The organism is Serratia sp. TSA_7 (assembly GCF_052692135.1).
In genome coordinates this window covers 1-54,959 of sequence record NZ_JBQZFU010000014.1, presented here as the reverse complement: position 1 = coordinate 54,959, position 54,959 = coordinate 1, and the positions used below count along the sequence as shown (strand labels likewise).

Sequence of the window (54,959 nt, the reverse complement as noted above, 5' to 3'; positions counted from 1 at the left end):
AATCGCACTCATCTCCTCCTGTCTTTTAGAAGGATTTGCACCCTACCTCGACCAGAACCGCTCAAACCTTGGTGAAACAGATGAAACGTATTCAGTACGACAGTTATGGTGGCCCGGAGTTGATGCGGGTCGATGAGTTTGAATTACCCGCCCCCGGTAACGATGAAGTGGCCGTGCGAGTCAGGTTCGCGGCAATCAACCCCATCGACTGGAAGCTGCGCAGCGGACTGATGAAGATCGTCACCGGCAGAAACTTTCCCCGCGCAATGGGAATGGATTTTTCCGGTATCGTCACCTCCATTGGCCCAGGTGTCTCGCGCTTTAGGGTCGGCGACGCCGTCTTCGGCCTCGCTCGCTTCAAGGAAAGCGGTGCGCTTGGCCAGTCAGTGATCACGAAAGAAAACTTCCTGACCAGGAAGCCCGAGAGTATCTCCTTCGAGGATGCTGCCTGTCTGGGTACGCCGGGCGTGACCGCATGGAACGGACTGATCGACAAGGCCAAGCTGCAAGCGGGTCAGCACGTCTTCATTAATGGCTGTGCCGGAGCGGTGGGTGAAGCATCCGTGCAGATCGCACGGCTTTTCGGTGCGATCGTTTCCGGAAGTTGCAGCTCCCGAGACATGGAGCGCGCTAAATCTCTTGGCGTACAGACTGTCTACGACTATCGCGCAACGGATTTGTCGTCAATAACCACACGCTTCGATGTGGTATACGACACGGCTGCGACAATGACCCTATCCGCCGGCGTGGCTATGCTACGCCCCGGGGGCATGTTTCTTGATCTCAACCCCGGCCTGGGCAAGTTCATTCGGGCCGTCTTCGATCGACGGCTGAAGCCTGTCATTGGTTCGCCGCGAGCCGACATCCTGGAAAAGCTTGCCAGTGCCGCTAAAGAGGGCAAGTTCCAAATAGCGATTGGCGAAACCGTTGCTCTGGAGGGGGCGATTAAACTGATCACCGAGCTTGAAAAGGGCCGCAAGCTCGCCGGTAAAGGCATTGTAGCGATGGAGTAAGCATGGCCAGAAGTCATCGATTGTTCGACCTGATGCAAGTGCTCCGCCGACACCGAAGAACGGTATCGGGCCAAGCACTGGCGCGTGAGTTGGGCGTGTCCCTGCGAACCATCCGCCGCGACGTTGCCACCCTGCAAGGCATGGGAGCCGACATCGACGGAGAGGCAGGCGTCGGCTACATCCTGCGGCCAGGATCTCTCCTGCCCCCAATGTCTTTTACCGAAGAAGAGATCCTGGCGCTCGTGACCGGCGCCAAGTGGGTCAGTCGTCAGACCGACGCCAGGTTAGCCCTTGCGGTGACAAACGCGCTGGCCAAAATCAACGCAGTGCTTCCGCCCGACATGCGATCAGTCTTCGACGATGACACTATCTATGTAAGCCATTCGCTGAAAGGCTCAACCCATCTCGATCTGAGCGAAATCCGCCGAGCGCTGCGCGAGCAGCGTAAGCTGCGCATCAAGCTGTCTCTCGAACACGCACCGGAAGATGAGCAGGTAATATGGCCGATCATGCTGGGCTTTATCGAAGCCAAGCGGTTTATCGCAGCCTGGTGCGAGCTGGATGAACAGTTCCGGGTGATCGGCATGGACGATATCACGAGCGCGGAAGTTCTTGCCGAACGCTACCTTCGGAGTCGCCGGCTGCTGGTCAAGGAATGGCGCGCTCTCGAGATGCGGCCGTGCAACGGCCAGGGCGAGATTTGCTGATTTTAGGCATATGCCATAAATGTCGTTCGGTCACCCATGCCCCTATGCTTAACTCCGCATCGCCTCACAACCACGTTTAATCATCTGTTTTAAAATAAAATAGAAATAACTGCCGTTATATCCTTAGCCGTCTCACGCAATAATCCCATATTACCCTTGCCAGGTGTAAGGTTGCCCGCTAGTTTATTGATTACAGTGACGCGCTGATTTATAAGCATCAGAGATGCCCGCAGCGTGTCGTCATAGAAGCACACCGAAGTAAGGACAATGCCATGGTGGTTTACAGCTTTTTCGTGAGAGGGGATCAAATTTTTGCTCTCAATACCTCATCACCTGATTTCGAGGCCAGGCAGAAACATTTTTTGGACAAAGGGTACGCAAAGCAGTTTGAAGAACTGGAAGCCCTATCCCCAGAGGCCGCCGTTATCAGATTTAAAGACATCAAAGGTGAGGAGCGCAAAACAGAACATGCTTTTTCCACAAGCGCTGTATTTACCTCGCTGATGGATGTTTTGTTGAAGAAGGGCTGACTGTTCACAGTGAGCGAAAAGTTTTTCTATAAAGCTTTTTTCTGAGCAAGAAGCTGAATTCGATCTAGCTTGGGGCAGATCTGAAAACAGACTCATTTAAGGGATAATCGGCTGATGGAAACGACCAAAAAAATGCTTTTGGCAGGATTAGATCGGTATAGCTTGAGCAAGCTACCCGGTCGCCCTTATGACTGTTCCTTCGAATTACTAGCCGCACCACCGGAAAGAAAACGCCTTATTATGGTTGGGTTTAACGGCTCTTCTGTTGATCAACATCTTACAAATGCTGAGTCAATTATCGGGGATTTTAACGCGCCAAGCTTTTCTAACGTGCAAGCAGGCACCGAAGGCAAATGGGGTATCAAACATCTGGCAACCCGCTTGCAAAATATCCCTGAACAACTCGGTTTTAGCTGGCGAGATACTCTGTACACCAATGCATTGCTCATGTGCTCTAAAGATGCGCTGTCACTCAAAAAAGATGCTCAAGAGAGCGCGATTGGCAGCTTGGATCAACTGATTGAAAAATCGATGGGTTTCTTTGAAGAAGTTACCGTCCCCCTATGCAAACCTGAGCTAATTATTGCTTACAGTAACGGGATGAACTCTCACTCAGCAGCTCGCTTGCTATTAAAGACATTTGGCAATGGCGATGAACCTGAATACATAAGCCGAAACCGCTATTACTCTACCTTCTGCTTTACGGCAAGGTTTAAACAATTCGATGTGCCTGTGGTAGGTATCCGCCACATGTCACGCTTCAAACCTAATGTTCAGTACATCAGAGAAGCATGGGAAAAAACGTTAACTACTGCGCCGGATTCTAGAATCATCGTCTAATCAGTGCCACTTTCCTGCATTGGCATACGTCCAGATATAGGCTGAAATCAATTTTAATAAATGATTACAACAACCTAATAAAGTCATTCAGACTCTCCCAGCCCAAATAGATTCCTGGTGATACTGGCAAAGCTTCCCCCTCTCAACCCGCCCGCTGCTTAATAAAATCAATAAAAGCGCACAACGGCGCGGGAATAAACCGCCGGTCGGAATAATAGAGAAACGGGCCGGAAAACTGCGGCCACCAAGGTTCGAGCACCGGCTCCAGGCTCCCTTTGGTCAGGTAAGGTTTCAACCAATCCTCAAACAGATAGACAATCCCCACGCCGGCCACCGCCGCCGCGATGGCCAAGTCCGTGGCGCCACCGGCCTGCACCGTCAGCGGCCCCTCAGGGTGAAGTGAGACATTCTCCCCGTCCTTTGCAAACTCCCAGGGGTAACTTTTGCCGCTGGGGAAACGACCCTTGATACAAGCGTGCGTAAACAGATCATGCGGATGTGCAGGCCGCCCACGCCGATCAAGGTAATCCGCAGATGCGCCTGCGGCAAAGCGCTGTACCCGGGGGCCAATAGGCACGGCAATCATGTCTTTTTCCAGCCGCTCTTCATAGCGGATACCGGCATCGCAGCCGGCAGCCAGCACATCGACAAAGCTTTCTTCCGTCTGCACTTCAACCTTGATATCCGGATAAGCGGCGAGAAAGGCGGGAATCAACGCAGGCAACACCAGACGTGCCGCACTGACCGGGACATTCAGCTTAAGCGTTCCGGCGGGTTTATCGCGAAAGCCATTCACCACATCGAGCGCGCCCTGCACCTCGGCCAGCGCTGGCCCCAGCCTTTCCAGCAAGCCGTAACCGGCGGCGGTTGGCGTTACGCTGCGCGTCGTACGGTTAAACAGCCGCACGCCAAGCTGCTTTTCCAGGCGCCGGATGGCGTCGCTGACTCCGGACGCGCTCCGGCCCAACGTTCGCGCACCTTCACGAAATCCCCCTGAGCGCGCGACGGCGAGAAAAGCATGCAGGTCTTCTAAATCGGTTTTCATTGTTCGTCTCCCCGTACACCCCGTCCCCTGCCCCACTACTTATCACGGGGGTGAGCTGCGCCTATTATAAATAAATGCGGCAGCCCCGCAGACTATCCCAACAGGAGACAGGTTATGTCCATTAACGACAAGCAGCACACATTTCCCCTTGGCGATCGAAACGTCAAGCGGCTCGGCTACGGCGCCATGCAGTTGGCCGGCCCCGGCGTGTTCGGGCCACCGAAGGATCCTGATGCCGCCCTGGCAGTACTGCGAGAAGCGGTTGCGCTGGGGGTTAACCATATCGACACCAGCGACTTTTACGGCCCGCATATCACTAACCAATTGATTCGTGAAGCGCTGGCGCCCTATCCGGACGATCTGACCCTTGTCACCAAAATCGGCGCGCGCCGGGGTGCGGACGCCTCATGGTTACCGGCCTTTTCCGCCGCAGAACTGACCAGCGCAGTACATGACAACTTGCGCAACCTGGGCCTTGAAACGCTGGACGTGGTCAATCTCAGGATCATGCTTGATACCCATGGCCCGGCGGAAGGCTCGATAGAAGAACCCCTGACGATCCTCGCAGATCTTCAACGCCAGGGGTGGGTGAAACATATAGGCCTGAGTAATGTGACACCGACCCAGGTGGCGCAGGCACGCAAGATTTGCAGCATTGTTTGCGTGCAAAACCACTACAACCTGATAAACCGCGGCGACGATGCGCTGATTGACCATCTGGCCCAGGAAGGCATCGCTTATGTGCCGTTTTTCCCGCTCGGCGGCTTTACGCCGCTCCAATCCTCGGCGTTATCGGATATCGCCGTGCGTCTTGGGGCCACGCCCCTGCAAACCGCGCTGGCGTGGCTGTATCATCGTTCGCCCAATATTCTGTTGATACCGGGCACCTCCTCCATCGGTCATTTGCGCGAAAACCTCGCGGTGCCTGATTTGCCGTGGACGGAGGATATCGCTAAAGCGCTGGACGCTCTCGTCTGACACGCGGCGCCAGTTATACCGCAAAAAACAAAACCCTGCCGAAGCAGGGTTTTAGTGTTCGTCTTTCCGAACCGTCGACAGTTACCTTTTATCGGTCTTTCCCGATCGTCATTGGGTTCAAGAACATAGCCAAATCACCACGGCAGACAGGCACGACTCCCCTGCGGACAGAATATGCTCTCGAACACGTGGATTAAAACCTGTAGCCACCGCCCAGCAAGACCTGGCTTGAAATGTCTTTATCCACCATTGGGCTATCGGTGATTTCACTGCTCAGCCGTACCGCGCGCAATAATGCGGTGGCATACCAATGGTCACTAAACTGATAGTTGGCGCTCAGTTCTACATAAGGGCTCCAGCTCTCTCCAGCCGAGTATGCCGAGAAATTGCTGCGCTTTGCCTCGGCCTGGCTTATGCCATAGTAGTAATCATTTTGGTTGCCGTTGTTGTAAACCGCACCCACACCGGGCGCAATCCGCAACTTGCCCGCCTTGATCGGGTATAGGAAAGCCACATCGCCCACGACTCCATTGCTGTTATCGAGGGTATCTCCGGCCAGTGACGCACGAATAACCCCCCATCTCTCTTTATGGGTGACAGCCATCCCGGCCATTAATGTGCCGTCACGCTTATCCAGGCTTTTCATTTGGCTGTTGTGACTGTCGTCCGGATCAAAACCCAGCGGAGAATAGTAAGTAATAACCGAGATCTGATCCTTTGGCGTATTCAGTAAATAATAACCGGCAGCCAACGAATGAATATAAAAATTCCCTTTCTCATAATTTACCGTAGGAAGCCCCTGTGTTTTGGCATCGGTATCAACATAACCATAATCGTTTAACATAGCGGCTGCGCCTAAAGACCAGCTTGCAGCGGATGAAACCGAAGGGTAAACAAGAGAAGCGAAAATCAAAAAAACATTAATATGAGATACTTTCCTCAGAAAAAAGGAAAGCAGAGAAACTGAAAACGGCTTCATTATTATCATCCATTGTGGGAGCATCAAACGCCCTGCATACTACTCCCAACAGTAATCGCCTCATAGCCGATCATCTGTCCAAAAATGTACACTTGCCAATAGATTGATTTATATAAATATTCACTCCACCTTACCAATAACCCCTCTCCGATGCCTTAGTAATAAGGCAGCTCAATTGCATCGCAGCAAGGTATAATATAGTATGCGGAAAAACTGAATTCAGGGTTCACCGTAATAAGCTCTCGCCTTTGGACTATCAAATTATGGCAGCAGAAATCACCTTAACTCCCCTGAAAAAAAATACCCCGGCCTTATTCACGCAAGATGATAAACCCACAGAACATATCTTGGCACTTCAGCACGCTTTAACACCATTTGGAAAGAAATGCTCGTTTCCTGCTGGAAAGAAAATCCGTTTGTTTCACAACGGAATACGTCATTGGTTTTTGCTCCAGTCAGGTGAAATGTCTGCATGTCGTGACAGCGATGGGTTAAAAATAGCCAATTTTAGAGAGCCCTCACTCGCCGGCATAGCAGAAACCTTCTACCCTAAAGAACTGCTCTTCTTCCTGGCTGAATCACCGGTTGAACTTCTGATGTATCAGGAAAGCGACGTGCTGGAAACCCTGGCGCGAGAAAACCTTTGGCAGAGCCTGGTCTATATACAAGCTTATATTATCCAAACTCTGAGCATTCGCGATAAATTGCTTTCGGGCAACGATACCTATGAGATAGTTTGTAATCACCTACGCATGCTAATGAATGAAAAAGAAGCTTTTCGGTTATCCACCACGGTTCCACGCTATATCCAGCAAAGAACGCAACTCTCACGCAGCGGCATCATGAAAATATTATCTGACCTGCGTAAGGGGGGTTACATTACTATCGAAAAAGGGATTTTATACGCGGTTAATCGGTTGCCGAAGCGTTATTAAATTACCGTTCATGGCCATCCCCCCCAAACGATGTACTCGCCTTATTTGACGTTGACGGCCTGGCTGCGGCGGTCTTTACAGCGCCCGCGTATACACCCGTGAAGCCTCGCCCCAAGGGTGATAGCCCAATCCGTTAAAAGCAAAACCCTGTTTTTCGTAGTAGCCCTCAAGATCGGTACACAGATGCAGTTGCGGGAAGCCAAATTTGCGGGCCTCTTCCGCCACATGATTAATCAGCAACGCACCGTAACCGCGCCCACGGTGCGCTTCTTCCACATACAGCGCACACAGCCAGGGATACAACTCGCCGCGGCTGATAAAATCATTGGTAATCAACCCTGCACAACCCAGGATATCGTGGTTATCCATCAGCAAATACCACTGCGGCAGCGGATTGGCTGCGCCAATGCAGCGGGTGATGGCATCCTCATACATCATCAGGGTGTCTGGTGAAGCCCAGTGTTGCTGGAAATAGCGAATCGCTTGTTGCGCAAACTCAGGTGATTGACGCACCGAAATCATGTTCATATCCGTTCCTGTGGTTATTTTCCCTGCTTAAACCGGCTTAAAATTATGCGGCAAGCGAAAGGGGTTAGCACGGTGTTTATTATAGAAATCAGCCGGATGTGCGGATAACATGGCGACACTGCCCAAAGATTCGGCAGTGTTTTTCCCAAACAGGAGCCGTTATGACGCAAAATATTTATGACAATCAGGCCTTCTTCGACGGTTATGCCCAGCTCAGTCGCTCGGTAAACGGGCTGGACGGCGCGCCGGAATGGCCGGCTATCCGCAGCATATTGCCGGATTTGCACGGCAAGAAGGTGGTCGATCTCGGCTGCGGCTACGGTTGGTTCTGCCGCAGCGCACGCGAGCAGGGCGCCGCGAGCGTACTTGGCATGGACCTCTCCGAGAAAATGCTGAACAAAGCGCGGGAGATGACGCACGACGCCGGCATTGAATACCGCCGGCAGGATCTGGAGCAGCTTCAACTGCCGCCTGCCTCCTGCGATCTGGCCTACAGTTCATTGACGCTGCACTATATCGAAGATCTGGCCCGGCTGTTCGCCACGGTTTATCAGGCGCTGGCGGCGGGTGGGCAGTTTATCTTCACCGCAGAGCACCCGATTTATACTGCGCCGCAGCATCAGGGCTGGCTGGTCGATCAACACGGGCAAAAATCCTGGCCGGTCAACGGCTATCAGCAGGAAGGGCAGCGAACCTCCAATTGGCTGGCGGAAGGCGTCATCAAGCAACACCGCATGCTCGGCAGCTATATCAACCTGCTGGTGCAAAAGGGATTCGTCATCACCTATTTGAATGAATGGGGCCCTTCGGCACAGCAAATCGCGGAGAACCCGGCGCTCGATGAAGAAAAAGAACGCCCGATGATCTTTATCCTGGCTGCCCATAAACCCGCCTGATTATTCCCTTTCGCAGTACATCCTTAACACATCCACGCTTGGGGAGGCCGCCTCCCCCCAAGGTTTCATTCCACTCGTAGCGCTGCGCCTTCTTGCGCAAAGCCCGCCAACAGCCGACTATACTTAAGCTTTACCCCCTTTGAACCGGAGAGAAAACAATGGCATTTACTGTCGGCGATTTTGTACAGCGCACTACCGGCGGCCCAAAGATGATCGTGGTGGCCATTGATGGTGACACGCTGGTCTGCAGTTGGAACGAACTGGGTACCGAGCAGCGTGCGGAAGTCCAGGCCAGCGATGTGGCGCTCTATCACGAAGACGGCGATTTCGGCGTATGCTGAACGATCGGGGCGCTGCTGCGCCCCGCTAAACTTTCAGGCGCGAATGTCCTGATAGCCCGGCGTGGTGTCGAATTCGTGTTTGGCGAACGGGCACAACGGAATGATTTTACGGTTTTCCGCACGCATTTTCGCCACCACCCGCGCCACCAGCTTTTTCCCCACACCCTGGCCTTTCAATACCTCATCCACCCAGGTGTGATCGATAATGGTTAATTTATCTCCGCTCGGCACAAAAGATATCTCGGCGATCGTCTTACCCTGCTTATCGTTTATATAGAAACGTTTCTCATCTTCCAGAATGTTAAGATCCACAGCCCTTCTCCTGATATTTAAATGCGTAATGGCTTGCCACCGCTAGAAATAACCTAAGGTTAGTCTATTATTTAAACAGCAACACAACATAATTCCGCAGTGGCTGAGGAGTTCAAAATGGGTGACGGCTCAAAAGACGGTGTTATTCTGCTATCCCGAATATTGTTGATGGTCCTGTTTATCATTTTTGGCTGGATGAAGCTGACCAGCTTTGGCGCAACGGTGAGCGCAATGGAGGGTTACGGTACCCCGATGCCGTATTTGGCGGCGATTATCGCCGTGGTGGTTGAGTTTGTTTTCGGCATTGCGCTTATTCTCGGCATATTTACCCGCCCTATTGCGGTTATTTTCGCCGTTTATGTGCTCGGCACCGCTTTTATCGGCCATCCATTCTGGAAAATGACCGGGATGGAAATGATGGGCAATGAAATAAACTTCTTCAAAAACATCAGTATTATCGGCGGGCTGCTGCTGTTGGCGGTCACCGGTGCCGGGCGTTATTCGCTGGACTATAAATTCTTTAATAAGTAACGCTCTTCTGACAACGGCCGGTGGCAACGCTGCCGGCCGTTTTCCTGACTCTCCCCTCTTTGACATGCCATGCTGCGCAAGAGATGCCCCCCGGTAAAGCTGCGAGAATTATCTGCAATCGTCGTCAACGAGTGAGGTTCTGTGCAGTTTTCGTTATACTGCAAACCATTATTGAGTGCCGCAAAGGAAGAGACCATGAGAATGCGCGAGCTGGAAATCCAGTTTCAAAATGCGATGAGCGAGTTGCAGGCCAGCTTCGAAAAGCAGCACCGTGAATGGCAGCAAAGCTATCAGGCTCTGCAACAGTTATTGGAAGAGTCCAAACAACGCGAAGCGGCGCTACATATGCAAAATGCGCAGTTGGTGCGCAAACTGAGCACCGCCAACTCGGTGCCGGAACAGCACGCGCTGGTGAAGCAAATCAAAATGCTGGGCGCACATCTGGATGCGTTGGCCAAAGACGCCGCCACCTTCAACCATCACCTGCACAATCAACAGCGGGCAGCCGACAACTTCAGCGGCGAACAGCGTTGACCCCGGGCGCTGTAGCACAGCGCCTCCTGCCAAATACTGGCGCTCTGAGAGTGTAATAAATCATAAATGACCTGGATCATCATCGCAGCCCTGATCGTTGTATTTATTATTGGTTACCGCATTCTGACTTCAGACACCCGCAAAGCTATCGACTCGCTGGCCCACCTGCTGAAAGTTAAACCGATGCTGATTGAATCGATGATTCAGGAAATGGGCAGCCGCAACAGCCAGACCTTTATCCGCATGCTGAACAACGGTTACACCGAAGAGATGCACCAGGCGGCTTATCTGCTGTTTATCTATCTGACCTTTATCAAGCAGGCGAGCGACGAGCAAATCGCCCTGTGGCGTGAAACGCTGCTGCGCGCCGGGCTGTCGCCGGAACTGCATGCCGAGCACACCGAGGCCGCGCTGTTTTACTTTGCCGATCTGGATATTGACGCCTTCGAACTGGCGCAGTTTCGCCGCGCCTACAATGAGCGCTTTAACCGCGAGGCGATCGCCAACGGGTGAGATACTCCCCCGCTGGCGGGGGATAGATTACAGGAACATGCTGTAGAGATAGCGCGAAAGCGCATCACGCGAGCTAAAGCCGTGGGGAATGCCATAACGCGCACTCGGGGCATCGCCGCTTAAATCCAGGGGAAATTCAAGGTACTGCTCGCTGGTGCGAATCGGCGAGGTCGGCGTGGCGAAATGCACGCTTTTCTCTTTCAGCGCAGGGTGGATAACCAGCGCCGTTCTGCCCATACGCGCTTCGCGATTCACATACACGTAGTGCTCACCCTTGCGGTAACCATAGGCTTGATCGGTGATATAATCACGTTCAAAGCCGGTATTCTCCAACACTCTAGCCACTTCATCCGGCCGTAAATACATCGATTTCTCCTCTCGTTCTGGACCGCTGAGCGACCTTACCGTAATCATGAGATGAAACAATAAATTTCTCGGTATGGATGTGGGTTTAGGAATAATCCTTAACTAGGTATTTGCTCGGTTCTGCAACAACAATCGCAGCGTCAGCAAGGCTCCCAGGAATACCATCAAGGCTGCCGCCAGGTAGATCGACGGTACGCCCATCCGGCTCATCAGCAAACCGGCCAGCGGCCCGGTGATCCCCAGCGCCAAATCGAGAAACGCCGAGTAAGTGCCAAGCGCGGTGCCCTGATTCTGCTGCGGCACCTGCTTCACCGCCTCCACCCCCAGCGCCGGAAATACCAGCGAGAAACCGGCACCGGCCAGCAACGCCCCGGCCTGCACCATCAGCGGATCATTGGCCAGCCAAATGAGCAACAGCCCCGCAATTTCAATCAGGAATGACGCCAGCGTAACCTTCAAACCACCGTGACGGTTAATGGTGTGGCTGAAGATCAGCCGGATTCCGACAAAGGCGCAGCTGAACAGCGTCAGCGAGAACGCCGCCCCGCTCCAGCCCTTATCAGCATAGTAGAGGGTAATAAAAGTGGCGATCACGCCAAAGCCCACGGTGCCCAGCGCCAACCCCAGACCGTAGGTCCAGATGCGGCCAAACACCGCGCTGAAGGCAAGGCGCTTGCCGGCGGAGATCGTCACGTTCGGTTTACCGCCCGCCAGCCACAGCGAAACCGCCACCGCCAACACGATCAGCGCCGCCACCCCGGCCAGTCCCCAAAGCTGATTGAGATAAACGCCGAGCGGCGCGCCGGCTGCCATAGCGCCGTAGGTGGCCACCCCATTCCACGAAATCACCCGGGCGGTGTGCATCGGCCCCACCCGACCTATGCCCCACAGCGTGGAACCGGTGCTGGCAAAGCTTTCGCCGACGCCGAGAAACACCCGGCCGACGCACAGCAGGATCAGGCTCAGCAGCGGCAGGTCGTCGCACCAAAAGGCGACGGCGTAAAACGCCCCGCTCACGCCGCAACAGGCCAACCCGAACAACACCACCTTTTTCGGCCCGAGTTGATCGGCATAACGCCCGGCATGCGGCCGGCTGAACAACGTTGCGAAGTACTGCGCGCTGATGATTAACCCGGCCAGCACCGAGTTATACCCGAGGTGGTTATGCACAAACCCCGGCAATACCGCCAGCGGCAAACCTATGGTCAGGTAGCAGACGAAGGTAAACATCACCACGGACAAGATCCGCCGGTTAAGCTGGAAGGTATTTTCTTTGGCGCTGACTGCGGTCATCGAGGGGGCTCGCATCAAAACGGGGTAAGCAACAGCGTTCAGCATACCCCGGCGCGATCCGATCATAAATATGAGAGTTATAACGAATTATTATTTAACTAACCTTTTGCTGCCTGCGCCATTCGCTCGGGCTGACGCCCTGGATACGCAGAAACTCACGGTTAAAATTCGATTTGGTGGTAAACCCGGCCCTTTGCATGATATCCGTCACCGGATCGTCGCCGTCCAGCAGCCACTGCGCTGCCTGGCGAATACGCAGTTGGTTCACATACTGCGACACATTCATCCCCGTATGCCGGTTGATGGCCTGGGAAACGCGCCGCGCCGGTAAGCCTGCCTTGCGCGCCAGCCGGGCCAGATTCAGCTCAGGCTCCAGATAAAGATCATCCTGCCGCAGCCGGTGTTGCACCAGACCGAACCACTCCGCCAGCCGCTCTTCGTCTTCCGTGACGCTGTCAGGCGGCTCAGGCACTCTTTCCGTCGGGGTTTCCGAAGGTCGACTGCGGGACAGCACCAAACAAATGCTCAACGCCACCAGCAGGTTGTCGAAGGTCGCCAGCATCGCGGCATGCCGTCCCTCGAAATAAGCGAAATCGAGCACAATCACCCCTTCTGCCGCCGCTATCGCCACCAGCAACATCCCCAACCCGCGCCACAGCCGATAGCTGAGCCAGCTTTCCGCCAGCGGCACCTGTTGCAACGCGTTTTCGCCGCGTCGCAGCGCGTACAACAGGGCAGCGCCGTAGCCGAGATCGGTGGCGACGATCAATATATCCAGCCAGAACGGAGCCAAGAGGCTTGCCAGCAGCGTCAGGCATAACGGCGTCAGGTGCCATAGCTCACGCCACCTCAGCCTGCCCTGAGTGCTGACAAGAAATGCCAGATAGGTCAGCGGCGGTATCGCCACCGCACCGAAGGGTTGCAGCCCGTTGAACTGCGTCAGTCCATAGCCGTAACGCAGCCCCACCAGCAGGCTCTGCCAGGCGCATAACAGCAACAACAGCTGAAACACCCAGCGCCGCGCCTGCGGCCGGCCAAGGCGGTACAGCAGCCCCAGACACAGCAGGCCAAACAGAAAAGTGACAGGAATAAGCGGCATCGGCGACATCTTGTTGTCTTCATTCGGGATCTGCAGTGTAGGACCTTAAACCTGTCAAAACAATTATTTAACGACCCGGATCGCGATCGAGGTCGCCGGATTAAGCGGCAAATGCCAGCCTTCTGCGGATTGACATACACCTTGAGGAGTAAAAATGAAAAGAGCGCTGTTTGTGTGGTTGCTGCTGTGTGGAATGGCTAACGCCGCCACTTACCGGGTCGCTACACACGATGAGGTATTTCAGGCCGGTACACGCCAGTTGGCGAGCCGTATTTATTACCCGACCTCAGCCACCGGCGCACCGCAGTGGGTCGGGGAAAACCCGGTGTTTACGGGCATCGAAAGCCAGCCGGATGCACCGGTGGCAAAGGGCCGTTTCCCGTTGATCGTGATCAGCCACGGCAGCGGCGGCAATAATGCGAGCCAGGCGTGGCTGGCGGCAGCGCTGGTACAGCAGGGTGCCCTGGTGGTAGCGGCCAATCATCCAGGCAGCACCACCGGCAACTCAATTCCTGCGCTTTCCGCCCAACTGTGGCTACAGACCGGCGATATTTCCGCATTGATTGACGCCATGACCGACGATCCCCGCTGGCGCCAGTCAATCAATCGTCAGGCGATCGGCGTTATCGGCCACTCCAAGGGCGGCTACAGCGCCATTGCCGCCCTCGGCGGCAGGATCAGGTTGGCCGATTTTATCGCCGGTTGTCGACAACGCCCTAAGTCACCTGACTGCCAGTTCTATACTCAGGCAAAGGTAGAACTGGCCCAACTCCCCGCCGGGCAGTTTGACGCCGACTACCGGGACCCGCGCATCCGCTTTGCCGTCGCCCTCGATCCCGGTATGGCGCCCTATCTGCTGCCAACCAGCCTGCATCGGCTCGGCGCGCCGCTGCTGATCGTCGAGCCGCAACGCTATTTGCCAGGCAACCGGCAACAAAGCCTTGGCGGCGCGGCGCTGGCCACGTACGCCGGGCGGCAACCGATCCGCGCGCTCAAGCTGACCGGCGGCAATCATTTTGATTTTCTGCCGCTTTGCCGGCCCAACGGGCGACAAATACTGGAGGAAGAAGGCGACGGTGAAATGCTGTGCGCCGCTTCCGGCGAACAGCGCGAAGCGGTACACCGGCAAACGTTGGCGGCTATCCTGGCGTTTATCCGCCCGTGGCTACCCGCTCACGCAGGAAATCAATAAACGCCCGCACCTTTTCCGGTACGTGGCGAGTATTTGGGTACAACGCATAGATGCTCTGCGCGGGAAACTGGTGGTCCGCCAACAGCGCGCACAGCTTGCCTTCGGCGATGGCCGGTCGTACCAGCCATTCGGGCAACAGCGCTACCCCGGCGCCATGCAGGGCAAACGCCAGCAGCGCGGCGGCGCTGTCGCCCATCAGCGTGGCGGCGTCTTCAACCTTGAACAGCACCGCCTGCCGCTGCGGGGTGATCACCTGCCAGCTCAGCGGTGAGCTGAGGCGGCTGTGGGCGATCCACTGCGCCTGCGCCAGTTGCGTCAACGAGCCGACCGGGTGGCGGGCCAGATAATCCGGCGCCGCGACCGGCAAAATGGCAAAGCTGTCGATTAGCGCGGCACGGTGGCTGGAGTCCGCCAGTTGCCCCAGCCGAATAGCCACGTCGAACCGTTCCGAAATCAAATCAGCATGGTAAGAGGAAGAAACGTGCTGAATGCGCAAACGCGGATGCAACCGTGAAAATGCCGCCAGCGCCGGTACCACCACCTGAGCGCCGTATTCCGGTGTGGTGGTGATGCGCAATACGCCGCTCAATCCGTGGTGATCGCGGCGTACATCGTCAAGCACGTTTTCCGCATCCTGCAACAGCCGCAAACAACGCTGATAAAATCGCTCGCCGGCATCGGTCAGCGCCAGCCGCCGGGTGCTGCGCACCAGCAGCGACACGCCCAGTTCGCTCTCCAACTGTTTGACATTGAAACTCACCACCGCCTTGGTTTGCCCGAGCGTCACCGCCGCAGCGGTAAAACTCCCGGCGTCCACCACCGCCACGAAAATAGCCAACCGTTGCAGGTTAAGCATGCTGCCGCCCTTTATTGTCAAAATATTTTTGACAGTGTAATCGCCCTCAGCCGATTTATCCGCACTTTCGTCACCGCTACACTGCCAGCCTTCAACCGGAGGCTCCATGCCCTATCGCATCAAAGTCGCAATCGTCTATCTGCTCGGATTTTTCGTCGATCTGATCAACATGTTTATCGCCAACGTCGCCTATCCGTCCATCGGCCATGCGCTGCATGCCTCGGTCGGCGAACTGGCCTGGGTCAGCAACGGCTATATCCTCGGCCTGACGCTGGTGATCCCGCTCAGCGCCTGGCTGGCGCAGCGCATTGGCGGGCGGCGGGTATTTTTGCTGTCGCTGACGCTGTTCATGCTGGCGACCGCAGCGGCGGGCTATGCCGGTTCAATCGGCGAGTTGGTTGGCTGGCGGGTTATACAGGGCATGGGCGGTGGGCTGCTGATCCCCATCGGCCAGACGCTGACTTATCAGCTGTATCGCAGCCATGAACGCGCCGGGCTTTCCGCCGCCATTATGCTGGTCGGCCTGCTGGCTCCCGCGCTGTCACCGGCGCTGGGCGGACTGATTGTCGATAGGCTCGACTGGCGCTGGGTATTTTTCGCCAACCTGCCGCTGGCGGCCCTGGCGCTGCTGCTGGCCGCACTTTGGCTGCGCGCCCAGGCCCCAGATCCGCAGCGCAAACCGCTCGACGTCCAGGGGCTGCTCAGCGCCTGCGCCGCCCTGACGCTGATCCTGCTTGGCCTGACTCGATTGGGGGAGGCCGACAACCTGTTGCAGGGCTTGCTGTTACTGGCCGGTGGCGCGCTGGTGCTGGCTCATTACCTGCGGCGCAGCCTGCGCATCGCCCAGCCGCTGTTAAATCTGCGGCTGGTACAGGATCCGCTGCTGCGTACCTCGATGATGATTTATCAGTGCATTCCCGGCCTGTTCATCGGCGTTAGCCTGGTCGCCATGCTGTATTTGCAAAATCAGCTGGGCATGCGCGCCGCGCAGGTCGGCGGCCTGATGCTGCCCTGGTCGCTGGCCTCATTCCTTGCCATCACGCTGACCGGCAGGAAATTCAACCTCTTTGGCCCACGGCCGCTATTTATTGCCGGCTGCCTGTTGCAGGGGCTGGGTATTCTGGCGCTGTCGCAGATTGCCCACGCCGGGGATCATGGATGGCAAATTAGCGCCTTTGCCCTGATGGGCTTTGGCGGCAGCCTGTGCAGCAGCACCGCACAAAGCAGCGCTTTCCTGCATATCGCCGATGAGCAGTTGGCGGACGCCAGCGCGCTGTGGAATATCAATCGCCAACTCAGTTTTTGCCTGGGCGTCGCGCTGCTCAGCCTGTTGCTCAATCTGCTGCTTGAACATTTTCCGCCAATTGTCGCTTATCGAAGCTGTTTTTACCTTGCCGCCGCCAGCACGCTGATCCCGCTGCTGCTGTGTCTGCGCATCGCTAATCGCGCCATCGTGCGCCGTCTCAACGCTCAACAGGAAACCTCATGAACCGATATTTTACCGAAGTGATCGACGCTCACGCCGCTATTGAAAACTGGCTGGAAAAAGGAGCGGGTGACGAGCAAGCGTTGCTGGCGCGTTTTGATCCGGCCTTCAGCATGATTGCGCTAAACGGCGGCAGGTTGGACTTCACCGCATTGTGCGCGTTTTTCCGCGCGCATCGCGCTGCTAAACCGGGCCTGGAAATCACAATAGAAGAAATGACGTTGGTGGCCGAATGGCCGACGGGGGCGGTAGTCAGTTATCGCGAAAGGCAAACGCTGCCCGGACAGGCAACCACGCTGCGTAACTCAACGGTCGTATTTGAACAGACCCAAAGTGGCCTGGGCTGGCGGCATCTGCATGAGACCCCCCTCGCACAATAATCACAGGAAACCGTCGGCCAGAAACAGTTCCCAGGCGACGATCAGCCCGCACAGGGTGACGGCGCTGAAAATCACTTCAAACAGATAGCGATTGATCATCATGAGATAGCCCTCAAAGAAAACACCCGGCGGACCGGGTGTCTGAATACTGTCTGGATCATGCGGCGCCTTCAGGCCCCGCATTTTTCACTCAATTAAGCGGCTGGAGTAGCGGCTTTTTTGGCAGCTTTGTGGTGTTTTTTAGCGGCCTGAGCTTTCTGTACTGGCGCTTTGTGGTGTTTTTTAGCGGCCTGGGCTTTCTGCACTGGCGCTTTGTGGTGTTTTTTAGCAGCCTGGGCTTTCTGAGCTGGCGCTTGCTTGGTGGCTTTGTGGTGCTTTTTGGCAGCCTGGGCTTTCTGAACAGCGGCTTTTTTGTGGTGCTTTTTAGCGGCCTGAGCTTTCTGAGCTGGGGCTTTTTTGTGGTGCTTCGCTTTCTTGTGATGCGTTGCTTTAGCTGGTGCTTTCTCAGCAGCAGCAGCGGCCGGCGCAGCGGTAGTAGTGGTGGTGGTTGCAGCCGGAGTGGTAGTTGCTGGAGCAGCAGCTGCAGTATCAGCAGCGAAAGCAACAGAAGACAGACCCATGGTAGCAGCAACGATCAGGGCTAATACTTTTTTCATCTTTAAATCCTCAGAGTGTTTTTTCGGTAAGCCCTGTTGGGCCGTTGAAACAGATACTAGAGGAATCGATGGGCCGCTTCCGTGAGTGATTGGTTTCGCCGCGTAACCAAATGTACAAGGCTTGTGAACAACGTACACAGGTATATGCTGAGCGTAGGTACGCTCCTCTTCTCTATAGGCAGAACCTGCCATGAAAACGACATCGATGAACATTACGCCGGCAAAATTTGCCGGTCTGGGTGCCGGCACGCTGGTGCTGCTGGCAGTGATCTCTTTGTTTGCTCGTCACTGGGCGGAGTTCGTCCAATACTGTATCAATGCCCAGATCTACCTGCATCGCTATCTGGTGCTGTATCTGTTGCAGCAACGCAATCACCAGTACAGCGGCGGCGTGATGCTGGCGCTGGGCAGCTTTATTTACGGTTTCCTGCATTCCGTCGGCCCCGGCCACGGTAAATTCGTGATTACCACCTATTTGGCAACCCACCGTCGACAGCTGAACGCCAGCCGCCTGATCACTCTGTTCGGCAGCCTGCTGCAGGGCGTTGTGGCAATCCTGTTCGTATTGGTGTTGGCGGTATCGCTGAACCTGTCAATGGGTGACCTCAGCCTGAGCCGCTACTGGCTGGAGAAAGGCAGCGCCCTATTTATCGCCGCTTTTGGACTGGTGGTGATCCTGCGCGCCATCGGCCTGCAACGGCGTAAACCGCTGATAATCAACAGCCTAAAACCGGCAACGACGGCAGAGTACCAGGGCCATACCGACGATTGCGCCTGCGGCCACCGGCACCTGCCCGGGGCTGCGGAAATGACCGGAGACTGGCGTAATGCGCTGTGGCTTGTCCTCTCGATAGGCATCCGTCCGTGCAGCGGCGCAATCCTGATCCTGGTCTTTGCCAATGCTGTCGGCATGTTCACCTGGGGAGTGATTTCCGCCATGAGCATGGCGCTCGGGACTGCGTTGTCGATCATGATCCTCGCAACCCTCGTTCATTACGCACGGGAAAAGTTTATTGCCGCCAACGGCAACCTCACGGGCAAACGACTGGCGCAGGCGTCGCAGTTGGCAATGATTGTCGGCGGCGTTCTGCTGGTGTTGTTTGCTCTGCTGCTATTCAGCTCCGTCATCCCGATCAGCGCCAACGGCGACTTTATTGCCGCCGGTTGTTGATAGCTGTTATCACGCGGCCAACGGTCACGAAAACAAAGCATAACCGCGGTTTTTTCCGTGATCGCCAACACAGTTTGAAACATGGTCTACACTTAATAGACATGTGTCGAAACGGAGAGTCGAATGTTTAGGAAATCTGAAAAAGTAGAACGCGACATCGATCAGGACGTCACCCTTCTGGCAGACACGCTGGATGAGGTGCTACGCGAATCCGGTGACAAGACCAAAGAAGAGCTGAAAGAGCTGCACAGCAAGGCAAAAGGCGTATTACGCGATGCCCGTGCCCGCTTCAATGGTTCCAACAGTCTGACACAACACGCACGCGACGCCGTCGATCAAGCCGACAGCTATGTACGTGACAAACCTTGGCAGGGCGTAGGGATCGGGGCCGCTGTTGGCATCGTCCTCGGCGTTCTGCTGGCCCGGCGTTAACACCCCTTGCAGTCATAAAGATAAAACAGATGTGCGTCTGGCCCACGGGAAACCGTGGGCCGTTTAATTTCCGCCGTTGAATAACCTGGCCAGTCTGGCCACCGCCCGTTCCGCATCCGTCCGTTGCGTGAAGTTGGCAAAGCCCATTAACAGGCCTTCTCCTGAAGGGTGAGTTATCTGCCAATCCGACAACGCCTGCAGCGACAGCCCGTCCTCCCAGCCACGCTGCGCCAGACGCTTATCCTGCCCCGACGCCGCCGTCAGGCGAGCCAACAACTGAATGCCGCCCGCCTGCGATGCCACCGCAAGATGCTCGCTCAACTGTTGCTCGATCGCCTGCGCCAGCCATTCACGCCGCTGACGGTAGATAGGCCGCATTCGCTTCAAATGGCGGTAAAAATGCCCCTGATTGATAAAGTTCGCCACACCGGCTTGCATCAACGGCGGGCAACCGCAACCCCGCAGCCGGCTGCTGTGGCCAAAGGCCTCCACCAGTTCGGCAGGCACCACCAAATAAGCCATCCGCAACGCAGGAAACAGGGTTTTGCTGAAGGTGCCGGCGTACAGCACCCGTCCCTGGCGATCGAGGCTTTTCAGCGGCGGCAACGGCCGGCCGTGATAGCGGACCTCACTGTCATAGTCATCTTCAAGGATCCACGCCGCGCGCTGCTGCGCCCATTCCAACAGCGCCACACGCCTGGCCAGGCTGAGCGACACGCCCAGCGGGCTTTGATGCGTCGGCGTCAACACCGCCATGCGTGCGCCTGGCGCGGCGGCAATACCGGCGGCGATATTCATCCCTTGATCGTCGACCGGCACCGCCACTGGCCGCATGCCGGCTGCGCGAAACAGCGGCAGCGTCACCGGATACCCCGGATCCTCCAGCCACACGTCATCACCCGGCGTTAACAAGGTGCCGATAACCCGATCCAGCAACGCCTGATAACCGGCGCACACGAAGACCTGCTCCGGCCGGCAGCTGATGCCCCGAGAAAGATGCAAATAATTGACGATGGCCGCACGCAGTTCCGGCAGGCCATTGGTGGGTGGATGCGCCAGCGAAGCCGTAGTACCGGTGCGCAGCTCGCGGGCGACGATCCGCTGCCACAGCGCACGCGGAAAGGCGTCCAGCGCCGGTAGCCCCAGTTGAAACGGCGGCATCATTCCGTTCGGATGCAGCGAGTTCGGCGCCACCGCCGGCAAGGGTTCCGCCACCGGCGCGGCGCGTATCGGCAAGTTAGGCAACTGCGGTGAAACATAGGTGCCCGCCTGCCCCCGGCTCTGCAAAAAACCTTCGGCAATCAACTGAGCATAGGCGTTTTCTACGGTGGCGCGCGCTACGCCCAGATCGCTCGCCAATCCACGCACCGAAGGCAACCGGCTGCCCGCCGTCAGCGCCCCCTGCGCAATGGCGTCTTTAATCCGCAGATAAATCTGCCGGTACAGCGGCTCGGCAAGCTGGTTATCCAGCCGCAGGGAGGAAAGAAATTGGCGCATCATGGCCCGGTTAAATAATCATTTTATGGCCCTATAGCATAGTCCATGTCGCCGCTAAAGTAGCCCCCATGATTTTGCTATCCGCTAAACGAGGTTGACCATGATTAAGCAACGATTGAAATACGCCGAACTCTCTGCCGCCCCTTACAAAGGCCTGGTAAGCGCGCTGATGGCGCTGGAGAAAGGCGCACTGGACAAGGCGACTATCGAGCTGATGTTTATGCGAGTCTCCCAAATCAACGGCTGTGCCTTCTGCCTGGAGATGCACGGCAAGGCGCTACGCGAAAGCGGCATCAGTAACGACAAACTGGACCAACTGGCGGGCTGGCGCGTCAGCAATGCATTCAGCGCGCGCGAACGCGCGGCGCTGGAGTGGGCGGAGTCCGTGACCCTGATCGCCGCCACCGGCGCACCGGATAGCGCATTTGAAGCGTTGCAGGCGCACTTCAGCGACGCAGAAATTGCCGATCTGACTTTTGCCATCAGCATCATGAACGCCTTTAACCGCCTGGCCGTCAGCATGCGTCAGTAACCAGACTGCACGTCCCCTCTCCTTGCGAGAGGGTTCTCTCCTACCGAAAGCCCCTCGAAATAAATTTCACGCCCCCAGATCCAGCCCCACTGCGGCCTTAGCGAAAAAAACCATCAAAACACCATATATAGCGTGGTTGATAAATAAAATATCAACATATAGTATTCAGCTTATCCGGTGTCGGTATGATTTGTCGCTGGGTAACGCCGTCAGAAACGCCGTTCAATGCTCCGTTATCTGACCTGTCCGCCTTTCCTTCACCTTAAAAGGTAAATGCGAATCATGAGCATTATTATTTACAGTAAACCGGACTGTGTCCAGTGCAACGCCACCTATCGCGCCTTTGATCGACAAGGCATTGACTATCAGGTGATCGACCTCACTCAGGATCAACAGGCGCTTAACCATGTTAAATCTCTGGGTTATCAGCAGGTTCCGGTGATTATCGCCGGTGACGATCACTGGTCAGGTTTCCGCCCCGACAAGATTGGCGCCCTGGCCCACGCCCTCGCGTCCTGAGGCCCGCCATGCACCCGTTGGTTTATTTCTCCAGCAGTTCGGAGAACACCCACAGGTTCGTTGAAAAACTGGGCTTGCCGGCGATGCGCATTCCCATCGCCGGCGCCCGCAGCAAATTGCTGATGGAAGAACCCTATATCCTGATTGTGCCCAGTTATGGCGGCGGCAGCGCCGTGGGGGCCGTGCCGATCCAGGTGATCCGCTTTCTCAACGATCCGCAGAATCGCTCATACCTGCGCGGCGTTATCGCCGCCGGGAATACCAACTTCGGCGCAGCGTACGGCATTGCCGGCGACATCATCGCCAAGAAATGTCAGGTGCCTTTTCTTTACCGCTTTGAGCTGCTCGGCACCACGCAAGACGTTGCAAACGTTCGACAGGGAGTAACCGCATTTTGGCAACGACAGAACTGACCAGGCCCGCCTCCGGCGCGCTGGATTACCATTCGCTCAACGCGATGCTCAATCTTTATGATGCCGAAGGCCGTATCCAGTTCGATAAGGATCGGCTGGCGGCGCGGCACTATTTCCTGCAGCACGTGAATCAGAACACCGTGTTCTTTCACAATCTGGAAGAGAAGCTGCGCTATCTGGTGGAGGAAGGTTATTACGAGCAGGCGGTGCTGGCGCAGTACGACTTCAGCTTTATCAAACAGCTGTTTCAGCAGGCCTACGCCAAAAAATTCCGCTTCGAGACCTTCCTCGGCGCCTTCAAATACTACACCAGCTATACGCTGAAAACCTTCGACGGCAAACGTTATCTGGAACGTTACGAAGACCGCGTATGCATGGTGGCGTTGACGCTGGCAGCGGGGGATACCCGGCTTGCGCAGGATCTGGTGGAAGAGATGATTTCCGGCCGTTTCCAGCCGGCGACGCCAACCTTCCTCAACTGCGGCAAACAGCAGCGTGGCGAGCTGGTTTCCTGCTTCCTGTTGCGCATCGAAGACAATATGGAGTCGATCGGTCGGGCGGTGAATTCCGCGCTGCAATTGTCGAAACGCGGCGGCGGCGTGGCGTTTCTGCTGACCAACATTCGCGAAGTGGGCGCCCCTATCAAGCGCATTGAAAACCAGTCTTCCGGCGTCATCCCGATCATGAAAATGCTCGAGGACGCCTTTTCCTACGCCAACCAGTTGGGTGCGCGTCAGGGAGCCGGCGCGGTGTATCTCAATGCGCACCACCCCGACATCCTGCGTTTCCTCGATACCAAGCGCGAAAACGCCGACGAGAAAATCCGCATCAAGACGCTGTCGCTGGGGGTAGTGATCCCGGATATCACCTTCGAGCTGGCCAAAAATAACGAAGAGATGTACCTGTTCTCGCCTTACGACGTCGAGCAGGTGTACGGCGTGCCGTTCTCGGAAATCAGCGTCAGCGAGAAGTACCGCGAAATGGTGGATGACAAGCGCATCCGCAAATCGCGCATCAATGCACGCGAGTTCTTCCAGGTGCTGGCGGAGATCCAGTTTGAATCCGGCTACCCGTACATGATGTTCGAAGATACGGTCAACCGCGAGAACCCGATCGCCGGGCGCATCAACATGAGCAACCTGTGTTCGGAGATTTTGCAGGTCAACCGCGCCAGCACTTATCACGATGACCTGAGCTACGATCGGGTGGGCAAGGACATTTCCTGCAACCTCGGTTCGCTGAACATCGCCAAAACCATGGATTCACCGGACTTCGGCAAAGCGGTCGACACCGCCATTCGCGCGCTGACCGCCGTGGCCGACATGAGCGATATTCGCTCGGTGCCGTCGATCGCCGAAGGCAACCGCAGCTCGCACGCCATTGGCCTGGGCCAGATGAACCTGCACGGCTATCTGGCGCGTGAACGTATCTTCTACGGCTCGGAAGAAGGCATCGACTTCACCAATATCTATTTCTATACCGTGGCTTACCACGCCATTCGTGCCTCCAACCGGTTAGCGATCGAGCGCGGCAGCGCGTTCGAAGGCTTCGAGCATTCCACCTACGCTTCCGGCGACTACTTCACCAAATATACCGAACGGGAATGGCTGCCGCGGACCGAACGGGTTCGCACGCTGTTCGCCGATGCCAATATCGCCATCCCAGGCCGTGAAGAGTGGCTGGCGCTGCGCCAGTCGGTGATGATGCACGGGTTGTATAACCAAAATCTGCAGGCGGTGCCGCCGACCGGATCTATTTCCTACATCAACAATTCGACCTCCAGCATTCACCCGATCGTGTCGCGCATCGAGATCCGCAAAGAGGGAAAAATTGGCCGCGTGTACTATCCGGCACCCTATATGACCAACGACAACCTGGAGTATTACCAGGATGCCTATGACATTGGCCCGGAAAAGATTATCGACACCTACGCCGCCGCCGGCCAGCACGTCGATCAGGGGCTGTCGCTGACGCTGTTCTTCCGCGATACCGCCACCACCCGCGATATCAACCGGGCGCAGATTTACGCCTGGCGCCAGGGTATCAAAACCATTTACTACATCCGCCTGCGCCAGATGGCGCTGGAAGGCACCGAGGTGCAGGGCTGCGTGTCCTGTGCGCTGTGAGGCAACTTATGACTATCGTTAAACCGGCGCCGCTGGTGCGCGCCATCAACTGGAATAGCATCGAAGACGATAAGGATCTGGAAGTCTGGAACCGTCTGACCTCCAACTTCTGGCTGCCGGAGAAGGTGCCGCTGTCTAACGACATCCCTTCCTGGGCCACGCTGACGCCGAAAGAACAACAGCTGACCATCCGCGTGTTCACCGGGCTGACGCTGCTGGACACTATTCAGAATACCGTCGGCGCGCCGGCACTGATCGCCGATGCTTTGACGCCGCACGAAGAGGCGGTCTATTCGAACATCGGCTTTATGGAGGCGGTGCACGCCCGCTCTTACAGTTCGATTTTCTCCACCCTGTGCCAAACGCCGGACGTGGACGATGCTTACCGCTGGAGCGAGGAGAACCGCGCGCTGCAAAAAAAAGCCCACATCATTCTGGCCCACTACCGCAGCGACGATCCGCTGCTGAAGAAGGTCGCCAGCGTGTTTCTGGAATCCTTCCTGTTCTATTCGGGCTTTTATCTGCCGATGTACTGGTCGAGCCGCGCCAAACTGACCAACACCGCCGATTTGATCCGCCTGATCATTCGCGACGAAGCGGTGCACGGTTATTACATCGGCTATAAATTCCAGAAAGGGCTGGAGAAAGTTGACGCCACGCGCCGCCAGCAGGTGAAAAATTTCGCCTTCGATTTGCTGCAGGATCTGTACGACAACGAGGTGCGCTATACCGAGGAGCTGTATGACGGCGTGGGCTGGACGGAAGACGTGAAAACCTTCCTGCACTACAACGCCAACAAGGCGCTGATGAACCTGGGCTATGAAGCGCTGTTTCCACCGGCGATGGCGGAGGTCAACCCGGCCATTCTCTCGGCGCTGTCGCCAAACGCCGATGAGAACCACGATTTCTTCTCCGGCTCAGGTTCGTCTTACGTGATTGGCAAAGCGGTCAATACCGAGGATGAAGACTGGGATTTCTGAGGGGGTTATCGCGATATCGGCCTGCGAGGGCCGGTATCTCGCTATTCATAGCCCAGTTCTTTCTGGCTATGGATCGCCAGAACAAATGCAGTATCAATATCAGGAATGTATTTGTAGAGGGCCAAATATCCTCTGCTTTGCTGACCTATGATCAACTCGCGCTTTCCTGCACTCAGCGCCCTGCCAATTAACGGATTATGTTCCAGTACCGCAATCGCCTGGATAATTTCCTGAATTCGCAGTCCGGCATCTGCAACCTCGTAATAGGCCAAATGGACGAGAATACGCTCAATATCATCCCTGATCTCTGGCGCCAGCTCGACTTTTGTCATCCGCGTCCCAACTTTTTAACCGAAGGTTTGATGGCCGCAATATCCCCCGCCACATAGTTTTCCAGATAACCACGCATCTCCTTCCAAGAGAGGGTCTCACCGGTAGCGATAATCCTGGCGTAACGTTTTTCCGCTTCATCTTCAAAATCGCTACGCAATTCTTCGCGCTGAGTTTTCTCTGCAATCGCCTGCAGAATAAAGTTATGCGAGGTCACACCGGCTTGCTCAGCCACGGCCGCGACTCGAGCTTTAAGTTCTTCAGGTAGACGAATGGTGGTGGTTGGCATAGTCATAAACCTCAGCGCTGACAGAGCGAATGTAGCTCAATTGTGCTACATCAATAGGGGTTACTCAATAGCCTTGTCTATTTATTCATCTCTGCGCGCAGCCGGAGGCGTTGCCAGATGGCGCGTTTCTCCTCGTCGCTGGCGGTTGGCCAGGCGGCGATTTCATCCAGCGTGCGCCAACAACCCCGACACCACTGCTTATCGGCATCGATCCGACAAAGGGCGATGCAGGGCGAGCGAACGCCGTCGTCCCCTGAGTTATTGTTACCCGCCATAAAACGCCTCCTAAATTTGCCCGCCACAGGATACCCGATCCGGCAACGGGAAACCGCGAACTTTGCGCAGGATCAGATGATGCCGCCGTTGGCGCGCAGGGTTTGACCGTTGACCCAACTGCCGTCGGCACCGGCCAGGAAGGATACCGCTGCGGCGATATCCTGCGGTTGGCCCAGGCGTTCCAGCGGTGCCATCTGCGCCAGACGCTCGATCAGATCCGGAGTTTTGCCATCCAGGAACAGGCTGGTGGCGGTCGGCCCAGGCGCAATCGCATTGACGGTAATGTTGCGGCCGCGCAGCTCTTTCGCCAATACGCTGGTCAGCGCTTCGACGGCGGCTTTGCTGGCGGCATACATGCCGTAACCCGGCTGCAATAACCCCACCACGCTGGATGAAAAGTTAATGATGCGCCCATTGTCACGCAAACGCTTTGCCGCTTCGCGCAGTGTGTTGAAGGTGCCTTTCAGGTTGATGTCGATCAGGCGATCGGCGTCGGCGTCGCTCATTTCCGCCACAGGCGCCAGAGCAATCACTCCGGCGTTATTCACCAGGATATCGACGCCGCCGAAAGCCTGTTCGGCGCGGTCAAACAGTTGGGCGACGGCAGCCGCATCGCTGACGTCGGCTTTGGCGCTCAGCGCGCGGCCGCCGTTTTGTTCAATTTTACGCACCAGCTCATCCGCCAATGCCTGGTTGCCCGAATAGTTGACGATTACGGTAAAGCCGTCGGCGGCAAGGCGCTCGGCAATGGCGGCGCCAATGCCGCGAGAGGCCCCGGTCACAATGGCGATTTGCGGGTTGCTGTTGTTCATCTTCTCAGTCCTCTTCGAGTAAGCGTCGGCAGGCTTGCCGGCGTGGAGTGATCATGCACCTTTCGCATCAGCGAATAATTACCTAAAATTCGTTATCACTATCCGAAATAAACGAACAATGACGATGGACAGAATTGATGCCATGCGCCTGTTCACCCGCGTGGTGGAACAGCGCAGTTTTACTCAAGCCGCACAGGATATGAACCTGCCGCGGTCGACGGTGACCGATGCCATCAAACAACTGGAGGCGCGGTTGCAGGTGCGACTGTTGCAGCGCACCACGCGCCATGTCAGCCCGACGCTGGATGGCGAAGCCTACTATCAGCGTTGCCTGATCATTCTGGCGGATATCGAAGATGCCGAGATGGCGTTTGCCGGTGCCAAGCCGCGTGGGCTATTGCGCATCGACGTACATGGCACGCTGGCGCGGCACTTTCTGCTGCCTGGCCTGCCCGATTTTCTGGCGCAGTACCCGGATATCGAATTTTACATGAGCGAAGGCGACAGACTGGTGGATCCGGTACGGGAAGGCATCGACTGCGTGGTGCGCGTCGGCAAGCTGAAAGACAGCGATATGGCGGCGCGCCGCTTGGGGGAGCTGGAAGAAATCACCTGTGCCGCGCCGGAATACCTGCGGCGCTTCGGTACGCCGTTGAGCATTGATCAACTTCAGGGGCACCGCATGGTCGGTTTCCGCTCCTCGGCTACCGGCGCGGTGATGCCGCTGGAGTTTAACGTCAACGGCCTGCCGCAACAGGTGACATTGCCCAGTACGGTGTCGGTCAGCGCGGCGGAAAGCCTGGTCGCGGCGGCGCGCATGGGGCTGGGCATTATTCAGGTACCGCGTTATCACCTGCTTGACGATTTGACCAACGGCAGCCTGCTGCCGCTGCTGCCGCAATGCCCGTCCACACCGATGCCGGTTTCGCTGCTGTACCCGCGCAACCGTCAACTGTCGCCACGGGTGAGGGTCTTTATCGACTGGTTCAGCAAGGTTTTTGCCGCACACAATCAATAACAAGCCGCCTGTTCGGCGGCCTGAGGGCTATAAAGCGCCGTAATCCAACGGCACCCAGTTGTAGCCTTCCCCCTCTTTGTTCAGGTAACCCAGCCCAGGGAACGACAGATGCGCGGCTCCGACCAGCTCACTTTGTCGGGCGCTGTCGCCAAACACCCGCAGTCGTTGCGCGACCGCCGCTTTGGCGTCACTGTCGAAACTGATCGCCACCTGCGGATGGGCAAACTGTACTGCGGCCACGTGGATCAAATCGCCCATCAACAACAGTTTTTTACCCTGGCTGGTCACCTGATAAACGCTGTGACCTGGCGTATGGCCGTGAGCGGCAAACGCGGCAATGCCCGGCGACAGCTCGCCGTCGTTGCTGAAGGGTTTGAAATGCCCGGCGGCCTGATAGGGCTTGATCGCCGCCATCGCGTTTTCAAAAGTGGCCTTCTCTTGCGCCTTCGCCTGCTTCAGGTGGCTTTCGCTCAGCCAAAAATCGGCATCCTGCTGTGAGGCGCGCACTAAGGCATTAGGGAAACGCGCGCGGCCATTTTCCGTCAGCCCGCCCAAATGATCCGGATGCATATGGGTCAGATAAATTTCATCTATCTGTTCCGGCTGGTAGCCTGCCGCCCGAAGATGAGTCACCAGTTGATCCAGACCGTCACCCACCAGCTTACCGGCTCCGGCGTCGATCATGACCAGCTTGCTGCCGGTGTTGATCAGATAGGCATTGACCGAGGTAACCACCGGCAGACTCTGATGATGTTCAGCCAGGCCTGCGGCAATTTGTTGCGGCGTGCTGTTGAGCAGCAGTTTATCCACCGGCAGACGGATCACGCCGTCAGACAAAACAGTGACCTCATAACTGCCCAGCATGATGCGGTAAAAACCCGGTGAAGGCGTTTTTACCTGCGGTGCGGCGGCCGTAGCCTGCAGCGCCATAACCGCCAATGCCGCACCTAACAGGTAGCGTTTCCAGAACATGATGACTCCTTGTTGTGATTAGACAGCGGTAAGTATTACCCCAAAACCGCCGACTCGCCTGCACAATAAATAAATTTAAATTATATCACTTTTAAAATTATATTTAATTTGAATACTTTTGTCTGAGAAACCACACAACCTCGATCAATATTTAATAAAACGCGAATCCGTTATTTTCTTTACTCACCCAAACAACGAGTAAGGAATTATTATGAAATATCAATTTGAAAATCTGGTGTTTGAAGGCGGCGGCGTAAAAGGTATCGCTTATGGCGGCGTTTTAGATCTGCTGGAAGCCAAAGGCATTATGCCGCAGATCAAAAAAACCTCCGGGGCTTCGGCCGGTGCCATCGCCGCACTGCTGGTGGGCCTGGGCTGCAGCGCAGCTGAAGTCACAAAAATTCTGTCCGACATGGATTTCAAGAAATTCCTCGATTATAACGGCGGTATTTTTGGCTCTATCTACGATGCGCATCGCCTGTTTAATCAATATGGCATTGCCCCTGGCGATTATTTTTATTCTTGGTCGCGTAATATTATCAAGCGATATACCGGAAATGCGGATATTACTTTTGAAAAATTTGAAGCATTGAAAGAAACAAAAGGATTTAAATCCCTCTACTTTATCGGCGCCAATTTAAACAGCGGGCTGCGCGAGGTGTATTCCCACCAAACAACGCCGCGCATGAAGGTGGCAGATGGATTGCGGATCTCCATGTCATTCCCCTTTGCCTTTGTCGCTAAAAACAATCAGCTGGGCGATCTGTGTATCGATGGCGGCACAATCGATAACTATCCGGTACGGATGTTCGATTACGATTTCACCGCATCGCCGCCCTATATCGATGTCACCACACAACAGATCAATACCCGAACCCTGGGTATTCGTCTGGATTCCGCCAACGAAATCGCACAGGCGGCGGGCCAATCGGTCAATAAAACCGCCATCAATAATCTGTGCGATTTCACCCTGGCGGTGGTCAACACCCTGCTGGATATTCAGACCAAGGTGCATCTGGACAGCGACGACTGGAAGCGAACCGTTTACGTAGACACCCTTGACGTCGGCACGCTGGATTTCGCCATCAGCGAAGCCAAAAAGCGCGCGCTGATTGAATCCGGCCGCCAGGGTGTGGAACGCTATTTCGCCTGGTATGACGCAACCGTCAAACAGGCGGCGTAGCCGGTAATCCCCGCCCGCTCGGCCTTGGCCGCTGAGCGGGCAAAAAAATCCCCGCGGGGGCGGGGAAAGGCAAAGAAATGCTAAGGTCTTATTAGTTGTTATGAGAAAAATTTCGCCAGTACCAGCAGGGAGAGCGAGACGTTAATCGCACCGCCGATACGGGTGGCAATCTGGGCGAACGGCATCAGCGACATGCGGTTGCCGGCGGTAAGAATAGCGACATCACCGGTGCCGCCCTGCCCGCTCTGGCAGCAGGAGACAATCGCCACATCAATGGGATGCATGCCAATTTTCTTGCCGACGAAGAAGCCGGTCGCCACCAGCGCGCAGACGGTACTGACAATCACCACCAGGTTCTGAAGGGTGAAGGCGTTCACCAACTCCTGCCACGGGGTAATTGCCACGCCAACGGCAAACAGGATCGGGTAGGTCACTGCGGTGCGGAAGAACTTATATACCACCTGCGAACCTTCCTGAATGCGTGGCGACACGCCATGCGCCAACTTCACCGCCACTGCGGCAAACAGCATGCCGACCGGTGCGGGCAGGCCAATCATGCGGTGCAGCAACATCCCCACCATGTACAGCAAAATAGCCAACAACGCGCCGCAGGCAAGGGTGCTGACGTCTACCTTGCCGCTGATTTTATCCACGGCGGACATACCGCTGTCATCTTGTTTGCTTGGCATCAGGCTGCCTTCGCCAGTCAGGTGCGGATAGCGTTTGCCGAGTTGGTTGAGCAAGCCGGCAAGGATAATGGCGGTCAGGCTACCGAGCATGACGATCGGCAGAATGCGGCCCAGCGCCACGCCCTGCTCCATATGCAAGATCGCCGCGTACCCCATCGACAGCGGTATCGCGCCTTCGCCGACGCCGCCGGCCATGATCGGCAGGATCAGGAAGAAGAAGATCTGGAAGGGTTCAAGCCCAAGCGCCATGCCGACCGCCATCCCCACCAGCATGCCGACAATCTCACCGCACAACATGGGCGCGAAGATCCGCAGGAAACCCTGAATCAACACCTGGCGGTTCATGCTCATAATGCTGCCGACGATAATGCAGCAGATATAGAGATAAAGAATATTGGTCGACTTATAGAATTTGGTGGTCGATTCCACCACCACGTCCGGCAGCAGACCGTAATGCACCAATGCGGAAGGAATAAAGGTGGCGCAGATCGCCGCCGCCCCCATTTTGCCGATCAGCGGCAGGCGTTTACCGAACTCGCCGCAGGCAAAGCCAAAGAAAGCCAGCGTGGCGACCATCACCACGATATCGCTCGGTAATTTCCCCTCCAGGCAATCCAGTAAAATAAGTACGCCGGCCAGAATAAAGAACGGTAATGGAATAATCCCTACTTTGTAATTGTCCAGTATGTGCCACCATTTTTCTCTCAGCGGTATTTCAGCCGTTTTGTCTTTGGCGACGAGGTAAGAATCATCTGTTGTGCTCATAATCTGGCCTCTTATTAGTTTGTTCAGCCATCATAGAGAAATGCACGGTTTAACTGCTGTGATTTTGTTCAAAATAAAAAAGGGTTTTTAATGGTGGTTATGGTTTCTATGGCGTTAATTGTAGTTATGTAAAATCAGCCATGGTTTTAATGGTGTTAATGTTATTTTTTATTTAAAACTTATCCGTTTTATCGCAGCCATTGAATAACTATGCCCGGCAAGTATAATCCCGTGTCTGCGATCACAACTTGATCGGGCGCAATATTACATTGGCCGCGACTCATGATAGGGTAAGCGCTCAGGAACTCTCACGGTGCCCCCGTCCATGCGCGTAAAACTCTCATTTCAAATCAAGCTGTTCCTGTGCCTGGTCGCCTTCTCCTGTCTGCTGCTGACGTTGATTGGTGCTTACACCTACTATCAGTTGGATGCCCAGTTGCACCGTGACCTTGGCGCGCGGGCGCAGGTGCAGGCGCGGGAGATAGCGCTGATCCCCTCCCTGGTCAGCGCCGTGGAAAAAAACGACCCTGAGCAAGTCGCCGCGCTGATGAAGAAAATACGCGCCAGCAGCGATGCCAGTTATATTGTCATCGGCGATAATCACGCCCGGCATCTTTACCATTCCGAATACGCCGATCGCTTCGGCACCCCGATGGTCGGTGGCGATAATAAAGAAGTGTTGGAAGGGAAAAGCATTATCTCGTTCCGCAAAGGCGGCATCGGTATTTCATTGCGCAGCAAAGCGCCGATACTGGATGAAAATAATCACGTCATCGGCATTGTTTCGGTTGGCTACCTGAAGTCACATATCGATAATTTGAATGCCAGAACCCTGACGCAGATCGTCGGTTCCATTGTGCTATTGTTAATCGCGCTGTTTATTTTTTCCTGGCTGTTATCGAAAAATTTAAAACGCCAAATGTTCTGGCTTGAGCCCAAAGAAATTGCGTTGCTGGTGCGCCAGCAAAAGGCCCTGCTGGAAGCGATCTACGAAGGCGTGATTGCCGTCGATCCCCAACTGCGCATCATTACCATCAACCACGCGGCGCGTGAACTGCTGGATCTGCGGCAACCCGCCAGCACCTTGATGGGCCGTGAAATCGGTGAAGTGATCCAGTCGCAGCCGGACTTCTTCGGCGCGTCGCAACTGGGGCACGACACGCACGATGAGGTTTGCCGCTTCAACCACGTGCGGGTGATCGCCAGCCGGGTACGTATTATGCAGTCAGAAGTGCTGCAAGGCTGGGTGATCAGTTTCCGCGACAAAAATGACATCAATACCCTGAGCAGCCAGCTAAGCCAGGTAAAGCGCTACGCCGACAACCTGCGCATCATGCGCCATGAACAGCTGAACTGGACCGCCACCCTCGCCGGGCTGCTGCATATGCAGCGTTACGACGAGGCAATCCGTTATGTGGAGGCTCAGTCGGAAGGCGCGCAAGAGATCCTCGACTTTATCTCGCAGCGCTTCAGCTCGGCCGCGCTGTGTGGCCTGCTGTTGGGCAAATACTCCAGCGCAAAGGAAAAAGGCGTCGAGCTGCGCTTTGATCCCGCCTGCCAGTTGCGGCAGATCCCGGCGGCGCTGAATGAAACCGAACTGATGTCGATCATCGGTAATTTGCTGGATAATGCGGTAGAGGCTACGCTGCATTGCGACGCGCCACACGAAGCGGTAGAACTCTATATCAGCGACAGCAGCAATGAGCTGGTGATTGAAGTGGCCGATCGCGGTACCGGCATTGCTGCGGAGGTGCGCGATACGCTGTTTGAACAGGGCGTCACCACCAAAGACGACAAAGGCGACCACGGCATCGGCCTGCATCTGGTCGCCAGCCACGTGGCGCAGGCACACGGCAGCATAGAAGTGTCGGACAACGATCCGCACGGCGCCATATTTTCCTTGTTTATCCCCTATGAATTTCAGGCCGCAGGCAACAACGCCGAGGTTTGAAAGACGACGGATAGAGACCTAAAAACCTTATAACAGTCTTGAGCACCCGATTATGCAACACGAAGCACTGGATGTTTTGATCGTGGAAGATGAGCCACAGTTGGCAACGCTGCACGCAGAGTTCATCGAGCAGAACTTTGCTCTGCGGGTGGTGGCTTATGCCGCCACGCTGGCCGAAGCCAGGGCCAAAGTCAACTCGCATCAGCCGCGGCTGATCCTGCTGGATAACTTTCTGCCGGACGGCCAGGGCATTGAGCTGATGGAAGAGCCGGCGGTGAAAAACCCCGGGTGTTCGGTGATCTTCATTACCGCCGCCAGCGATATGCATACCTGCAGCCAGGCGATCCGCAACGGCGCCTTCGATTACATCATCAAACCTGTGTCCTACAAGCGGTTGCGTAACTCGCTGGAGCGTTTTATGCAGTTTGTGCAGACCCAGCGCAGCTTTAAGGTGATAGACCAGAGCAGCGTCGACGCGCTGTATAACCTGCAATCCAAACAGTTTTCCAGCGAACCGAGCGCCAAAGGCATCGAAGCCAATACGCTGGAGCTGGTGCAGGCGCTGTTTATCAACCGGCCGGAGATCGCGCACGCGGTGGAAGACGTCGTCGAACAGGTCGGCATCAGCAAAACCACCGCCCGACGTTACCTGGAATACTGCGTCGCCAACCAATTCGTGCGCGTGGAGATGATGTACGGCAATATCGGCCATCCACGCCGCCTGTATCGCAAAGCTTAAGCTGCAATATGGCTGTCATATAAGGGGGATACACTGCATGCGACGATATCCCCCTCGATATCGGCACCTGTCGTTGAATACTGATGAAATACTGATGACTTTTACCCGGCCTCTGGTCGGGTTTTTTATTGCCATAATCGGCGTGCGGGCAATGGAATAACACCCACAACGCAAATATATTATTTCCGATAAAAATCAACCCGCCAGAGATAAATATCAACGCCAATAATGACCGTAATAATGGAGAACGGGCCAAAATACCATAACCAATCGATAACTTGATGTAAACCCTGAATATCCCATTTAGCGAACATTGAGGGTTGTCTCAGAATGTCACTGTGTTAGGGTATAGGCGACTATTATTTTCTATTGGGAAATTTTTTATCGTTTGATAATTCATCAGAGGAAAAAGCAAATTGCATGGCAATTAAACTCGAAGTAAAGAACCTGTATAAGATATTTGGCGAACATCCGGAGCGAGCATTCAAACTGATTGAGAAAGGTCTGACAAAAGACCAACTGTTTGAAAAAACCGGATTATCACTTGGCGTGAAAGACGCCTCTCTGGCCATTGAAGAAGGCGAGATATTTGTCATCATGGGGCTTTCCGGTTCGGGAAAATCCACCCTGGTACGCCTTCTCAATCGTCTGATAGAACCCACTCGCGGCGAGGTGCTGATTGACGGAGAGGATATCGCCAAAATATCTGACAGCGCGCTGCGTACCGTGCGCCGAAATAAAATCAGCATGGTGTTCCAGTCATTTGCTCTAATGCCGCATATGAACGTATTGAATAATACCGCCTTCGGCATGGAATTAGCCGGAATACCGCCACAGGAGCGCCAGGAAAAAGCCCTGGAAGCCCTGCGACAGGTCGGCCTGGAGAATTATGCGCACTCTTATCCCGATGAGCTTTCCGGTGGGATGCGTCAGCGCGTGGGATTAGCCCGCGCCATGGCGAATAATCCGGACATATTATTGATGGATGAAGCCTTCTCGGCGCTAGACCCCTTAATCCGCACCGAAATGCAAGATGAGTTGGTCAAATTACAGGCCCGGCATCAGCGTACCATCGTGTTTATTTCCCACGATTTGGATGAGGCGATGCGTATTGGCGATCGCATTGCGATTATGCAAGGCGGCGAGGTGATTCAGGTCGGCACGCCGGAGGAAATATTAAATAATCCGGCCAACGATTATGTCCGCACCTTCTTCCGCGGCGTGGATATCAGCCACGTGTTCAGCGCGAAGGATATCGCCAAACGCCGCCCGGTGGCCCTGATTCGTAAAACCCCCGGTTTTGGTCCGCGCTCGGCGTTGCAGCTGCTGCGCGATGAAGACCGCGATTATGGTTATGTTGTTGAACGCGGAAAGAAATTTATCGGCGTGGTGTCGGTAGATTCGCTCAAACAGGCGCTGGCCGCCAACCAGACGCTGGATGACGCCCTGCTGGATGCGCCAGCCCCGGTACCGGCGGATATGCCGCTGAGCGAACTGATTTCATTGGTCGCCCAGGCCCCCTGCGCGGTGCCGGTGGTCTGCGAAGAAAATAACTATATCGGAATTATTTCCAAGGCCATGCTGCTGCAGGCCTTAGATAAAGAGGGCCCAGCGAATGAGTGATACAACACAGGATCCATGGGCCACCGCGCCTGCAGACCCCAGCGCCGCACCGGCGACGGATGGCGCCGCTTCTGCGGTGCCTGCCGATGGCGCCGCTTCTGCGGTGCCTGCCGATGGCGCCGGCGATGCCTGGTCCAGCGCACCGCCACCGGCAACACACGACGCGGCCAACCAGGCCGCTCAGGGTGCTGACTGGCTCAACAGCGCACCGGCCCAGCCGGAGCATTTCAACCTGCTCGACCCGTTCCACAAGGCCTGGGTGCCGTTCGACTCCTGGGTGACTCAAGGCATCGATTGGCTGGTGCTGCACTTCCGCCCGCTGTTTCAGGGGATTCGCGTGCCGGTCGACTTTATCCTCGGCGGCTTTCAGCAGTTACTGCTCGGCATGCCGGCACCGATCGCCATTCTGGTGTTCTCACTGATCGCCTGGCAGATCTCCAGCTTCAGCATGGGTGCCGCGACCCTGGTATCGCTGATTGCGATAGGGGCGATCGGCGCCTGGTCGCAGGCCATGGTAACGCTGGCGCTGGTGCTGACCGCCCTGTTCTTTTGCATTGTCATCGGATTGCCTCTTGGCATCTGGCTGGCGCGCAGCAAACATGCCGCCAAGATCATACGCCCCTTGCTCGACGCCATGCAGACCACGCCGGCGTTCGTCTATCTGGTGCCGATCGTCATGCTGTTCGGTATCGGCAACGTGCCGGGGGTAGTGGTCACCATTATCTTCGCGCTACCGCCGATCGTGCGTCTGACCATTCTCGGCATCAAACAGGTGCCGGAAGATCTGATAGAGGCGGCCGAATCCTTCGGCTCCAGCCCGCGCCAGCTTTTGTTCAAAGTGCAGTTGCCACTGGCGATGCCGACCATTATGGCAGGCGTTAACCAAACCCTGATGCTGGCGCTGTCGATGGTGGTTATCGCCTCGATGATCGCCGTCGGCGGTCTGGGCCAAATGGTGCTGCGCGGCATCGGCCGGCTGGACATGGGGCTGGCCGCCGTGGGCGGTGTCGGCATCGTGATCCTGGCGATAATTCTCGATCGTCTCACCCAGTCGCTGGGGCGCGATCGCCGCAGCAAAGGCATGGGCCGTTGGTACGCTCACGGCCCGATCGGGCTGCTTACTCGCCCGTTCATTAAAAAGGCCTGAGGATATTTTCCCGCTGTGGCGTTCGGCCTCGGCGGGTTATAGCACCACAACATCAAAAACAGAGGAAAAACTATGCGCACCACAGGAATCTGGGCGGTTGCCCTTACGACACTGATTGGCTCGCAGGCGGTTTTCGCCGCTGACTTACCGGGAAAAGGCGTAACGGTACAGCCGCTACAGAGCACCATTTCTGAAGAAACCTTCCAGACGCAGTTGGTCAGCAAGGCGCTGGAAAAGCTCGGGTATGACGTCAAAGACACCCGCGAAGTGGATTATAACGTCGCCTACACCTCCATCGCCTCCGGCGACGCCACCTTCCTCGCGGTGAACTGGGACCCGCTGCACGCCGATCAGTACAAGGCCGCAGGCGGCGACGCCAAATTCTACCGCGAAGGGGTGTACGTCAACGGTGCGGCACAGGGTTACCTGATCGACAAGAAAACCGCCGATAAATACCACATCACCAACGTAGAGCAATTGAAAGATCCCAAGATCGCCAAGTTGTTTGACACCAACGGCGACGGCAAGGCGGATCTGACCGGCTGTACGCCGGGTTGGGGTTGCGAGGCGGTGATTAACCACCATATCGAGGCCTATGGCCTGAGCAAAACCGTCGAGCACAACCAGGGCAACTACGCGGCGATGATCGCCGATACCATTACCCGCTACAAAGAAGGCAAACCGATACTCTACTACACCTGGACACCGTACTGGGTAAGCGACGTGTTGGTGCCGGGGCGCGACGTGGTCTGGCTGCAGGTGCCGTTCTCTTCCCTGCCGGGCGAGCAGAAAAATGTGGATACCAAGCTGCCGAACGGTGCCAACTATGGTTTCCCGGTGAACACCATGCGTATCGCCGCCAACAAAAAGTGGGCCGAAGCCAACCCGGCGGCCGCCAAATTGTTCGCCATTATGAAGCTGCCGATTGCCGACGTGAATGCGCAGAATCTGCGTATGCATGAAGGCCAGGCGTCCGACGCCGATATCCAAAACCATGTTAACGGCTGGATCAAGGCGCACCAGGCGACCTTCGACGGTTGGGTGAAAACCGCCGCGGAAGCCGCGAAGAAATAACCCCCTGCGGGCGCAGGCCACTGCGCCCCCTATTGCGTCAGTTCAATCCCGCTGAATTGCAAAAAGCGTTCGGCGGTCCTCGATAGCTGCTGCGGCCATACGCAATACACCTGCCGCCGTGGGCCATCTTCAATCGGGATAGACACCAGCGCGCTCAGACGCTGCGCCGTCGAGATCGGCACAATGCCCGCCGCCAACCCCCGCTGCACCAGATTCTCCAGCCATTCGATATGATCGATTTCAAAACTGATATGCCGCTTGATGCCCGCCGCCTGAAACGCGCGGTCGGTCTGGCGCCGGGCGCCGGTACCGCTGTAAAAATCCACCAGCGGCACTTCCGACAGGGTTTGCAGATTGACACGCTGGCGGCTGGCTAAGGGGTGCTGCGCCGCCACCAGCGCCACCAGGGGCTCATCGGTCAACTGACGATGGGATACCGGCAGCATATCGATATCTCCCGGCCAGATCCCGACAAACGCCACGTCGGTCTTCTGTTGGCGGACATCCTCAAGCAGTTCCTCACTCATGCCCACATACAGCCTGATGTTAACCGCCGGATAGTGGCGATGAAACTTGCTCAGTTTTTCGGTCAGATCAATCGCGTTTATGGTGGAGATGGTCCCGATGGTCAAGGTACCGGAAATCGTCCCGTTGGCCGCCACCACCTCTTCCACCAGCGATTGTTTGGCCGCCAACAGCCGCTGCGCGGGCAGAATAAACGCCTGTCCGGCGCTGGTCAGCCTGACCCGGCGCGAGGTGCGCTCAAACAATGCGCAGCCCAGCTCTTCCTCCAGTTTGGCGATCTGATGGCTGAGTGCCGACTGCACCGTGTGACAGCGTTGCGCCGCACGGGTAAAACTCTGCTCTTCGGCTACCGCCAGTGCAAAGCGGATCTGTTTCAGGTTCATGGTATCTATCGCAAAAAGAGATTAATCAAATGAAAATTATACATTGGTTTCGCGTACTGTCCTGCCCGATACTGCGCATCACTTCTTCTTGTGATTAAGCCTTTATGAGCCAACAAAATCCCCATCCGGGCCTCAGCCCAGCACTGATTGCCCTGATCGCCATCGCCACCGGCCTGGCCGTCGCCAGTAATTATTATGCGCAGCCGCTGCTGGAAACCATTGCCAAGAACTTTGAGCTGTCGGTCAATCAGGCCGGTTTCATCGTCACCGCCGCTCAGTTGGGTTACGCCGCTGGCTTGCTGCTGCTGGTCCCGCTCGGCGACATGTTCGAACGGCGCGGATTAATCGTCTTCATGACGCTGCTGGCAGCAGGCGGCATGTTGATCACCGCCAGTTCAACCACCTTGCCGGTGATGATCCTCGGTACCGCACTTACCGGATTGTTCTCGGTGGTGGCGCAAATCCTGGTGCCGCTGGCCGCCACTCTGGCGCATCCGGAAAAACGCGGCAAAACCGTCGGCATCATCATGAGCGGCCTGCTGCTCGGCATTTTGCTGGCGCGCACCGTAGCCGGGGCGCTGGCGTCGATCGGCGGCTGGCGTACCATTTACTGGGTAGCCAGCGGGCTGATGATCCTGATGGCACTGATCCTGTGGCGCGCACTGCCGCGTTACAAACTGCATTCCGGCCTGAATTACCCTCAGTTGCTGAAATCAATCTTCACCCTGTTTTACGGCACGCCGCTGCTGCGTACCCGCGCCGCGATTGGCGCGCTGTCCTTCGCCAATTTCAGCGTGCTGTGGACTTCGATGGCCTTCCTGCTGGCGGCGCCGCCTTTTGGTTATTCCGAAGGGGTAATAGGCCTGTTCGGCCTGGTGGGTGCCGCCGGTGCGCTGGCCGCCTCCCGCGCCGGGCATCTGGCGGACAAGGGTAAAGCCGGTTTAACCACGACTCTGGGCCTGGTGCTGCTGCTGCTGTCGTGGATACCCATCGCTTTCGCTACGCAATCGCTGTGGGCGCTGATCGTCGGCATTCTGATCCTCGATCTTGCGGTACAGGCCGTGCACGTCACCAATCAGAGCGTGATGTACCGCATTATGCCGGAAGCGCGTAACCGCCTGACCGCCGGCTATATGACCAGTTATTTTATCGGCGGCGCGCTCGGTTCTCTGTTATCCGCCTCGGCCTATCAGCACGCAGGGTGGTCTGGTGTCGCCGCCACGGGAGGCGTTTTGTGCGTGCTGAATCTGCTGATCTGGTGGCGCGGCAAGCGTCATGACCCGCAGGGACCGGCAGCAATCTGATTAGCACGCGAATAATCATATTGGAAATTTATTAGCGTCGCAGGGTATAAACGTTACTCACTCTCTGGTAATGTTCTGGGCATGAACTATTGATGTCCTATATACCCTGCGATCAGAATACAAAATGCCAAGCCAAACTGCAGAAAACGACAATGCCCTCAGCGGCAGAACGCCTTTCATCAACGGCATCGTCGACAGTTTGCCGATCGTCATCGGTTCTATGCCAGTGGCCTTTGCTTTTGGTCTGAGTGCCGTCAAGCCGGGATCCTCCCCGCCCGAGAACCTTTTCTTTTCTTGCCTAACCCCTGTGGGCACCGACCAGTCTGCGATTACCGCCCCCGTAGTCTCGCATCAACCGATCAGGTCGTGGCAAGTGCTGGCCGGTTTTATCGCGCTGGATCTAGGCTTTATCGCAGCAAAAGCATCATTTTTCCCATACAAATCAGTACGGCAACCCTTGGTATAACATTAAAATTACTTATGGTTTTCAGCCGAAGTAACCTGTAATTTCGTGCGCCACATCACACGGAAGCTTTTTTCGGGCATAGGTCGTTTACAAAAGGCTGACAAATGACACGAATAGCTAAATTATTCACTCTGCTGAACATTTACATTATTAATCACTATCGTTACTATCTCGAACGAAATTAATGAGGCCCTAAATTATGGAAAGCTCGTTTACTCCCATTGAACAAATGCTTAATTTTCGCGCAAAACGTCAGAAGGATTTTCCTTATCAGGAAATTCTGCTGACCCGGCTGTGTATGCACATGCAAGGTAAGCTGCTGGAAAATCGCAATAAAATGCTCAAGGCACAAGGGATTAACGAAACATTGTTTATGGCGCTGATTACCCTGGATGCTCAGGAAAATCACAGCATTCAGCCTTCTGAGCTAAGCTCTGCACTGGGTTCTTCGCGCACCAATGCTACGCGCATTGCCGATGAACTGGAAAAACGCGGCTGGATTGAGCGTCGTGAAAGCGACCATGACCGCCGCTGCCTGCATCTGCATATGACGCCGCAGGGCGAAGAGTTTCTCAGTCAACTGCTGCCACCGCAGCACAAATGTCTGCATTTCCTGTGGTCCACGCTGGACAATGATGAACAGCAACAGCTTGAAAAGCTGACGCGCAAACTATTGGCACGTCTGGATCAAATGGAAATCACAGAACAGTTATCCTAATTCACAATTTCTGTTCAGGTACTTACTTATGCGATCCCCATTTAACTGGAGGTTCACCCCGCTGTTCGCGGTATTACTGCTGGCCGGGTGTGCATCTACCGATAATATTGCCCCGCAATCCACGCTGATGGACTCGCAGAGCCTGCAGCTGTCGCAACCTAAGGTCAGCTCGCTGAACGTCAGCCCGCAGTGGTGGCGTGCGCTTAACGATCCACAGCTCGATGCCCTGATGACCCGAACGCTGCAAAACTCGCCGACGCTGCGCCAGGCCGCGGCCCGCGTGCGTGAAGCGCAGAGCGTCATGGGCCAAGCCAATGCCGCCAACGGCCCGAACCTGGATCTGAACGCCAGCACCAATCGCCAGAAAGTCCCGCAAAACGTCAATATGGGGCTGGGGTATCCGCATAAACCCATCTACGAAAGCTCCAACTCGCTGGGGCTGAATCTGGCCTATGAATTTGACTGGTGGGGCAAGTACCGCAACCAGGTCAACGCCGCCAAGGCCCAGGTCGATGCGGCCCGTGCCGAGCAGGAACAGGCTGCGTTGACGCTGACCAGCTCGGTGGCTTCCTCCTATTACCAGCTGCAGAGCAATTTCGCGCAGGAAAAACTGCTGCAACAGGAAGTGGACAACAACCAAAGCCTGACGGAACTACGCCAGCGGCAGTATAAAGCCGGCATCACCGGCATTGATATTCCGCAACAAACCCAGGCGCAGGCCGACAGCGCCAAGCAACAGATCCTCCAGTTGCAATCGCAGATTGAACAGCTGAAACACCAGTTGGCGGCCCTCGCCGGCCAAGGCCCGAGCGCCATGCAAAATCTGCATCCGGTAGCGCTGCCCGCCAATACGCTGATGGCGCCAAAAGGCGAACTGACCGCCGATCTGCTGGGCAAACGCCCGGACATCGCCGCCCAGCGTCAACTGGTGGAATCCTACAACCAGCGCGTCAGCGCCGCGCGTAAAGAATTTTACCCCAGCCTGACCATTTCGGCCTTTGCCGGTCTGACCACCACCAATACCAGTGGCACCAGCCCGAATCTGTTTGAAGCGGCCAGCCAGGCCTGGAACGTGATGCCTGCGATTTCGCTGCCGATCTTCCACGCCGGTGCGCTGCGCAGCAAGCTGGGTGAGGAGTCCGCTCTGTATGACGAAGCGGTGGAATCCTATAACCAAACCATCCTGAATGCCGTGCAGGAAACCGCCGATGCCATCACCGTCCAGCAAAGTACTGCGCAACAGCAGCTGCAGGCGGCATCCGCGTCCCAATCGATGCAGCAGGTGTACCGAGTCGCAAACGCACGATACCAGGCAGGGATTATCGGGCGCGACGAACTGTTGACCAGCCAGACGCAGCTCTTGCAGCAGCAACAGGCGGAACTGACAGCCAGCAGCAATTTGTTGCAGGCGAAGATAGGACTGATCCGCGCATTGGGCGGTGGCTATCAAGCCCCGGCCGTAGCGGATTCAAAAGCATAATAAAATAGAGAGCTTGGAGAACACCATGAGCGCAAGCGCGGAGACTCAAAACCCGCAGCAGCCGAGCGGCAAAAAGAAGCAGCGCAAGTTTTGGCTGCTGTTGCTGACGGTTATTTTCATTGTTATTGGGGTGGCTTATTTAGTGTATTGGTTCCTGGTGCTGCGTCATCATCAGGAAACCGATGATGCCTATGTATCCGGCAACCAGGTGCAGATCATGGCGCAGGTGAACGGCAGCGTAAACAGCGTCAATTTCGATAACACCGACTATGTCAGACAAGGCGATGTCCTGTTGACGCTCGATCCGACCGATGCCGAACAGGCGTTGGAGCGCGCCAAGACCAGCCTGGCCAACAGCGTGCGCCAGACCCACCAGTTGATCATCAACAGCAAGCAGTATCAGGCCAATATTGCCCTGCGCAAATCTGACCTGAGCAAGGCGGAGAACGATCTCAAACGCCGCGTGGTGTTGGGCAGCGTCGACGCCATCGGGCGCGAAGAACTGCAACATGCGCGTGATGCCGTCGACAGCGCCAAAGCGGCGTTGGAAGTGGCGGTACAGCAATACAACGCCAATCAGGCGATGGTGCTGGATACTCCGCTGGAGAAACAGCCGGCAATTCAGCAGTCCGCCGCGCAGATGCGCGACGCCTGGCTGGCGTTGCAACGGACTAAAATCATCAGCCCGATCACCGGTTATGTTTCCCGTCGCAGCGTACAGGTGGGCGCGCAAATCGCCGCCGGTTCCCCGCTGATGGCGGTGGTTCCTGCCGAGCACATCTGGGTTGACGCCAACTTCAAAGAAACCCAGATCGCCAATATGCGCATCGGCCAGTCGGCAACCGTAGTCAGTGACATTTACGGCGACGACGTGGTGTACACCGGCAAAGTCGTCGGCATCGACATGGGCACCGGCAGCGCGTTCTCGCTGTTGCCTGCACAGAACGCCACCGGTAACTGGATCAAAGTGGTTCAGCGTCTGCCGGTGCGTATTGAGCTGGATGCCAAACAGATTGCCGACCATCCGCTGCGCATTGGTCTGTCGACGCAGGTGAAAGTGGACACCACCAATCTGGACGGCCGCGTGCTGTCTGACGTAGTGCGTGACAAGCCGCTGTACCAGACCAACGCGCTGGCGTTGAATCTGGCGCCGGTTGATCAGATGATCGCCGACGTGATCCATGCGAATGCCGGCTAAGCGCGCAGGAGGCTACCTTGGCACAGAAACCGCTTGAAGGCGCACAGTTAGCCTGGATGACGGTCGCGCTCGCCATGGCGACCTTCATGCAGGTACTGGACTCGACCATCGCCAACGTGGCGATCCCGACCATCGCCGGTAACCTCGGGTCCTCCAACTCGCAGGGAACCTGGGTGATCACCTCGTTTGGGGTGGCGAACGCCATCTCCATTCCGATCACCGGCTGGTTGGCCAAGCGCATCGGTGAAGTGCGCCTGTTCCTCTGGTCCACCGCGCTGTTCGCCCTCGCCTCCTGGCTGTGCGGCATTTCCAACAGCCTGGGCATGCTGATCTTCTTCCGCGTGATCCAGGGATTGGTGGCGGGGCCGTTGATCCCCCTGTCGCAAAGCCTGTTGCTGAATAATTATCCCCCCGCCAAGCGATCGATGGCCCTGGCGCTCTGGTCGATGACTGTGATCGTGGCGCCGATCTTCGGGCCGATCCTCGGCGGGTATATCAGTGACAACTATCACTGGGGCTGGATCTTCTTCATCAACATTCCGATTGGCCTGTTCGTGATCCTGGTGGCGATGGCGACGCTGAAAGGCAGAGAAACCAAAACCGAGATCAAACCGATCGACACCGTCGGTCTGGTGTTGCTGATTGTCGGGATCGGTTCGTTGCAGGTAATGCTCGATCAGGGTAAAGAGCTGGACTGGTTCAACTCGACGGAGATTATCGTACTGACGGTAGTCGCCGTGGTGGCGCTGGTGTTCCTGGTGGTGTGGGAGCTGACGGATGACCACCCGGTGGTGGATTTGTCGCTGTTCAAATCGCGCAACTTTACCATCGGCTGTTTGTGCATCAGTCTGGCCTACATGCTGTACTTCGGCTCTATCGTGCTGTTGCCGCAGCTGTTGCAGGAGGTCTATGGCTATACCGCCACCTGGGCCGGCCTGGCTTCGGCACCTATCGGGCTGTTACCTGTGTTGCTGTCACCGATTATCGGTAAGTTCGGCAATCGGCTGGATATGCGACGGCTGGTGACCTTCAGCTTCATTATGTATGCCGTGTGCTTCTATTGGCGCGCCTATACATTTGAGCCGGGAATGGATTTTGGCGCTTCGGCCTGGCCGCAGTTTGTCCAGGGCTTCGCCATCGCCTGCTTCTTTATGCCATTGATCACCATTACGCTGTCCGGCCTGCCGCCGGAGCGCATGGCGGCGGCATCGAGCCTGTCGAACTTTACCCGTACGCTGGCGGGTTCAATCGGCACCTCGATTACCACCACGCTGTGGACCCAGCGCGAGTCGCAGCACCACTCGCAACTGGCGGAGTTTGTAAACCCTTACAACCCGCAGTCGCAGGAGATGTACCGACAGCTGGAACAGGTTGGCATGAGCAAACAGCAGGCCTCGGCCTACATTGCCAACGAGATCACCGCGCAGGGGCTGATTATCTCTGCCAACGAGATCTTCTGGCTGGCGGCGGGGGTGTTCCTGATCCTGCTGGCGTTGGTCTGGGTGGCGAAACCGCCATTCAGTTCCGGCGGCGGGGGCGGCGGCGCTCACTGAATCTCACCCAACAAAACGGGCGCCCTTCTGAGGCGCCCGTTTTTTATATTCCCGATGATACCCAGCGAATGGCAAGTTGCCGCCCATAACACAGCGGCTTCAAAGGTTCCGGGTTTCTAACCGTTACGCCTGATTCTGACGCCACCAATCGGCCAGCAAAATGCCGGTCGCGACCGATACGTTCAGGCTTTCCACCTTGCCGGTACCGCCGATAGACACACTCATATCCCCCTGCTGCCACGCGCTGTCGCTCAGACCGTCACGTTCCTGGCCCAGCACCAGCACCATTTTGGACGGCAGCTTGGCCTGCGCCAACGGAGTGCCTTTGTGGCTTGAGGTGGTGACGATGGTGTAACCCGCTTTGCGGAAGGTATCCAGCACCGACAGGAAGTCATCGGCGTTAATCGCTTTGATGTGTTCCGCGCCGCCTTCAGCAGTACGCACCGCCGCACCGGACTCCAGCACCGCCGGATCCTGCAACAGCACGCCGTTCACGCCAAAGTGAGCGCAAGAACGGACGATAGCGCCCAGGTTGTGCGGGTTGCCCACTTCTTCCAGCGCCAGCACGCAATCTTTCGCCGGGGCTTCTTTCAGGTAGGTTTGCGCATCCAGACCCTGGCGCTTTTTGATCAGGAAACACACGCCGCCGTGGTGTTCGGTGCCTGACGCTTTCGCCAGCTCTTCTTCATCGACCACGTGGTAGGCTTTGCGGTTAGCCGCCATCCAGCGCAGCGCTTCACGGAAACGCGGCGTAACGGACTGCACGAACCAGGCGCGGACAATGGCGTCCGGACGGCTGGCGAACAGCGCCTGACAGGCATTCTCACCGTAGACGCGGGTCTCTTCCGCACGCTGACGGCGCAACTGCTCTGGATCGATAAAGCTTTTGCCACTGATGCCACCGTGATCGAACGCCGGCTCTTCTTCCGGGGCTCGTGACACGGTTTTCCACGGCGAATCATAACCGCCACGGTCTTCAGTACGCGCCGGACGGCTAGGACGATCGCTTTCACTGCGGCGAGAATCGGAGCCACGGCGATCATTATTGCCACGCGGCTTGTCCTGACCGGTACGGCCCGAGCGCGCACCGTCAGCCGGACGGCCTTTGCCGGCCGGACGTTTATTCTTGTTACGGTCGTCGCTGCTGCTGTCGTCGTCACTGCGGACGTACATCACTTTAACTTTACCGTTTTTGCCACTAAATGAATCGTTCATTGTCTTCTCCACCAACGCGCAGGGCGCGAAGATTACCTGATGTTGGGGTGCTAAGCCACCTACTTGCGCCAAAAGCTAACAACTATCGTATCCATTGAACAAACCTCTTTGTTCAATGCCCCGTTTTTACCGATAATAACCAGCATTAAAGAAACAACTCCGCAACCTGACTGCGGCGTGGAATGCTTTCCCAGTCTCCGAGGTAAACATGAATACAGTCTGTGCAGCTTGCAATGCCACCAATCGCGTACCTGAAGAACGTGTGACGGACGGCGCGAAATGTGGCCGCTGCGGCCACCCGCTATTTGACGGCGAAGTGATCAACGCCACCGCAGCCACGCTGGACCAATTGCTGCAGGATGACCTGCCGGTAGTGGTCGATTTCTGGGCACCGTGGTGCGGCCCCTGCGTCAACTTTGCGCCCGTCTTCGAGGACGTTGCCGAAGAACGCGCCGGCAAAGTACGCTTCGTGAAGGTGAACACCGAAGCCGAACCGGAACTGAGCGCCCGCTTCCGTATCCGCAGCATTCCGACCATCATGCTGTTCCGTGAAGGCAAAATGGTCGACATGCTCAACGGCGCGATGCCGAAAACGCCGTTCGATAACTGGCTTAATGAGCTAGTTTAACGCAGAAAGTATAGGCGGTGTTGCCCATTGCGGGCGACACTGGCGCAATTCGAACAGGCCCGTGCGCTCCCGCCGGGCTTTTTTCTGCGCTACAATAGCGGTTTTTCCCCAGGATATTTATGACTGACAACGCCGTACTCCGCCTGCGCCAATTTCGTCTGGAACGCTCTACCCGCCCTTTTCTGGCGCGCGGTAATCGCATACCGCGTTGTCAGGGCTGCCTGCTGCCCCATAAAAACTGCCTGTGCGACACCATCCAGCCGCAGCCGGCCGCCAGCCGTTTCTGTTTGATCATGTTTGGCGCGGAGCCGTTGAAACCCAGCAATACCGGCCGCCTGATAGCCGATATCCTGCCGGATACCCAAGCGTTCCTCTGGTCGCGTACCGAGATCGACCCCGAGTTGCTGAAGGCGATTAACGATCCGCAACGCCAGCCTTACGTAGTTTTCCCCGCCTCCTACGCCGCGCCTGAGCGGCCGGTGTTCAGCGAACTGCCTGTCGGTGGCAAACCGCCGCTGTTTATCATGCTCGACGGCACCTGGACCGAGGCGAGCAAGATGTTCCGCAAGAGCCCGTATCTGAACGCATTCCCGGTATTCTCACTCAATGTGACCGCCGCTTCCAATTACCAGTTGCGTGAAGCCAGCCGCACCGAGCAGCACTGCACGGCAGAAGTGGCGGCGGCGCTGTTGCAGCAGGCCGGCGATGCCGCCGCATCTGAAGGTTTGAACCAGCATTTTCGTTATTTCCGTCAACAGTATCTGGCCGGGAAACCTACGCGCCCGGAGGCACCGGTCACAGCAAAGCTGCCGCAAAACGCCTAGAATCAGGGGTAACGTTGCCAAAAGGAGCCGTGCATGAGCCAGCGAGGGTTAGAAGCGCTTTTACGTCCTAAATCGATTGCCGTTCTCGGCGCTTCACAACAGCCCGGCCGCGCCGGTAACCTGATGATGAGCAACCTGCTGGCCGGTGGCTTCAGCGGGCCGGTAATGCCGGTCACTCCTCGCTATAAGGCCGTGTGCGGCGTGATGGCCTACCCTGACGTCGCCAGCCTACCGCTTACACCCGATTTGGCGATACTCTGCACCCACGCGCAACGCAATCTGGCATTGATTGAAGCCCTGGGTAAACGCGGCTGTAAAACCGCGATTGTGCTCTCATCCCCACCGGAACAGTTCGCCGAGTTGAAAGCCTGCGCACAACGTTATTCGATGCGCCTGCTTGGGCCAAATAGCCTGGGCCTGCTGGCGCCATGGCAAGGTCTCAACGCCAGCTTCTCTCCGGTGCCGATCCTCAAGGGCAAATTGGCGTTCATTTCTCAGTCCGCCGCCGTCGCCAATACCATTCTCGACTGGGCGCAGCAGCGCGAGGTCGGGTTTTCCTATTTTATCGCGCTGGGTGACAGCCTGGATATTGACGTCGACGACCTGCTGGATTTTCTGGCTCGCGACAGTAAAACCAGCGCCATCTTGCTGTACCTGGAAAACATCAGCGACGCACGCCGCTTTTTGTCTGCCTCGCGCAGCGCTTCGCGCAACAAGCCGATACTGGTGATCAAAAGCGGTCGCAGCCAACAGGCCCAACTGCTGCTCAACAGCCAGCAAGGTCTGGACGCAGCTTATGATGCCGCCATCCAGCGTGCGGGTTTGCTGCGCGTCCAGGACACCCACGAACTGTTCTCCGCGGTGGAAACCCTGAGCCACATGCATCCGCTGCGCGGTGAGCGGCTGATGATCGTCAGCAACGGCGCTGCACCGGCAGCGATGGCGTTAGACGAACTGCTAGGCCGCAACGGCAAGCTGGCACAGTTGGGGGAAGAGAGCCTGACGCAGCTCGGCGCGGCATTGCCGGAGTTTATTCGCGCCGGTAACCCGATCGATCTGCGCGATGACGCCACGCCGCAACGTTATCTGACGGCAGTCAAGGCGCTGCTCGACAGCCACGACTACGATGCCCTGTTACTGATCCACGCCCCAAGTGCGGCGGCACCGGGCACCGCCACCGCCGAACGCATTATCGATGCGATTCGCCAGCACCCGCGCGGTAAACGCATCACGCTGCTCACCAACTGGTGCGGCGAATACTCGTCGCAAGAAGCCCGACGATTGTTTACCGAGGCCGGTATTCCGACCTACCGCACCCCGGAAGGTGCGGTGACCGCCTTTATGCATATGGTGGAATATCGCCGCAACCAGAAGCAGCTGAAAGAGACGCCGGCGCTCCCGGTCGGCCTGACGGCCAACACCGCCGATGCCCACCGGTTGATCCATCAGGCGTTGGCTGAAGGGGCGACACAGCTCGATACCCACGAAGTGCAATCCATTTTGCAGGCCTATGATCTGACCACCTTATCCACCTGGATTGCCGAAGACAGCACCGAAGCGGTACACATCGCCGAGCAAATCGGCTATCCGGTGGCGCTGAAACTGCGCTCGCCGGATATTCCTCACAAGTCAGAAGTGCAGGGCGTTATGCTCTACCTGCGCACCGCCACCGAGGTCCAGCGTGCGGCGGACGCTATTCTCGATCGCGTAAAACGTACCTATCCGCAGGCCCGCATTCACGGCCTGCTGGTGCAAAGCATGGCCAACCGTGCCGGAGCGCAAGAGTTGCGCATTGCCGTGGAGCAGGACGCTATTTTTGGTCCGCTGATCATGCTGGGCGAAGGGGGTATCGAATGGCGGCAGGAAAATCAGGTCGCCGTAGCCTTGCCGCCGCTGAATATGGCGCTGGCACGTTATTTGGTGCTGCAGGCGGTTAAGGGTGGGAAGATCCGTGGGCGCAGCGCACTGCGGCCGCTGGATATTCCCGGGCTGAGCCGTCTGCTGGTACAGGTATCCAACCTGATCCTCGACTGCCCTGAAATCACCCGGCTGGACATCCATCCGGTGCTGGCCTCTGGCAGCGAATTCACGCTGCTGGACGTTTCCATGCAAATTGCGCCTTTCGAGGGCGACCCGCAGGCACGGCTGGCGATCCGCCCTTATCCCCATGAACTGGAAGAAGTTATCCGCTTGAAAGACGGTTCACAGTGCCTGTTCCGACCAATTCTGCCGGAGGACGAGCCGGCGCTGAAGCACTTTATCGATCGCGTGACCAAGGAAGATCTCTACTACCGCTATTTCAGTGAGATCAACGAGTTTACCCACGACGATTTGGCTAACATGACGCAAATCGACTACGATCGGGAGATGGCTTTTGTCGCCGTGCGCGACGAACAAATTATCGGCGTAACGCGTGCGCTTTCCGATCCGGACAATACCGACGCGGAATTCGCCGTGCTGGTTCGCTCTGATCTGAAAGGGTTAGGTCTCGGCCGCCAATTGCTGGAAAAAATGATCGCCTATGCCCGCGCCCACGGTCTGACCCGCCTGACCGGCATTACCATGCCGAACAACCGCGGCATGATTGCGTTGGCACAACGGCTGGGCTTTGGTATTGATGTGCAGCTTGAAGACGGGATCGTCAATTTGACCCTGCCGCTGCAGGCTGACAAAGCGCAGTGACCAGTGTCGCAATGTGCTACGAATCCATCACTTAACGCCAAAACATACGCACAATCGGGACAACTAGTGGTATTATCGCCCGATTATTCGATTTATTGTTTTTACGTATTTGGCGTTCCGGCCATCTAATCATGAGAGAAGAAGCGCACTGTGATGTTGTCAAAATTTAAACGTAGCAAACATCAACAACACCTTGCACAACTGCCAAAACTCCCCCAGACGGTAGCTGACGTACGTACCCTGTACGCACCGTCTGATTACCGTACTACGCTGCTGGAATTGATCGCTAATGCCACCCGACGCATCTATCTGGTCGCTCTGTATCTGGAGCATGACGACGCCGGGCGTGACATTCTCAATGCGCTTTATCAGGCAAAGCAACGGCGTCCGGAGCTGGAGATTTGCATCTTGGTTGACTGGCATCGAGCCCAGCGTGGGCGCATTGGCGCTGCGGCCGCCAATACCAATGCCGACTGGTACTGCTCAATGGCAGACCAGCATCCGGGGCTGCAAGTTCCGATATACGGCGTGCCGGTAAATACCCGTGAAGCCTTGGGAGTGTTGCACCTGAAGGGCTTTGTTATCGACGATACCGTTATTTACAGCGGTGCCAGTATCAATGACGTTTACCTGCATCAGCATGAGAAATACCGTTACGATCGTTATCAGTTGATCACTAATGGCGCGTTGGCCAATGCCCTGATCGATTACATCAAACAGCACCTGCTGGCCGCTGGCGCGGTACAGCGCCTGGATCGCGACGATCGGCCGAAAAGCCCGGAGATCAAAAACGAAACGCGTTTATTCCGGTTCAGCCTGCGCCGGGCCGGTTATCAGTTCCGCAACGCGGCGGGTAACGATGAACTGGCGGTAACGCCGCTGGTTGGGCTCGGCAAACAGAGCGTCCTGAATAAAACCATTCATCACCTGATGTCCTGCGCCGATCAAAAGCTGACGCTGTGTACCCCCTATTTCAACCTGCCGGCGCTGCTGGTGCGCAATATCATCTATCTGCTGCGCGAGGGCAAACAGGTTGAAATCATCGTCGGCGACAAAACGGCCAACGACTTTTACATTCCGGAAGATCAGCCGTTCAAAATTATCGGTGCACTGCCCTACCTCTACGAAATTAACCTACGACGCTTTCTCAGCCGCCTGCAACGTTATATCGATACCGGCCAGTTGATCGTGCGCCTGTGGAAAGACGGCGATAATAGCTATCACCTGAAAGGCATGTGGGTAGATGACGAGTGGCAGTTGATCACTGGCAACAACCTCAATCCGCGTGCCTGGCGGCTGGATCTGGAGAACGCCATCCTGATCCACGATCCGAAACAGGAGATGCGTGAGCAACGCCACAAAGAGCTGGAGTGTATCCGCACCCATACCACCGTGGTGGGCAACTACCTTGAATTACAGACTATTCAGCAGTATCCGGTCAAAGTGCGCAAACTGATCCGCCGTCTGCGCCGTATCCGTATTGACCGCTTGATTAGCCGTATACTGTAATCCCGCTATAATTCAGCTATCACAGACCCTGGCCAAGGCTGGGGTTTTTTGTATGTCATGACAACAGGATGTTTTCATTATGCGCCCATTCCGCCTCTTGCTTATCCTGCCCTTTTTGCTGTTCACCTGCGGTTGCACTCATCTGGCGAACGACAGTTGGACAGGTAAAGATAAGGCGCAGCATTTTGTCGCCTCTGCGGCCTTTGCCGCCGCCGGCGCCGCTTATGGCGATCACCAAAACTGGAATGAGGCCAGAAGCCGCAGCTTCGGCCTGATGTTCTCGATTGGGCTCGGTGCAGCCAAAGAGCTGTATGACAGCCGCGAAGGCGGCACCGGCTGGAGCTGGAAAGATTTTGCCTGGGATGTGGCAGGTGCAGCGACCGGCTATAGTCTGTATCACGCCACTCGATGATTCACAGTTGGACCTCTTTCCCCTTGCGATGCAACTTGAGCGAAACGATCAGTGCCAGCAGGCACATGCCGGAAACATACCAGAAGAAGGCGTTCTCCACACCGAACGATTTCAGCGACAAGGCAACATACTCCGCAGAGCCGCCAAACATTGCGTTTGCTACCGCATAAGACAGCCCTACGCCCAGCGCGCGCACTTCCGGCGGGAACATTTCCGCTTTCAACAGCCCGCTGATCGACGTGTAAAAACTGATGATAAACAACGCCAGAACTATCAATCCGAATGCCGCATAAGGGTTGGTCACGCTTTTCAGCGTCATCAGAATAGGTACCGTCATCAGTGTGGCAAACGAAGCGAAGACCAGCATTGAACTGCGGCGGCCAATCTTGTCCGAGAACGCACCGACCAGCGGTTGCAATAGCATGTAAATAAACAACGCGGCGGTCATGATGCCGCTGGCCAACCTGGCGTCCATACCTGAGGTATTCACCAGGTATTTTTGCATATAGGTGGTGAAGGTATAGAAACTTAATGAACCGCCGGCGGTGAAGCCCAGCACCATCAGAAACGCCTTACGGTTTTTCCACAGACCTTTCAACGAACCAGCGTCTTTATGACTCCTGGTTTTCGCATCAGACGTTTCATTCAGTGAACGTCGCAGGTACAGCGCAACCACCGCCAACGCTGCGCCCAGCGCAAATGGAATGCGCCACCCCCAAGCTTTCAGCTCTTCTGTAGAAAGGATTTGCTGCAACGCTACCAGCACCAAGAGTGCCAGTAACTGGCCGCCAATCAGCGTCACGTATTGGAAGGAAGCATAGAACCCGCGCTTTCCCTTGATCGCCACCTCACTCATGTAGGTAGCGCTGGTGCCATATTCTCCCCCCACGGAAAGCCCCTGGAACAACCGAGCCACCAACAGCAACACCGGCGCCCAACTGCCGATCGAATCGTAGGTTGGCAAACAGGCGATCACCAGCGATCCGGCGCACATCATGCAGACCGAAATCAACATCGAATTTTTACGGCCATGTTTATCCGCGATATAACCGAACAGCCAACCGCCAATCGGGCGCATAAAAAAGCCCGCAGCAAAGACGCCGGCGGTCTGCAGCAACTGGGTTGTACTGTTACCGGCGGGGAAGAACGAGGCGGCGAAATAGATCGAACAGAAAGAGTAAACGTAAAAATCGAACCACTCCACCAGGTTTCCCGATGAAGCCCCAACGATAGCGAAAATACGCTGTTTCTTATCCTGAACCGCCAGTTCGGCAGCATCCCCATCCCCAATGGCCGAGGTTGTTTCTGTCATTTTGTCTTCTCCGAGCCAGATAAGCAGTGAAGTCGGCGTCCCGCCGTTTAATTATTACTTTGTTGTTATGTTTAAGTTAACAATTAAACCTGACCATGGGCGAAGGATATGTGATGAAAAAAGGGGCAAAACGCGGTTTTTGTGATGAATATTAAATAGTGAAATGAAAATAAGAAGAGATTACAGTCTGTTTTCTGCAAAA

General features: G+C 56.1%; 58 protein-coding genes. 39 read left to right on the top strand and 19 right to left on the bottom strand.

Features of this window, described 5'->3' with window-relative positions:
- Positions 1 to 80: 80 nt before the first annotated feature.
- From ACUTQW_RS24485 to ACUTQW_RS24470, 4 genes are all read left to right on the top strand, one after another.
- Positions 81 to 1,013 (top strand): NAD(P)-dependent alcohol dehydrogenase, encoded by a 933-nt coding sequence (locus ACUTQW_RS24485; protein WP_037433997.1) that lies wholly within the window; start codon positions 81 to 83, stop codon positions 1,011 to 1,013.
- Positions 1,014 to 1,015: 2 nt separating this feature from the next.
- A complete protein-coding gene (locus tag ACUTQW_RS24480; RefSeq protein WP_037433540.1) occupies positions 1,016 to 1,720 on the top strand; it encodes a helix-turn-helix transcriptional regulator in 705 nt (234 codons plus the stop codon).
- Between the two features lie 272 nt (positions 1,721 to 1,992).
- On the top strand, positions 1,993 to 2,250 hold the full coding sequence (locus ACUTQW_RS24475) for a hypothetical protein (protein WP_006327400.1): 258 nt from the start codon (positions 1,993 to 1,995) through the stop codon (positions 2,248 to 2,250).
- Between the two features lie 114 nt (positions 2,251 to 2,364).
- Positions 2,365 to 3,090: a hypothetical protein gene (locus ACUTQW_RS24470; RefSeq protein ID WP_037431584.1), complete on the top strand. Its 726-nt coding sequence runs from the start codon at positions 2,365 to 2,367 to the stop codon at positions 3,088 to 3,090.
- Positions 3,091 to 3,232: 142 nt separating this feature from the next.
- Here the strand turns inward: ACUTQW_RS24470 and ACUTQW_RS24465 are convergent, their stop codons facing one another.
- Positions 3,233 to 4,135 carry a LysR family transcriptional regulator gene (locus ACUTQW_RS24465; protein ID WP_006327402.1) on the bottom strand — a complete coding sequence of 301 codons (903 nt, stop codon included), beginning with the start codon at positions 4,133 to 4,135 and terminating at the stop codon, positions 3,233 to 3,235.
- 114 nt (positions 4,136 to 4,249) lie between these two features.
- Between ACUTQW_RS24465 and ACUTQW_RS24460 the strand changes: the two genes are divergently transcribed.
- Positions 4,250 to 5,113 carry an aldo/keto reductase family oxidoreductase gene (locus ACUTQW_RS24460; protein WP_037433543.1) on the top strand — a complete coding sequence of 288 codons (864 nt, stop codon included), beginning with the start codon at positions 4,250 to 4,252 and terminating at the stop codon, positions 5,111 to 5,113.
- Positions 5,114 to 5,306: 193 nt separating this feature from the next.
- On the opposite strand, the gene ACUTQW_RS24455 is transcribed toward ACUTQW_RS24460, so the two are convergent.
- Positions 5,307 to 6,092: a MipA/OmpV family protein gene (locus ACUTQW_RS24455; protein WP_064799115.1), complete on the bottom strand. Its 786-nt coding sequence runs from the start codon at positions 6,090 to 6,092 to the stop codon at positions 5,307 to 5,309.
- A gap of 263 nt (positions 6,093 to 6,355) precedes the next feature.
- On the opposite strand from ACUTQW_RS24455, the gene ACUTQW_RS24450 reads away from it, so the two are divergent.
- Entirely contained in the window at positions 6,356 to 7,027 is a 672-nt protein-coding gene (locus tag ACUTQW_RS24450) for a winged helix-turn-helix transcriptional regulator (protein ID WP_145917164.1), read from the top strand.
- A 75-nt stretch (positions 7,028 to 7,102) separates the two neighbouring features.
- Here the strand turns inward: ACUTQW_RS24450 and ACUTQW_RS24445 are convergent, their stop codons facing one another.
- Entirely contained in the window at positions 7,103 to 7,555 is a 453-nt protein-coding gene (locus tag ACUTQW_RS24445) for a GNAT family N-acetyltransferase (protein ID WP_064799117.1), read from the bottom strand.
- A 161-nt stretch (positions 7,556 to 7,716) separates the two neighbouring features.
- Here ACUTQW_RS24445 and ACUTQW_RS24440 point away from each other — a divergent pair, with 161 nt between their 5' ends.
- On the top strand, positions 7,717 to 8,451 hold the full coding sequence (locus tag ACUTQW_RS24440; RefSeq protein WP_064799713.1) for a class I SAM-dependent DNA methyltransferase: 735 nt from the start codon (positions 7,717 to 7,719) through the stop codon (positions 8,449 to 8,451).
- Positions 8,452 to 8,609: 158 nt separating this feature from the next.
- Positions 8,610 to 8,792 carry a hypothetical protein gene (locus tag ACUTQW_RS24435; RefSeq protein WP_006327415.1) on the top strand — a complete coding sequence of 61 codons (183 nt, stop codon included), beginning with the start codon at positions 8,610 to 8,612 and terminating at the stop codon, positions 8,790 to 8,792.
- A gap of 33 nt (positions 8,793 to 8,825) precedes the next feature.
- Here the strand turns inward: ACUTQW_RS24435 and ACUTQW_RS24430 are convergent, their stop codons facing one another.
- Entirely contained in the window at positions 8,826 to 9,104 is a 279-nt protein-coding gene (locus ACUTQW_RS24430) for a GNAT family N-acetyltransferase (protein ID WP_006327417.1), read from the bottom strand.
- 117 nt (positions 9,105 to 9,221) lie between these two features.
- Between ACUTQW_RS24430 and ACUTQW_RS24425 the strand changes: the two genes are divergently transcribed.
- From ACUTQW_RS24425 to ACUTQW_RS24415, 3 genes are all read left to right on the top strand, one after another.
- Positions 9,222 to 9,635, top strand: coding sequence for a DoxX family protein (locus tag ACUTQW_RS24425; protein WP_004953687.1), 414 nt, complete (start codon positions 9,222 to 9,224; stop codon positions 9,633 to 9,635).
- A gap of 195 nt (positions 9,636 to 9,830) precedes the next feature.
- Positions 9,831 to 10,169, top strand: a complete 339-nt coding sequence (locus ACUTQW_RS24420; protein WP_004953692.1) for an MbeD/MobD family mobilization/exclusion protein — start codon at positions 9,831 to 9,833, stop codon at positions 10,167 to 10,169.
- A 66-nt stretch (positions 10,170 to 10,235) separates the two neighbouring features.
- Positions 10,236 to 10,682, top strand: a complete 447-nt coding sequence (locus tag ACUTQW_RS24415) for a DUF1198 family protein (RefSeq protein WP_004953697.1) — start codon at positions 10,236 to 10,238, stop codon at positions 10,680 to 10,682.
- Positions 10,683 to 10,709: 27 nt separating this feature from the next.
- Here ACUTQW_RS24415 and ACUTQW_RS24410 read toward each other — a convergent pair whose 3' ends face one another.
- The 3 genes from ACUTQW_RS24410 to ACUTQW_RS24400 form a co-directional block, all read right to left on the bottom strand.
- Positions 10,710 to 11,048 (bottom strand): DUF2002 family protein, encoded by a 339-nt coding sequence (locus ACUTQW_RS24410; RefSeq protein WP_006327427.1) that lies wholly within the window; start codon positions 11,046 to 11,048, stop codon positions 10,710 to 10,712.
- Positions 11,049 to 11,150: 102 nt separating this feature from the next.
- Positions 11,151 to 12,341: an MFS transporter gene (locus ACUTQW_RS24405; protein WP_020439655.1), complete on the bottom strand. Its 1,191-nt coding sequence runs from the start codon at positions 12,339 to 12,341 to the stop codon at positions 11,151 to 11,153.
- 94 nt (positions 12,342 to 12,435) lie between these two features.
- Positions 12,436 to 13,449: a helix-turn-helix domain-containing protein gene (locus ACUTQW_RS24400; protein WP_064799120.1), complete on the bottom strand. Its 1,014-nt coding sequence runs from the start codon at positions 13,447 to 13,449 to the stop codon at positions 12,436 to 12,438.
- A gap of 145 nt (positions 13,450 to 13,594) precedes the next feature.
- On the opposite strand from ACUTQW_RS24400, the gene ACUTQW_RS24395 reads away from it, so the two are divergent.
- A complete protein-coding gene (locus ACUTQW_RS24395) occupies positions 13,595 to 14,632 on the top strand; it encodes an alpha/beta hydrolase family protein (protein ID WP_006327442.1) in 1,038 nt (345 codons plus the stop codon).
- On the opposite strand, the gene ACUTQW_RS24390 is transcribed toward ACUTQW_RS24395, so the two are convergent.
- On the bottom strand, positions 14,592 to 15,488 hold the full coding sequence (locus ACUTQW_RS24390; protein ID WP_004953712.1) for a LysR family transcriptional regulator: 897 nt from the start codon (positions 15,486 to 15,488) through the stop codon (positions 14,592 to 14,594). The genes ACUTQW_RS24395 and ACUTQW_RS24390 overlap by 41 nt on opposite strands.
- Before the next feature lie 106 nt (positions 15,489 to 15,594).
- Between ACUTQW_RS24390 and ACUTQW_RS24385 the strand changes: the two genes are divergently transcribed.
- Entirely contained in the window at positions 15,595 to 16,977 is a 1,383-nt protein-coding gene (locus ACUTQW_RS24385) for an MFS transporter (protein ID WP_198640641.1), read from the top strand.
- Positions 16,974 to 17,354, top strand: coding sequence for a DUF4440 domain-containing protein (locus tag ACUTQW_RS24380; RefSeq protein ID WP_006327445.1), 381 nt, complete (start codon positions 16,974 to 16,976; stop codon positions 17,352 to 17,354). Before ACUTQW_RS24385 ends, ACUTQW_RS24380 begins: the two co-directional genes overlap by 4 nt.
- 194 nt (positions 17,355 to 17,548) lie before the next feature.
- Here ACUTQW_RS24380 and asr read toward each other — a convergent pair whose 3' ends face one another.
- Positions 17,549 to 18,010, bottom strand: coding sequence for an acid resistance repetitive basic protein Asr (asr, locus tag ACUTQW_RS24375; RefSeq protein ID WP_071990173.1), 462 nt, complete (start codon positions 18,008 to 18,010; stop codon positions 17,549 to 17,551).
- A 190-nt stretch (positions 18,011 to 18,200) separates the two neighbouring features.
- On the opposite strand from asr, the gene ACUTQW_RS24370 reads away from it, so the two are divergent.
- Positions 18,201 to 19,181, top strand: coding sequence for a nickel/cobalt transporter (locus tag ACUTQW_RS24370; protein WP_198640642.1), 981 nt, complete (start codon positions 18,201 to 18,203; stop codon positions 19,179 to 19,181).
- A gap of 123 nt (positions 19,182 to 19,304) precedes the next feature.
- Positions 19,305 to 19,613, top strand: a complete 309-nt coding sequence (locus ACUTQW_RS24365; protein ID WP_004953729.1) for a DUF883 family protein — start codon at positions 19,305 to 19,307, stop codon at positions 19,611 to 19,613.
- A gap of 63 nt (positions 19,614 to 19,676) precedes the next feature.
- Here the strand turns inward: ACUTQW_RS24365 and pdxR are convergent, their stop codons facing one another.
- Positions 19,677 to 21,113 carry a MocR-like pyridoxine biosynthesis transcription factor PdxR gene (gene pdxR / locus ACUTQW_RS24360; RefSeq protein WP_006327449.1) on the bottom strand — a complete coding sequence of 479 codons (1,437 nt, stop codon included), beginning with the start codon at positions 21,111 to 21,113 and terminating at the stop codon, positions 19,677 to 19,679.
- A gap of 97 nt (positions 21,114 to 21,210) precedes the next feature.
- Between pdxR and ACUTQW_RS24355 the strand changes: the two genes are divergently transcribed.
- From ACUTQW_RS24355 to nrdF, 5 genes are all read left to right on the top strand, one after another.
- Complete coding sequence (locus tag ACUTQW_RS24355; protein WP_004953740.1) at positions 21,211 to 21,642, top strand: carboxymuconolactone decarboxylase family protein; 432 nt, start codon at positions 21,211 to 21,213, stop codon at positions 21,640 to 21,642.
- 282 nt (positions 21,643 to 21,924) lie between these two features.
- A complete protein-coding gene (gene nrdH / locus ACUTQW_RS24350; RefSeq protein WP_006327451.1) occupies positions 21,925 to 22,161 on the top strand; it encodes a glutaredoxin-like protein NrdH in 237 nt (78 codons plus the stop codon).
- 8 nt (positions 22,162 to 22,169) lie between these two features.
- A complete protein-coding gene (nrdI, locus tag ACUTQW_RS24345) occupies positions 22,170 to 22,574 on the top strand; it encodes a class Ib ribonucleoside-diphosphate reductase assembly flavoprotein NrdI (protein WP_004953744.1) in 405 nt (134 codons plus the stop codon).
- The gene (nrdE, locus tag ACUTQW_RS24340) at positions 22,556 to 24,700 is read left to right on the top strand and encodes a class 1b ribonucleoside-diphosphate reductase subunit alpha (protein WP_020439662.1); all 2,145 of its coding nucleotides are present in this window, start codon (positions 22,556 to 22,558) and stop codon (positions 24,698 to 24,700) included. The genes nrdI and nrdE overlap by 19 nt, the downstream gene beginning before the upstream one ends.
- Before the next feature lie 8 nt (positions 24,701 to 24,708).
- A complete protein-coding gene (nrdF, locus tag ACUTQW_RS24335; RefSeq protein WP_020439663.1) occupies positions 24,709 to 25,680 on the top strand; it encodes a class 1b ribonucleoside-diphosphate reductase subunit beta in 972 nt (323 codons plus the stop codon).
- A 41-nt stretch (positions 25,681 to 25,721) separates the two neighbouring features.
- On the opposite strand, the gene ACUTQW_RS24330 is transcribed toward nrdF, so the two are convergent.
- The 4 genes from ACUTQW_RS24330 to ACUTQW_RS24315 all read right to left on the bottom strand — a co-directional run bounded on the left by ACUTQW_RS24330 (position 25,722) and on the right by ACUTQW_RS24315 (position 27,387).
- Positions 25,722 to 26,012, bottom strand: a complete 291-nt coding sequence (locus tag ACUTQW_RS24330; protein ID WP_062791797.1) for a type II toxin-antitoxin system RelE/ParE family toxin — start codon at positions 26,010 to 26,012, stop codon at positions 25,722 to 25,724.
- Positions 26,009 to 26,299 (bottom strand): ribbon-helix-helix protein, CopG family, encoded by a 291-nt coding sequence (locus ACUTQW_RS24325; protein WP_062791798.1) that lies wholly within the window; start codon positions 26,297 to 26,299, stop codon positions 26,009 to 26,011. The genes ACUTQW_RS24330 and ACUTQW_RS24325 overlap by 4 nt, the downstream gene beginning before the upstream one ends.
- Before the next feature lie 77 nt (positions 26,300 to 26,376).
- Complete coding sequence (locus ACUTQW_RS24320; protein ID WP_445654996.1) at positions 26,377 to 26,574, bottom strand: DUF1289 domain-containing protein; 198 nt, start codon at positions 26,572 to 26,574, stop codon at positions 26,377 to 26,379.
- A 72-nt stretch (positions 26,575 to 26,646) separates the two neighbouring features.
- Entirely contained in the window at positions 26,647 to 27,387 is a 741-nt protein-coding gene (locus ACUTQW_RS24315; protein ID WP_006327455.1) for an SDR family oxidoreductase, read from the bottom strand.
- 124 nt (positions 27,388 to 27,511) lie between these two features.
- On the opposite strand from ACUTQW_RS24315, the gene ACUTQW_RS24310 reads away from it, so the two are divergent.
- Positions 27,512 to 28,405, top strand: coding sequence for a LysR family transcriptional regulator (locus ACUTQW_RS24310; protein WP_020439664.1), 894 nt, complete (start codon positions 27,512 to 27,514; stop codon positions 28,403 to 28,405).
- A 27-nt stretch (positions 28,406 to 28,432) separates the two neighbouring features.
- Here ACUTQW_RS24310 and ACUTQW_RS24305 read toward each other — a convergent pair whose 3' ends face one another.
- Positions 28,433 to 29,377: an MBL fold metallo-hydrolase gene (locus ACUTQW_RS24305; RefSeq protein ID WP_020439665.1), complete on the bottom strand. Its 945-nt coding sequence runs from the start codon at positions 29,375 to 29,377 to the stop codon at positions 28,433 to 28,435.
- A gap of 211 nt (positions 29,378 to 29,588) precedes the next feature.
- Here ACUTQW_RS24305 and ACUTQW_RS24300 point away from each other — a divergent pair, with 211 nt between their 5' ends.
- Entirely contained in the window at positions 29,589 to 30,560 is a 972-nt protein-coding gene (locus tag ACUTQW_RS24300; protein ID WP_020439666.1) for a patatin-like phospholipase family protein, read from the top strand.
- 98 nt (positions 30,561 to 30,658) lie between these two features.
- On the opposite strand, the gene ACUTQW_RS24295 is transcribed toward ACUTQW_RS24300, so the two are convergent.
- Complete coding sequence (locus ACUTQW_RS24295) at positions 30,659 to 32,014, bottom strand: 2-hydroxycarboxylate transporter family protein (RefSeq protein WP_004953759.1); 1,356 nt, start codon at positions 32,012 to 32,014, stop codon at positions 30,659 to 30,661.
- A 325-nt stretch (positions 32,015 to 32,339) separates the two neighbouring features.
- Here ACUTQW_RS24295 and ACUTQW_RS24290 point away from each other — a divergent pair, with 325 nt between their 5' ends.
- From ACUTQW_RS24290 to proX, 5 genes are all read left to right on the top strand, one after another.
- On the top strand, positions 32,340 to 33,965 hold the full coding sequence (locus tag ACUTQW_RS24290) for an ATP-binding protein (protein WP_064799123.1): 1,626 nt from the start codon (positions 32,340 to 32,342) through the stop codon (positions 33,963 to 33,965).
- 52 nt (positions 33,966 to 34,017) lie between these two features.
- Complete coding sequence (locus ACUTQW_RS24285) at positions 34,018 to 34,704, top strand: response regulator (protein ID WP_004953764.1); 687 nt, start codon at positions 34,018 to 34,020, stop codon at positions 34,702 to 34,704.
- 420 nt (positions 34,705 to 35,124) lie between these two features.
- Positions 35,125 to 36,327: a glycine betaine/L-proline ABC transporter ATP-binding protein ProV gene (gene proV, locus ACUTQW_RS24280; RefSeq protein WP_006327473.1), complete on the top strand. Its 1,203-nt coding sequence runs from the start codon at positions 35,125 to 35,127 to the stop codon at positions 36,325 to 36,327.
- Positions 36,320 to 37,474 carry a glycine betaine/L-proline ABC transporter permease ProW gene (proW, locus tag ACUTQW_RS24275; RefSeq protein ID WP_197912378.1) on the top strand — a complete coding sequence of 385 codons (1,155 nt, stop codon included), beginning with the start codon at positions 36,320 to 36,322 and terminating at the stop codon, positions 37,472 to 37,474. Before proV ends, proW begins: the two co-directional genes overlap by 8 nt.
- A gap of 72 nt (positions 37,475 to 37,546) precedes the next feature.
- Complete coding sequence (proX, locus tag ACUTQW_RS24270; RefSeq protein ID WP_004953772.1) at positions 37,547 to 38,548, top strand: glycine betaine/L-proline ABC transporter substrate-binding protein ProX; 1,002 nt, start codon at positions 37,547 to 37,549, stop codon at positions 38,546 to 38,548.
- Between the two features lie 29 nt (positions 38,549 to 38,577).
- On the opposite strand, the gene ACUTQW_RS24265 is transcribed toward proX, so the two are convergent.
- Positions 38,578 to 39,456, bottom strand: coding sequence for a LysR family transcriptional regulator (locus ACUTQW_RS24265; protein WP_006327484.1), 879 nt, complete (start codon positions 39,454 to 39,456; stop codon positions 38,578 to 38,580).
- Positions 39,457 to 39,560: 104 nt separating this feature from the next.
- Between ACUTQW_RS24265 and ACUTQW_RS24260 the strand changes: the two genes are divergently transcribed.
- The 6 genes from ACUTQW_RS24260 to emrB all read left to right on the top strand — a co-directional run bounded on the left by ACUTQW_RS24260 (position 39,561) and on the right by emrB (position 46,175).
- A complete protein-coding gene (locus tag ACUTQW_RS24260) occupies positions 39,561 to 40,760 on the top strand; it encodes an MFS transporter (RefSeq protein WP_006327485.1) in 1,200 nt (399 codons plus the stop codon).
- A 124-nt stretch (positions 40,761 to 40,884) separates the two neighbouring features.
- On the top strand, positions 40,885 to 41,226 hold the full coding sequence (locus tag ACUTQW_RS24255) for a hypothetical protein (protein WP_006327486.1): 342 nt from the start codon (positions 40,885 to 40,887) through the stop codon (positions 41,224 to 41,226).
- Between the two features lie 199 nt (positions 41,227 to 41,425).
- Positions 41,426 to 41,944: a transcriptional repressor MprA gene (gene mprA / locus ACUTQW_RS24250; protein ID WP_004953780.1), complete on the top strand. Its 519-nt coding sequence runs from the start codon at positions 41,426 to 41,428 to the stop codon at positions 41,942 to 41,944.
- A 28-nt stretch (positions 41,945 to 41,972) separates the two neighbouring features.
- Positions 41,973 to 43,424, top strand: coding sequence for an efflux transporter outer membrane subunit (locus tag ACUTQW_RS24245; RefSeq protein WP_037433551.1), 1,452 nt, complete (start codon positions 41,973 to 41,975; stop codon positions 43,422 to 43,424).
- Between the two features lie 25 nt (positions 43,425 to 43,449).
- On the top strand, positions 43,450 to 44,622 hold the full coding sequence (gene emrA / locus ACUTQW_RS24240) for a multidrug efflux MFS transporter periplasmic adaptor subunit EmrA (RefSeq protein ID WP_004953783.1): 1,173 nt from the start codon (positions 43,450 to 43,452) through the stop codon (positions 44,620 to 44,622).
- Positions 44,623 to 44,639: 17 nt separating this feature from the next.
- Positions 44,640 to 46,175, top strand: coding sequence for a multidrug efflux MFS transporter permease subunit EmrB (gene emrB / locus ACUTQW_RS24235; RefSeq protein WP_006327492.1), 1,536 nt, complete (start codon positions 44,640 to 44,642; stop codon positions 46,173 to 46,175).
- A gap of 123 nt (positions 46,176 to 46,298) precedes the next feature.
- Here the strand turns inward: emrB and ACUTQW_RS24230 are convergent, their stop codons facing one another.
- Positions 46,299 to 47,390: a tRNA/rRNA methyltransferase gene (locus ACUTQW_RS24230; RefSeq protein WP_006327493.1), complete on the bottom strand. Its 1,092-nt coding sequence runs from the start codon at positions 47,388 to 47,390 to the stop codon at positions 46,299 to 46,301.
- Between the two features lie 208 nt (positions 47,391 to 47,598).
- Here ACUTQW_RS24230 and trxC point away from each other — a divergent pair, with 208 nt between their 5' ends.
- The 5 genes from trxC to ACUTQW_RS24205 all read left to right on the top strand — a co-directional run bounded on the left by trxC (position 47,599) and on the right by ACUTQW_RS24205 (position 53,445).
- Entirely contained in the window at positions 47,599 to 48,018 is a 420-nt protein-coding gene (gene trxC / locus ACUTQW_RS24225) for a thioredoxin TrxC (protein WP_004953796.1), read from the top strand.
- A 119-nt stretch (positions 48,019 to 48,137) separates the two neighbouring features.
- Positions 48,138 to 48,842 (top strand): tRNA-uridine aminocarboxypropyltransferase, encoded by a 705-nt coding sequence (locus ACUTQW_RS24220; protein ID WP_004953797.1) that lies wholly within the window; start codon positions 48,138 to 48,140, stop codon positions 48,840 to 48,842.
- 33 nt (positions 48,843 to 48,875) lie between these two features.
- Entirely contained in the window at positions 48,876 to 51,524 is a 2,649-nt protein-coding gene (locus tag ACUTQW_RS24215) for a bifunctional acetate--CoA ligase family protein/GNAT family N-acetyltransferase (RefSeq protein ID WP_006327498.1), read from the top strand.
- Positions 51,525 to 51,677: 153 nt separating this feature from the next.
- A complete protein-coding gene (pssA, locus tag ACUTQW_RS24210) occupies positions 51,678 to 53,033 on the top strand; it encodes a CDP-diacylglycerol--serine O-phosphatidyltransferase (protein WP_006327500.1) in 1,356 nt (451 codons plus the stop codon).
- A 79-nt stretch (positions 53,034 to 53,112) separates the two neighbouring features.
- A complete protein-coding gene (locus ACUTQW_RS24205) occupies positions 53,113 to 53,445 on the top strand; it encodes a YfiM family lipoprotein (protein WP_006327501.1) in 333 nt (110 codons plus the stop codon).
- A 1-nt stretch (position 53,446) separates the two neighbouring features.
- On the opposite strand, the gene ACUTQW_RS24200 is transcribed toward ACUTQW_RS24205, so the two are convergent.
- Positions 53,447 to 54,757 (bottom strand): MFS family transporter, encoded by a 1,311-nt coding sequence (locus ACUTQW_RS24200; protein ID WP_006327502.1) that lies wholly within the window; start codon positions 54,755 to 54,757, stop codon positions 53,447 to 53,449.
- Positions 54,758 to 54,959 lie beyond the last annotated feature (202 nt).

Bases quoted from the DNA above. Each gene is read 5' to 3' on its own strand.
- ACUTQW_RS24485 (WP_037433997.1), top strand. From the start codon at position 81: ATGAAACGTATTCAGTACGACAGTTATGGTGGCCCGGAGTTGATGCGG.
- ACUTQW_RS24480 (WP_037433540.1), top strand. From the start codon at position 1,016: ATGGCCAGAAGTCATCGATTGTTCGACCTGATGCAAGTGCTCCGCCGA.
- ACUTQW_RS24475 (WP_006327400.1), top strand. From the start codon at position 1,993: ATGGTGGTTTACAGCTTTTTCGTGAGAGGGGATCAAATTTTTGCTCTC.
- ACUTQW_RS24470 (WP_037431584.1), top strand. From the start codon at position 2,365: ATGGAAACGACCAAAAAAATGCTTTTGGCAGGATTAGATCGGTATAGC.
- ACUTQW_RS24465 (WP_006327402.1), bottom strand. From the start codon at position 4,135: ATGAAAACCGATTTAGAAGACCTGCATGCTTTTCTCGCCGTCGCGCGC.
- ACUTQW_RS24460 (WP_037433543.1), top strand. From the start codon at position 4,250: ATGTCCATTAACGACAAGCAGCACACATTTCCCCTTGGCGATCGAAAC.
- ACUTQW_RS24455 (WP_064799115.1), bottom strand. From the start codon at position 6,092: ATGAAGCCGTTTTCAGTTTCTCTGCTTTCCTTTTTTCTGAGGAAAGTA.
- ACUTQW_RS24450 (WP_145917164.1), top strand. From the start codon at position 6,356: ATGGCAGCAGAAATCACCTTAACTCCCCTGAAAAAAAATACCCCGGCC.
- ACUTQW_RS24445 (WP_064799117.1), bottom strand. From the start codon at position 7,555: ATGAACATGATTTCGGTGCGTCAATCACCTGAGTTTGCGCAACAAGCG.
- ACUTQW_RS24440 (WP_064799713.1), top strand. From the start codon at position 7,717: ATGACGCAAAATATTTATGACAATCAGGCCTTCTTCGACGGTTATGCC.
- ACUTQW_RS24435 (WP_006327415.1), top strand. From the start codon at position 8,610: ATGGCATTTACTGTCGGCGATTTTGTACAGCGCACTACCGGCGGCCCA.
- ACUTQW_RS24425 (WP_004953687.1), top strand. From the start codon at position 9,222: ATGGGTGACGGCTCAAAAGACGGTGTTATTCTGCTATCCCGAATATTG.
- ACUTQW_RS24420 (WP_004953692.1), top strand. From the start codon at position 9,831: ATGAGAATGCGCGAGCTGGAAATCCAGTTTCAAAATGCGATGAGCGAG.
- ACUTQW_RS24415 (WP_004953697.1), top strand. From the start codon at position 10,236: ATGACCTGGATCATCATCGCAGCCCTGATCGTTGTATTTATTATTGGT.
- ACUTQW_RS24410 (WP_006327427.1), bottom strand. From the start codon at position 11,048: ATGTATTTACGGCCGGATGAAGTGGCTAGAGTGTTGGAGAATACCGGC.
- ACUTQW_RS24405 (WP_020439655.1), bottom strand. From the start codon at position 12,341: ATGACCGCAGTCAGCGCCAAAGAAAATACCTTCCAGCTTAACCGGCGG.
- ACUTQW_RS24400 (WP_064799120.1), bottom strand. From the start codon at position 13,449: ATGTCGCCGATGCCGCTTATTCCTGTCACTTTTCTGTTTGGCCTGCTG.
- ACUTQW_RS24395 (WP_006327442.1), top strand. From the start codon at position 13,595: ATGAAAAGAGCGCTGTTTGTGTGGTTGCTGCTGTGTGGAATGGCTAAC.
- ACUTQW_RS24390 (WP_004953712.1), bottom strand. From the start codon at position 15,488: ATGCTTAACCTGCAACGGTTGGCTATTTTCGTGGCGGTGGTGGACGCC.
- ACUTQW_RS24385 (WP_198640641.1), top strand. From the start codon at position 15,595: ATGCCCTATCGCATCAAAGTCGCAATCGTCTATCTGCTCGGATTTTTC.
- ACUTQW_RS24380 (WP_006327445.1), top strand. From the start codon at position 16,974: ATGAACCGATATTTTACCGAAGTGATCGACGCTCACGCCGCTATTGAA.
- asr (WP_071990173.1), bottom strand. From the start codon at position 18,010: ATGAAAAAAGTATTAGCCCTGATCGTTGCTGCTACCATGGGTCTGTCT.
- ACUTQW_RS24370 (WP_198640642.1), top strand. From the start codon at position 18,201: ATGAAAACGACATCGATGAACATTACGCCGGCAAAATTTGCCGGTCTG.
- ACUTQW_RS24365 (WP_004953729.1), top strand. From the start codon at position 19,305: ATGTTTAGGAAATCTGAAAAAGTAGAACGCGACATCGATCAGGACGTC.
- pdxR (WP_006327449.1), bottom strand. From the start codon at position 21,113: ATGATGCGCCAATTTCTTTCCTCCCTGCGGCTGGATAACCAGCTTGCC.
- ACUTQW_RS24355 (WP_004953740.1), top strand. From the start codon at position 21,211: ATGATTAAGCAACGATTGAAATACGCCGAACTCTCTGCCGCCCCTTAC.
- nrdH (WP_006327451.1), top strand. From the start codon at position 21,925: ATGAGCATTATTATTTACAGTAAACCGGACTGTGTCCAGTGCAACGCC.
- nrdI (WP_004953744.1), top strand. From the start codon at position 22,170: ATGCACCCGTTGGTTTATTTCTCCAGCAGTTCGGAGAACACCCACAGG.
- nrdF (WP_020439663.1), top strand. From the start codon at position 24,709: ATGACTATCGTTAAACCGGCGCCGCTGGTGCGCGCCATCAACTGGAAT.
- ACUTQW_RS24330 (WP_062791797.1), bottom strand. From the start codon at position 26,012: ATGACAAAAGTCGAGCTGGCGCCAGAGATCAGGGATGATATTGAGCGT.
- ACUTQW_RS24325 (WP_062791798.1), bottom strand. From the start codon at position 26,299: ATGCCAACCACCACCATTCGTCTACCTGAAGAACTTAAAGCTCGAGTC.
- ACUTQW_RS24320 (WP_445654996.1), bottom strand. From the start codon at position 26,574: ATGGCGGGTAACAATAACTCAGGGGACGACGGCGTTCGCTCGCCCTGC.
- ACUTQW_RS24315 (WP_006327455.1), bottom strand. From the start codon at position 27,387: ATGAACAACAGCAACCCGCAAATCGCCATTGTGACCGGGGCCTCTCGC.
- ACUTQW_RS24310 (WP_020439664.1), top strand. From the start codon at position 27,512: ATGGACAGAATTGATGCCATGCGCCTGTTCACCCGCGTGGTGGAACAG.
- ACUTQW_RS24305 (WP_020439665.1), bottom strand. From the start codon at position 29,377: ATGTTCTGGAAACGCTACCTGTTAGGTGCGGCATTGGCGGTTATGGCG.
- ACUTQW_RS24300 (WP_020439666.1), top strand. From the start codon at position 29,589: ATGAAATATCAATTTGAAAATCTGGTGTTTGAAGGCGGCGGCGTAAAA.
- ACUTQW_RS24295 (WP_004953759.1), bottom strand. From the start codon at position 32,014: ATGAGCACAACAGATGATTCTTACCTCGTCGCCAAAGACAAAACGGCT.
- ACUTQW_RS24290 (WP_064799123.1), top strand. From the start codon at position 32,340: ATGCGCGTAAAACTCTCATTTCAAATCAAGCTGTTCCTGTGCCTGGTC.
- ACUTQW_RS24285 (WP_004953764.1), top strand. From the start codon at position 34,018: ATGCAACACGAAGCACTGGATGTTTTGATCGTGGAAGATGAGCCACAG.
- proV (WP_006327473.1), top strand. From the start codon at position 35,125: ATGGCAATTAAACTCGAAGTAAAGAACCTGTATAAGATATTTGGCGAA.
- proW (WP_197912378.1), top strand. From the start codon at position 36,320: ATGAGTGATACAACACAGGATCCATGGGCCACCGCGCCTGCAGACCCC.
- proX (WP_004953772.1), top strand. From the start codon at position 37,547: ATGCGCACCACAGGAATCTGGGCGGTTGCCCTTACGACACTGATTGGC.
- ACUTQW_RS24265 (WP_006327484.1), bottom strand. From the start codon at position 39,456: ATGAACCTGAAACAGATCCGCTTTGCACTGGCGGTAGCCGAAGAGCAG.
- ACUTQW_RS24260 (WP_006327485.1), top strand. From the start codon at position 39,561: ATGAGCCAACAAAATCCCCATCCGGGCCTCAGCCCAGCACTGATTGCC.
- ACUTQW_RS24255 (WP_006327486.1), top strand. From the start codon at position 40,885: ATGCCAAGCCAAACTGCAGAAAACGACAATGCCCTCAGCGGCAGAACG.
- mprA (WP_004953780.1), top strand. From the start codon at position 41,426: ATGGAAAGCTCGTTTACTCCCATTGAACAAATGCTTAATTTTCGCGCA.
- ACUTQW_RS24245 (WP_037433551.1), top strand. From the start codon at position 41,973: ATGCGATCCCCATTTAACTGGAGGTTCACCCCGCTGTTCGCGGTATTA.
- emrA (WP_004953783.1), top strand. From the start codon at position 43,450: ATGAGCGCAAGCGCGGAGACTCAAAACCCGCAGCAGCCGAGCGGCAAA.
- ACUTQW_RS24230 (WP_006327493.1), bottom strand. From the start codon at position 47,390: ATGAACGATTCATTTAGTGGCAAAAACGGTAAAGTTAAAGTGATGTAC.
- trxC (WP_004953796.1), top strand. From the start codon at position 47,599: ATGAATACAGTCTGTGCAGCTTGCAATGCCACCAATCGCGTACCTGAA.
- ACUTQW_RS24220 (WP_004953797.1), top strand. From the start codon at position 48,138: ATGACTGACAACGCCGTACTCCGCCTGCGCCAATTTCGTCTGGAACGC.
- ACUTQW_RS24215 (WP_006327498.1), top strand. From the start codon at position 48,876: ATGAGCCAGCGAGGGTTAGAAGCGCTTTTACGTCCTAAATCGATTGCC.
- pssA (WP_006327500.1), top strand. From the start codon at position 51,678: ATGTTGTCAAAATTTAAACGTAGCAAACATCAACAACACCTTGCACAA.
- ACUTQW_RS24205 (WP_006327501.1), top strand. From the start codon at position 53,113: ATGCGCCCATTCCGCCTCTTGCTTATCCTGCCCTTTTTGCTGTTCACC.
- ACUTQW_RS24200 (WP_006327502.1), bottom strand. From the start codon at position 54,757: ATGACAGAAACAACCTCGGCCATTGGGGATGGGGATGCTGCCGAACTG.